Raw genomic sequence first — 55,538 nt, 5'->3', positions numbered from 1 at the left:
CGACCAGTCGGTGATAAAGATCGAGTTAAATGTCACATCGGCCATCGTGCCACCGGCGGTCTCAATCACCTTTTTAATCGTTTCCAGCACGTGACGGGTCTGCGCGGCGGCATCACCGACATGGACCACATTGTTGTCGCCATCAAACGGCAGCGTACCCGAGACATAGACCACACCATCCGACAGCGTGCCAGGGACAAACGGGGCGATGGGTGTGGTGGTGCCTGGCGGCACAATAATACTTTTCGGCATAGCGACGTCCTCTTCGTGGGTTAGCGGGCATTCAGGCTTTCGCAGAAGGTATCGACATCCGATACCCAGCCAAAAAAGGTTTCGATATTGAACAGCGCCGCCTGCTGAGCAAAGGGCGGGCCAGCCTGATAAGTGGCGTCTTCCAGCACCACGCCGAAGTACTCCAGAAAGAAGCCGTCACGCAGCGTCGATTCCACACAGACGTTGGTGGCGATGCCGGTGAAAATCAGATGACGGATCCCGCGACTGCGCAGCATGCTGTCGAGCGGGGTGTTATAGAAGCCGCTGTAACGCGATTTTGGCAGTACGATGTCACCGGCCTGTGGCACCAGCTCATCGACCAGCGCGTAATCCCAGCCGCCTTTCGCCAGCAGCGAGCCCTGCAGTTCGGGCCGTTTACGCATGGTTTTCAGCGCATTCGATTTGTGGAAGTTGGGGGAACCGGCATCACCGGCTTCAACGTAGTCACTGTCCCAGCCATTCTGGAACCAGATGATCTGCACGCCGGCCGCACGCGCCGCCGTTACCGCCTGATGGATCTTTGCAATCACCGGTTTCGTCGCGGAAACATCGAAGCCCGCCAGGTCGAGGTAACCCCCTTCGGTGGCGTAGGCGTTCTGCATATCCACGACAATCAGCGCCGTCTGGCCTGGCGGAAAGGCGATCGGCTCAGGACGAGCAGGCAGTTCAACCTGTGGAACATCCGGCGTGTGGGCACAATAAACGGTATTCATCATGCCACCTCCTGCTGTGCGTCGAGCAGGGCGCTGCGACAGGCCATCAGCGGCTGAATGTGCTGACCGAAGTTCTCAATACCTTCCAGGAAATCATCAAAGGTCAGCAGCACGCCGTGCGTGCCTTCGACCTGCGCCACTTCATCCAGCATCCGCGCTACATTGGCGTACGAACCTACCAGGGTGCCCATATTAATATTGACGGCTGAGGTCGGATCCGCCATCTGACGCACATTGGTGTCGCTGCCTGATTTAGTGTCCTGCTGACTCTGGGTAGTGAGCCACGAGAGTGCCTCTTCATCCGCACCGGCTTTGTAGTGTTCCCACTTAGCCCGTGCCTCTTCATCTGTTTCGGCGGCAATGATCATAAACAGCACATAGGAGCCGACATCACGGCCCGCTTTTTCGGCGGCCTGCTTCATGCGAATTGAAGTCGAACTGAACGCAGCAGGCGTATTCACCCCTTTGCCGAAGCAGAAGTTGTAATCGGCGTGCTGAGCGGAGAAGGCCATACCGGCATCGCTCTGTCCGGCGCAGATCACCTTCATCGCACGCTGCGGCTGTGGGCTGACGCGGCAGTCATTCATCGTGAAGAACTCACCTTTGAAGTCCGATTTTCCGGTGCCCCACAGGTCGCGCAGCACGGTAACGTACTCGGTCAGATAAGAATAACGGCTGCCGAAGTACTCGTCGCCCGGCCACATTCCCATCTGCTCATATTCGGGTTTCTGCCAGCCGGTCACCAGATTAACGCCGAAACGACCGCCTGAAATGGAATCAATCGTGGATGCCATGCGCGCCACAATCGCCGGAGGCAGCGTCAGGGTGGCCGCGGTGGCGTAGATTTCGATGCGTGAGGTGACGGCCGCCAGGCCCGCCATCAGGGTGAATGACTCCAGGTTATGATCCCAGAACTCTGTTTTTCCGCCGAAGCCGCGCAGTTTGATCATCGAGAGCGCAAAGTCGAAGTGGTAATGCTCTGCTTTCAGCACGATGGCTTTGTTCAGTTCAAAGGTGGGCATGTACTGCGGCGCGTTGGACGAAATCAGCCAGCCATTGTTACCAATCGGAATAAAGACGCCTATCTTCATGTGAAACCTCGTTGTGATGGGGGAAAGGTGTTTCACGCGCTGCACTGCATCCTGCTACGTCCGTATAAGCTGCGCTCAGTTACAATTCTGCAAATGGTGTGCCACATTTTTTATTGTTATAAATAACAAACAGTTAAAATTAACCCAGAAGAGGCAAGTGGAGTAACTGGTCCATTTCGGACCATCTGGTCAAAATTCACTGCACATTTTGCATGCAGGCTGAGCAAAAAAGGTGCAGGACGCGGATTGGGCAGCGACTCATCCCTTTGCTATGATGCGCTGACACCAGAAGGATGAGGTAAACGTGTGAATAGCGATGAAAAAAAGCCAACGCGTCGTTCGCGTGCGGTGGCAGCGAAGCGGGCTGCCATACTGGAAGCGGCGTTAACCTTCTTCTCACAGTTTGGTATTCACGGCACCAGCCTTGATAAGGTGGCCGAGCTGGCCGATGTCTCTAAAACCAACCTGCTCTACTATTTTCCCTCTAAAGAAGTGCTCTACGTGGCGGTGCTGAAACAGATTCTGGATGTCTGGCTGGCACCATTGCGCGCGCTGGCGCACGATCAGGATCCGCTGGTGGCCATCCGGCGTTACATCCGGCTAAAGCTGGAGGTGTCACGCGATCATCCTCAGGCTTCCCGGCTGTTCTGCCTGGAGATGCTGCAGGGCGCACCCTTGCTGAAAGGAGAACTGGCGGGTGATCTCAAACAACTGGTGGATGACAAAGCGGCTATTATTGAACGCTGGATTGATGAAGGACGGCTGGCGGGCGTACAGCCACAGCACCTGATCTTTATGCTGTGGGCCACCACGCAACATTACGCCGACTTTGCCACCCAGGTTGAGGCCGTGACTGGTCAGACGCTCAGCGATCCGGCGTTTTTCGATCAGACCGTCGAAAACGTCCAGCGCATGATCATTGAAGGGATTCGCGTACGCTAATTCAGGACACATTCACAATACGGTGACGGAGTGAATCAATGGATTCTGTTTCGCAGTTGGTGTTGGGTGCTTCGGTCAGTGTGGCGGTGATGGGACGTCGGGTGCCGATCTGGCAGGCTGCGCTGGTAGGTAGCGTCTGCGGTACCTTACCCGATCTGGATGTATTTATTGACCATGGTGATGCGATACGCAACATGACGCTGCATCGCACGGAAACACATGCGCTGCTCTGGCTTACGCTGATCTCACCTCTGATGGCGTGGGGGATTGCAGGACTCTTTCTTCAGCGGGTGAAGTGGGCGGTATGGTGGCCCGCGATCTGGCTGGCGCTGATTACCCATCCGCTGCTTGATTTAATGACGGTGTACGGCACCCAGCTTGGTCTGCCAGTCACCGATTATCCCTATGCCATTGGCAGTATTTATATCGTCGATCCCCTCTATACGCTGCCGTTGCTGATAGGGCTGGGTGTGGCGTTGTGGCGTCGTGGTGACAAAGGCATGCGTGGGAACCGGATCGGCCTGGCACTGAGTACGCTTTATCTGGTCTGGAGTGTGGTGATTCAGGGCGTCGCAGGCTGGCAGATTCGTGATTCGCTGACAGCGCAGGGCATTGCGGCCAATAAAGTTCTGGTGACGCCCACTGCCTTTAATACGCTGGTCTGGCGCAGTGTGATCATCACGCCGGATCGCTACGGCGAAGCCTACTGGTCGCTGTTGTCGCCCTCGCGTCCGCTGCATGTGGCGTGGTATCCGCGACATCCTGAACTGTTCGACGCCTTCCGGGGCAGCTGGTATGCAGAACGTGTCGCCTGGTTCAGCCACGGCTTCTACGCTTTGCGCGAGCAGGATGGGCAGACCACGATAGCCGACCTGCGCATGGGCGAAGGCGGTAACTATACCTTCACCTTTGGCCTGGGCACGCCTCAGCAGCCCGATTCGCGGCCGCAGCGCTTACCTTATGAACGCCCCACGTTGTCCGCCATTTTCTCTGCGCTGGGTGAACGGCTGTAAAAAAAGCCCGGTCAGGTGACCGGGCTTTTTACATGCCGTCAGCGATTAGCGGCTGCGGCGATGACGCAACGTCCAGCCCACACCCAACAGCGCAAACCAGAGTGGCGTGACCATCAGCGCCTGGCGTGTATCTTCCTGCAGCGTCAGCAGCACCAGCACAAACGCAAAGAATGCCATGCAGACCCAGCACATGAATTTGCCCAGTGGCATCTTAAAGGCCGATTTGGCATGGCGCTCAGGATGCTTTTTACGGTAAGCCAGATAGCTGCACAGAATGATGGTCCAGACGAACATAAACAGAATGGCTGAAACGGTAGTCACCAGCGTAAAGACCTTCATCACATCCGGGATCAGGTAGATCAACGCCACACCGAGCAGCAGACACAGGCAGGAGAAGAACAGGCCGGTAGTCGGGACCGCTCGGGCAGAGAGACGACCAAACGCACGGCTCGCGACGCCCTGCTGCGACAGGCCATAGAGCATACGGCTGGTGGAGAAGATGCCGCTGTTGGCTGAAGAGGCAGCAGAGGTCAGCACCACAAAGTTAACGATACTCGCCGCAGCAGGCAGGCCAATCAGCACGAACATCTCAACAAACGGGCTGCGGTCGGCCATGACCTGGGTCCACGGCGTCACCGCCATAATCACCATCAGCGCCAGCACATAAAACATAATGACGCGCAGCGGAATCGCGTTAATCGCGCGCGGTAAGACTTTATGTGGATCGTGGGTTTCAGCCGCTGCCGTTCCGACCAGTTCAATGCCGACAAAGGCAAACACCGCAATCTGGAATCCGGCAAAGAAGCCGCTGAGTCCTTTCGGGAACATTCCACCGTGATCCCAGATGTTGCTCAGCGCCGCGGTGCCACCGCCGGGTGAAGGGTAGTGAATCGAGACCAGTACAATCCCGGTGACGATCAGCGCGACAATGGCGACGATTTTGATTATCGCGAACCAGAACTCCATCTCACCAAACAGCTTAACCGTGGCGATGTTCAGTGCCAGAAAAACCACCACGCAGAGCAGGGCGCTCATCCAGATCGAGAAGCCCGGAAACCAGAGCTGGAAATAGGCGCTGATGGCCACGACGTCAGCGATGCCGGTTACCACCCAGCAGAACCAGTAAGTCCAGCCCGTAAAATAGCCCGCCCACGGCCCAAGCAGATCCGCGGCAAAATCGCTGAAAGACTTGTACTCAAGGTTAGAGAGCAGCAACTCGCCCATGGCGCGCATCACGAAGAACAGCATAAAGCCGATGATCATATAGACGAAAATGATCGAGGGCCCGGCCAGACTGATGGTTTTACCGGAACCCATAAAGAGGCCGGTACCGATAGCACCCCCTATGGCGATCAGCTGAATATGGCGATTATGCAGGTTGCGCTGTAGCTTGTCGGGCGCGTCGTGGGCGCGTGCGGTTTCTTTAGATTGATCAACCATAGAATTGTCTTTCCTGTCTTGATGTTGTGTCAGCTCTGCTGGCTGTTAGTAAACGCGTCTGCCCAGAGGGCGAGTGGGCATAAGATAGAGGAAGAGGGCCGGAATCGGGTAACGCTTTTTTATCAATTGTGAAGCCTGACGCTCCGTAAGCCGTAATAACGGACGGTTTCGTTCAATCCTGCGTCAGTCTGGGTAATTATTCATCACGTTTTGTCAGGCAGACGGCATGAAGCGGAATGTGCTTCTACACTTTTTAGTTATTAATCATTATGCTGCAAAGGGAATTATGCGTACGCTTATCCTGTTTCTGCTGTTAATTGCGCTGGGATGGGTTAGCTTACCCTGGCTTAAGCAGCATCTCCCGCCGCAGTTCAATCCCTTTACACCACTCTCCGTCACCGATCCCCCTGGCTGGATGACGCAGATAAAGATGAAAAGGCTGACCCAGGATCCCGACGCATGTCTGGCGGTGATGCGTCGTGCCCAACAGGCGGGCTGGGTGAGTTTCAGCGAGCGTCCGGCCGTCACAGGCAACTGTCCGATCGGCCATCCGCTGCGAATTCAGAAATTTGGCCCGGTCAGCCTCAGCAGCAGTTTTCTCGCCAGCTGTCCAATGGCGGTCGCCAGCACCATGTATGCCCTGCGCAGTCGGGACCAGATCGCCCGGGATATGCATAGTCCACTGGTACGAATTACTCATGTTGGCAGCTATGCCTGTCGTAATATTTATCACCGCGCAGAGGGGCGGCTCAGTGAGCATGCCACCGCCGATGCCTGGGATGTGACCGGCTTCCAGCTGGATGATGGCCAGCGGCTTGAGGTCAGTCGTCACTGGCAACAGCCAGAAGAGAAAGCGGCTATGCTGCACACGCTATGGCGGGGTGGCTGTGACGTATTCGGCAATGCGCTGGGGCCGGACTACAACGCCGCGCACGCCTCACATTTTCATCTGGGTATGCGTGGCGCCGGCTACTGCCGATAAATCATCAGGCAGGATTAATACCGTGTTTGATTAAGAATTAAACAGCCGGTAAGGGAAAAACCAATCCAGTTATCATTACCAGCGCGGCCACACCTGACAATGAACCAGCAGCAAATCAGGAGGCTGATCAGGCAGCCTTTTTCAGGTCCATAAATTACAAAAGAAAAGTGCTCATCAATGCAGTCAGAATTAAAATTTCGTCGTCTCATCTGAACAGTGCCAGCAACGTCAGGATGAAATTAATTCACGATGCTGAAAAGTGAATTAAGAGAAATTAATTGCATCGATAAAGCATGCAGCATCAAATAACAATCGGGAATTTACCCGTTGCAATTTTTTTCAGTGATTTAGTTGCGTGACTATCGGTAAAGTGATTTTCATGACTAAAATAGAGTCAGGGTTGAGCGTATTGCTGCCATAACGTACTGTCAGCATAAATAGTGATCTAAGCCACGTATTGCGTTCAGGCAGAAGATAAATAAAGCTGATTTTTTAATGCACCGCTTTTGGTTCAGATTATTCGCAGTCTAAAAAACTGCTTAAAAGCTGAGCGGGTCCACTCGTCCGCTAGTCGACGCAGTCGGGCAGGATTTTCGCAGAATATTGTTATTACTCAGCCCTTCGTTACGCCTGTCGGGCAGCAACGGCAAGAGGAGCAGAATCAGCATTGAGAGGTCGCAGGTACAGTCCGTGAACCCGTTAGCTTTTCCGGATTGTTAGGCGCGTGCTGCTGTGTAGGGGGACTCATCACAGGAATGCGGCATCGCCTGAAGAGCAGAGCTTATTTCCTGATAAAAAATATGTCAGCAGTTTTCCGCTGCCGCTTCGCTTATTGAGATGTAATTAACGCTTTGTTTACACATTATTTACTCAATGTCTTGTAGACGATTTAATATTTCTAGCAGCCCTCCAGTAACTGAGATGAAATTCAATTCATCGGCAGGGATTGAATTTCTATCAGAAAAATCTTATTCTCCTGGGGTGATTGAAATTGCTGTGGCCGGCCTCACGTTACAGGGGCAGGGGCATTTTTTTACTCCGTCATAACGGTGAAGGACTTTATGCGCTGCAGAGGGTGAGGGATTCACCTCAACGATAAATTAATTTTCTGCTGTTAATTTAATTTATCCGATGAATCCGAATGAATAATACCGGAAGGGCGAGTGAAATTAACGCTGAGGTAATATGAGTACTGAAAACTATTTCGCCTGGCGAAGTGAGGTGAAAGAGAAATTTCAGGCATTAACGGCTTCTTTTGAGTTGAAGACGTTATTGCAACAGTTTACTGAATCACTGGGCTTCGATTATTTTGCCTTTTTGATTCAGCATCCGGTGCCATTTACCCGGCCGCGTATTCATTTACATAGCACTTATCCCAAATTATGGGTTAAACGTTATGAGAAGCAGAATTATTACGCTGTCGATCCGGTGCTTACATTGTGTCAGCGACCGGGAAGAGGGATGGCCTGGAGTGAGGAACAGTTCACTGACGCCGGCAATCTTTGGCATGAGGCGAGAGAATATGGGCTGCAGAGCGGATTTTCTTGCTCCGCAATGGCACCAAATCGCGTCATTGGTATATTATCTATATCATCGCAACAGCCCATTTCTGTCCAGCTCCGCCATGCTGAGCTGGAGGTGAAACTACACCTTTTAGCGGAACTAAGCCTGGATACGCTGGAGCGCTTTAGCGATGATGCAATGATGGTACTAAAAAAAGCGTTTAGTCAGCGCGAGCTGGAAATTCTGAAATGGACAGCCGAAGGAAAAACGGCGGTCGAAATTTCACTTATTTTATCCATCTCTGAACATACCGTTAACTTTCACCAAAAAAATATGCAAAAGCGTTTCAATGTTTCCAATAAAACGCAGATTGCCTGCTACGCAGCGGCAATCGGACTGATTTGAACATAACACAACTGCTACATTTGGCAGTTCCTTTGTACAGGTCTGTTGTCTACCCTGCGCCGGGGCTTTGCCAGGCTGGCGCAAAGAAATCATTGCAAACATGGGGATGTCAGAGGCGCATGATGAAAATAGTGCAAACGCAATTAAAGGATATGCCATCCTCTTTGCTTGCCGAACTCGGCAGCTACCGTTATAGCGTTTTTGCGCGTGGCGAAGGGTGGTCAATCCCTCCGCGCCTGAGCACGCCAGGACAGGAGTATGATCGCTACGATCGATCAGATGTCACCTGGCTAATCGCATGGAATGCGCGTGAGGGCATTAGTGGCTGCGCGCGTCTGATGCCCTGGTTCGAACCTGAGCAGAGTGAAGGCATTGTGTTGCCTTTCAGCCATGAGAAAGTGTGGGAGATGTCGCGCTTCTCGGCACGGCTGGAAGTCGACGCGGAACTGCCGCTGAACATTCTCTGGCACGCGGTACAGCTGGCAGAGCTGAACGGCATGGAATACATCATCAGTTCGGCAACGCCGATGCTGGAGAAGATGTTTGAAGAGCATGGCGTGGTGTATGAGCCGCTGACGCCGGGACTCATTCTGTCAGAAGATAATCTGTTTGCGATCCGTATTCCGGTCGTTCAGCCCGCTCTGGCAGAGAAATATCGGGGAACACGTCGTTTCAGCCCGGAAGAGGTGTTGCCAACGCTGGGCGTGTCGGTTAACTGGCAGGCGCACAGTTAGCGTATTTGCCCCCGCTGCTGGGGGCAAAAAAGCTTACTGACGGTAGGCTGTTTTGATCTGTTTGATGGTATTGCTGAACACTTCCGCCTGAGGCTTATCGCCCAGCGTCTGCACATAGCGTTCCATGTTAATAATCACTTTTCCGGCATCAGCCTGTCCCATACCTTTCAGAATCAGGGTGATCATCATCTTCAGGCCTGCGATTTCATCCGCTAATTTCCGGGCTTCCTGGGAAGTTGCAAAATCTTCATCGCTCATGCGTTTCTCCTTGGTGAATGACAACGTGTCGGCAATTTGTCCGAACAGCAGTGCGTGAGTATATCACAGGGGCACTAAGTTGCTGAGACGGGCGCTTCGCTTCGCCTTCAAAGGCTGGTTTGTCCAGTACAACTAATCAATCGCTGAAAGTAATCACAGGCTTCATCAACTCAGCCGTGGCGAGGATGTACGGCACTAAACCTTAAAGCGAGACGGTGTTAATCCACTGAAAATAATAACATTTATTTATTTTTTCGCGATCCGATCTTTTATCATCACCGCCGGTTAATCTCTTCCGGACGGGCCTGACAGCAATAATGTAATGCTTACACTGTTTTGCTTTGTTGATGTGCTTTTGAGGTAAAAGCGGGTATGATTGATGCCTGAAATCGTGAATTACTTCTTCTTTTTTAGCCTCTGGAGTTTCCCCGTTGATCAGTGTGCTTCTTGTTGATGACCATGAACTTGTCCGCGCGGGTATCCGTCGCATCCTGGAGGATGTGAAAGGTCTGGCCGTGGTCGGAGAGGTCAACTGTGGCGAGGATGCCGCCAGATGGTGCCGTGCCAATCAGGTTGATGTGATCCTCATGGATATGAACATGCCGGGGATCGGCGGACTGGAGGCGACGCGCAAAATCGTGCGTTATAATCCTGATATCAAAATTATCATGCTGACCATTCACACGGAAAATCCGCTGCCTGCGAAGGTTATGCAGGCGGGTGCAGCAGGCTACCTCAGTAAAGGGGCTGCGCCACAGGAAGTGATTAATGCGATTCGCTCGGTAAATGCCGGTCAGCGCTACATCGCGTCAGACATTGCTCAACAGATGGCGCTGAGCCAGATTGAGCCGCAAAAAGCGGAATCGCCTTTCAGCTGTTTGTCGGAAAGGGAATTGCAGATTATGCTGATGATCACCCGGGGACAAAAGGTGACGGAAATTTCCGAGCAGTTAAATCTCAGTCCTAAAACCGTTAACAGTTACCGCTACCGGATGTTCAGTAAGCTGAATATCAGTGGCGACGTAGAGTTAACGCATCTGGCCATTCGACATGGCCTCTATAATGCGGAGCCGTTAATCAGTAGTGAATGACGTTTTTGATTCCAAAGCCTTTCTGAGTACGGTAACCAGCAAACCCGGTGTTTACCGCATGTATGACGCTTCAGGCACCGTCATCTATGTGGGCAAAGCCAAAGACCTGAAGAAGCGTCTCACCAGCTACTTCCGTACCCAGGTCGGCAGCCGCAAAACCGAAGCGCTGGTCAGCAATATCCAGCACATCGATGTCACCGTTACCCACACCGAAACCGAAGCGCTGCTGCTTGAGCATAACTACATTAAGCTCTATCAGCCGCGCTATAACGTACTGCTGCGCGACGATAAATCATATCCCTATATTTTTCTCAGCAGCGATACCCATCCGCGACTGGCGATGCACCGTGGTGCAAAGCATGCCAAAGGTGAATACTTTGGCCCGTTCCCTAACGGCTATGCGGTGCGCGAAACGCTGGGCCTGCTGCAAAAAGTCTTTCCTGTCCGCCAGTGTGAAAACAGCGTCTACCGCAATCGCTCCCGGCCCTGTCTGCAATATCAGATCGGTCGCTGTCTTGGACCCTGTGTCGCGGGCCTGGTCAGTGAAGAGGAGTATGCGCAGCAGACGGATTACGTACGCCTGTTTTTAGCCGGTAAAGACGATCAGGTTCTCAATCAGCTGGTCAAACGTATGGAAGAGGCGAGCATTGGCCTGCGCTTCGAAGAAGCGGCACGACTGCGCGATCAGATTCAGGCTGTGCGCCGTATCACCGAAAAGCAGTTTGTCTCCAATCAGGGTGATGACCTGGATGTGATGGGTGTGGCATATGAAGCAGGCATGGCCTGTCTTCACGTGCTGTTTATCCGTCAGGGCAAAGTGTTGGGCAGCCGCAGCTATTTCCCGAAAGTGCCGGTGGATACCGACCTGGCCGAAGTGGTTCAGACCTTTGTCGGGCAGTTCTATCTGCAGGGCAGCGAGGCACGCACGCTGCCGGGTGATATTCTGCTGGACTTTACCCTGCCGGAGCGTGAGCTGCTGGCGGAGTCGCTCAGTGCACTGGCAGGACGCCGGGTGAATATCCAGAGCAAGCCGCGCGGCGATCGCGCCCGTTATCTTAAGCTGGCGCGCACTAACGCCGCGACGGCATTAACCACACGTCTGTCGCAGCACTCCACGATTCATCAGCGGCTGATGGCCCTGGCAGAGTTTCTTGAGCTCGACCGGATCACGCGCATGGAGTGTTTCGATATCAGCCACACCATGGGTGAGCAGACCATCGCCTCCTGTGTGGTGTTCGACCAGAATGGTCCGCTGCGTGCTGACTATCGTCGCTATAACATCACCGGCATTACGCCGGGCGATGATTATGCTGCCATGAATCAGGTGTTACGACGCCGGTATGGTAAAGCGATTGAAGAAGATAAAATCCCGGATGTGATTCTGATCGATGGCGGTAAAGGCCAGCTCTCTCAGGCGAAGCAGGTTTTCGCGGAGCTGGATGTGCCCTGGGACAAAAAACGGCCCATTTTACTCGGTGTCGCCAAAGGCAGCGACCGTAAAGCCGGATTAGAAACGCTGTTCTTTGAGGCGGAAGGTGAGGGTGTTTCGCTGCCACCGGATGCGCCAGCACTGCATGTAATTCAGCACATTCGTGATGACGCTCACAATCATGCCATTTCAGGTCATCGTAAAAAACGAGCCAAAGTAAAGAACACCAGCGCACTGGAAAGCATCGAAGGCGTAGGGCCGAAACGGCGTCAGCAACTGCTTAAGTACATGGGTGGCCTGCAGCCGCTGATGAATGCGTCAGTGGAGGAGATCGCCAATGTACCTGGCATCTCACACGCGCTGGCAGAAAAAATATACTACTCGTTGAAACACTAGCATTGAAACAGGGGGGGCAATGTAGGAACATAGGCTAAATTTTACCTATATCCAGACAGTTACCGGCATATGCAATTAAACATCCCGACGTGTCTCACCCTGTTTCGAGTCGTGCTCATTCCGTTCTTTGTGCTGGCTTTCTATCTGCCGTTCACCTGGGCGCCACTGGCTACCGCACTGATTTTCGTTTTTGCTGCCATCACCGACTGGTTTGATGGCTTTCTGGCGCGCCGCTGGAAGCAGACGACGCGCTTTGGTGCGTTTCTCGATCCGGTAGCGGATAAAGTGATGGTGGCGATTGCGCTGGTGCTGGTGGCGGAATATTTCCACGCCTGGTGGATTACGCTGCCTGCAGCCACTATGATTGCCCGCGAGATCATTATCTCTGCACTGCGTGAATGGATGGCGGAGATTGGCAAACGCAGCAGCGTGTCGGTTTCCTGGATTGGTAAAGTGAAAACCACCGCTCAGATGTTCTCCCTGTTTGCCTTACTGTGGCGTCCTGATGCTACCGTTGTGGCGGTTGGCGTAGTCGCGTTATACATTGCTGCAGTGCTGACTTTCTGGTCTATGTTCCAGTATTTAAGCGCTGCGCGCGGCGATCTGCTCGAACCGTGATCGATACGATTTAAAAAGCAGCAAACGGACACGCTGTGAGGATAATTTTATTGACTCATTGCGTCATCTAAGTAGAATGCAACGCATCGAACGGCAGCCAGGCTGCCAGAAGATAAATAAAATCAGCAGGTTCGACGAAATTGCTGAAAATTGCGGGAATAGCTCAGTTGGTAGAGCACGACCTTGCCAAGGTCGGGGTCGCGAGTTCGAGTCTCGTTTCCCGCTCCAGATTCGCAGGTCAGGTTAGCCTGACGGCATATCAGTTTAAGGCGCGTTGGCAGAGTGGCTATGCAGCGGATTGCAAATCCGTGTACCTCGGTTCGACTCCGGGACGCGCCTCCAGTTACACCCTGCCCGGGTGGTGAAATCGGTAGACACAAGGGATTTAAAATCCCTCGGCTGTAAGGCTGTGCGGGTTCAAGTCCCGCCCCGGGCACCATATTTCTGCCGCAGAAAAAGAATAAAACAAAGTAATATGCAGTAATGTCGTAACCGCCCAAGGGCGGTTTTTTTGTGTCTGTTATCTGGCGCGACGGTGACGAAACATCCGACTGGTAGTATCAGCCGCCGTTAGCCGCGGGAGCTGAACACCAGCTCATCAGCTGTATCACTTACCAGCACCATTCTTTGCGCCTCTCCACTGGATGAAACAAAGGTCACTTCATGCCCGATGCTGATAGCATCGAATGCATCTGTTGGCTGCGACTGCTTCTGAATCTCCAGAACCATCCGCGAGGCAAAGGGTTTGTCATTGACCTTATCCAGACGATAGTTGGCGGTAAAACTCAGTTCGGGCTGATCAACCACGTAGAATTGTCCTGAAGGCATAGTCTTGACCTCTATATAAGTTTGGCCATACGTCCCGGGCGGGACAGGCTGCCTGAAATTTAAGGTTAGCGGAATAATCAATGTCTGCAGGTGCCCGCGCCTGGTTTATGGGTTTAAGCAGCGATTGCTGAATAAACACGCCGCTTGCGCTTGTCAGTTCTGAAAGGAGCACTAACCTTGTCTACAGTCTACATAGTGTGCTTTCCAGGCAAACTTTTCGGGCATGGTATAAAGGTATTACTGCAACTCTTAATGGGTTGACGATGCGGGTTCAATTCCTGCTGCCCGGTCCTTCTCTCGCCTCTTCTTAACGCCTGCTGCCCGGTCCTTCTCTCGCCTCTTCTTAACGCCTGCTGCTCTGCCACCGCAAACTCAGTTACATCTGATTTCACTCATTTTTGCGGCCCACATCGAACTCTGTAACCTGTTGAAACACCCTGGCTTATCGTAAAGTGGAGGATTGTTTGCCGTCTCAGAGAAGCTAACGCCAATGAGTACACCGTCTATTCCTGACTTAACGGAACCGGCTTTACCCCCGATTATCGGCGTTGTCGCCAGCCAGCTGCGCAATCCCTCTCAACAGAAAATACTGGATGAGGTCACGCGCCAGCTCAATGCGCGCGGGGTTATCACGGTGCTGCTGAATGCCGAAACTGACGTGGCACTGACAGCTCTCATCCAGCAGGCGACGCCCCTTGCGCTGCGGGGTCTGCTGCTGTTGCCCGGAAACAAGGCCATCAGTGCCTGTAATCTGCCGGTGCTGGAGATTGACGCAGAGCCTGAATGGCAGGCGGATGCGCTGCGGGCGGGCGAAGTGACAGCAGCGTTACTGCTCGCACAGGGGCATCAGCGGTTTGGCTTTTTGCAGATCCAGCCCGGTGACGTGGCGCAGAAGCAGAGCTACTGCACCACATTACAGGCGGCAGGCATGACGCTGGATGCAGAACTCACTGCTGCCGCTGACGACCGTGACGGCGCTTATCAGGCGATGATGCAGTATCTGAAAAAGACCCGTGCCGCTGAGCGCATTCAGGCACTTTTCTGTGAAAGCGATCTGCTGGCGTTTGGTGCGATACAGGCAGTACGCGATTTTGGTCAGGGTACGCATCTGGCGGTGGCAGGGTTTGGTGACACTGAGGAAGCCCGCAGTCCGACCTGGCATCTTACCAGCTGGTCACCGGACGTCAGACAAATCATCGGCCGCGCATTTGATCGCTGGCTGGGTCAGCAGGCAGAAAACAGCGATGAAGAGGGGCAATTACAGCAGCGTCACTCTCATTCTGGCAAAGTCATTCCGGGTGAGATGTCAGCCTGCGGCTGCGCCTTTCGGCACTAGCCAGCCTGCGAGACAGGCTGGCCTGAAATACATTATCCCTGCGGTTGTCCTGCCGGACCGACACCACCCGGTGCGCCAACCGGCTGCTGTCCGCCTGGCGGTGGCGGTGGTGGGGCATCTCTGCCCGGCGGTGGTGGTGCACAGGCGGTGAGGGTAGCAAGAATAGCCAGCGTCGATAACAGATAAGCCGTACGTTTCATCGTAATTCCCTGATCAGGTAAGCGGAACGTAAAGTATAGAGAATCGACAAAAAATCGCGCAGTCAGCGTCGGGCGTCCGCTGCATAACGTAAATTAATGGCGATTATTTGAGACGCCTCTCAACTCCTGCAAGCCGGGAATGCGTTGCGGGCATGAGCACGCTAAGGTAGCGCTTCATTTAAGAGGAGTCGTTATGAATGGCAGGATGAAGTTCGTCCGCGGCTGGCTGGTATTCTCTGTTCTGTGGGGCGTATTCATGTGGTTTATGTCATGGCAGCAGCAGGGCAAGGAGCCTGGTCTGGCGGTTCTGACAAGTCTCTACGCCGGTTTAATCTATCAGGCGCTGATTACGATGGTGGGCCGTTACCGGGCGCGCCGACAACAGGCTGAGTAAATTCTGCTGCCGGAGAGGCAGCAGAACGCACCCTCTTAGCCGAAATTACCGGTCAGGCGCTGATGGAAATCAGTACTGCGTGGATCCAGCCCCTCAATGGTCACCTCTGCACCATAACGCTGATAGCGATACTCAATGCCATCCAGTGCCGCGACGCTGGATGCATCCCAGATTTGTGCGTGGGTTAAATCGATCGTCACTTTTTTCGGGTCATGGGCATAATCGAAATGCTCAAACAGATCGTTGCTGCTGGCAAAGAACAGCGGACCACGCACCACATAGCGCACTGAGCTGCCATCGTCGCTCAGCTGGCGTTCCGCATGGATAACGTGCGCAATACGACGGGCAAACAGCAGCATCGCGAGGATCACCCCAGCCAGCACGCCCAGCGCCAGATTACCTGTCCAGACCGTCACAGCCACCGTCAGCACCATAATCAGCGTTTCTGACCACGGCATACGTTTCAGGGTGGCGGGCTGCAGGCTATGCCAGTTAACGGTTTTCACCGCCACCACCATCATGATCCCGGCCAGCACCACCATCGGGATTTGCGCCATAATCCGGCTGAGTCCGGTCACCAGCAACAGCAGCACCAGACCGGCGGCCAGGGTGGAGACACGGCTGCGTGCCCGGCCCAGCTCAACGTTAACAATCGTCTGACCTATCATCGCGCACCCGGCGATGCCGCCATAAAAACCGGCAAAAATATTTGCTACCCCAAGGCCCCAGGCTTCACGTCGCTTACTGGAGGGAGTATCGGTCAGGTCATCAACCAGTTTGGCGGTCAGCAGTGACTCCATCAGCCCGACAAAGGCAATGCTGAGTGCGGTAGGCCAGATAATCTGCAGGGTCTGCAGGTTAAGCGGCACCAGCAGACTGTTAAAACCGGGCAGGCCAGGACTCATTGGCCCTTCATCGCCCACGTTCGGCATGCGATAACCCATTAAGAGTGCGACCGCAGTCACCACCACAATGGCGACCAGAGGTGAAGGAACACTCTTTAGCAGGCGCGGCAACAGCAGCACGATAGCCAGGGTGACGGCAAAGAAGATCCATACCAGAGATGACTGACCCCAGACGTGCGGCACCTGAGCAAAGAAAATCAGCACGCCAAGGGCATTCACAAATCCCAGCATGACCGAGCGGGGGATATAGCGCATCATGCGCGCCAGCCCGGCGACGCCAAACAGAATCTGAATCACACCGCCCATCACGACCGCAGGCAGAATATATTCAACACCGTGCAGATGGACCATCGGCCCGATCACCAGCGCCACGGAACCAGCCGCTGCCGTGACCATTGCCGGACGACCGCCCAGTATCGATAGCGTCAGGCAGAGTACCACCGAGGCGACCAGACTGACTTTCGGATCGACACCGGCAATAACGGAAAAAGAGATCACTTCAGGGATCAGCGCCAGCGCGGTAATCACACCGGCCAGGCATTCACGGGTCAGCAGCGCAGGCGAACGCAGAACGCGCCCCACACTGATATCGCCCGCCACAACGTCGGTTGCGGCAACATCATTGGTCTGAGTCATAAAGTTTTGCAGGCTCTTTAGTTGTTTTGCTCCCGCGCGAGGGGCGGGAAAATCAGGATAATGTGAGGGGCAGATAGTACCGGGCGACTGGCGAAGATGCCAGAAAAAGGCGGGTGACTCCCTCCGTGGAGTCGCGATTACAGTGAAAAATCGTCCGGGGTTTTATGCACCACCAGGTCAAGCAACTGCCGGTAGATGTCCAGCATCTCCCTCTCGCTTTCCAGTTCCAGCCGGTGAATAAGCTTTGAGATAATGGCTTTATTATTCACTGGCATGCCTGATTGCAGGATTTCTGCAACAAGGATACCCAGCATTTCCATCTCGCTGGCTGGCTTATTGGCGGCAGGATTAAAGTAATCAGCAATTTCCTGATTGGTCCGGGGAAGAATATATTGCATGTGTAAGCCCTTCATAACAGCCCGATTCCGGTTCGGATGTCAGGACAAAATCGATCAAAAAACCATCACATGGACAGATGCGATGGTGCCAGCTGCAAAAACTGAGCAGATAAAAAAATAACCTCTGAAGGTGGAAATCCACTGACACCTTCAGAGGCGACGCAAGTGCATCATTCGTTACAGAGTCGCATGACAACTCATGGCAGTAAACTTATACAATGAAGGGCAATCTGTACAATCGGATCCTTTGGCAAAACGTGCTATTAATCACTTATCAGCAGCTTATAAGGATTAATCCGAACCCAAATCTGTACAAATAACCTATACAAACGATGGGTTCGGCTGATGAAACGCAGGAGCAAGGGAAGTTTCAGCCTGCTTCCCGCTGAAAAACTAACTGAAAAGCGGCAGTTTTGCCGTCAGTTTGCGCAGCGCTTTCTTATCGCCGACGATAGCCAGCCCCAGCAGACGCCACTGCTGTCGGGGTTGTTGCCGCAGTACGTCACCCAGCGCCTGATAATCGGTGGTACTCTGGCCTGCTTCCGGAAACAGCACCAGATCGTACTCTGCCTGTTCGCACTGTTCCCGCAAAACATCCAGCTCCTGGCCGGAGGCAGCCAGCACCGGAATGCCGGTAGTAATCAAACCGGGTGAGGGGTATTTCTCTGCATCCTCCAGCGCGTCACCAACCAATGTCGGATGGCGCTGTCCCAGGGTTAAGGCGATCACGGCGGCGGCGTTGGTCGCTTTGCCTGGCGGCAGAGCGGCATTAAGTATCATCACACATCGTTTGTCCTGCATTGCGCTTCTCCTGACGAAAAAAACGCATTGTGGCAAGTGACTCAGCCTGGGTCTGGAAGATTTGTGCAGGCGTGCTGATAACGGGCGGGGGAGAGCTGGCAGGCGCGCTTAAACCAGCGGCCCAGATGACTCTGATCGGCGAAACCCAGCGCAGCGGCCACATCGGCGACAGGCTGGCCCTGCGCCAGCAGGCGTCGTGCCTGGCTCAGTCGCCACTGCACCAGCCAGGCGTGGGGCGGCAAACCCCAGTGCGTCTGAAACAGGCGCGACAGCCGGAAGCGATCTGTCTGAAGATGCTGTGCCATCTGTGCCAGACCGGGATTATCCGCATGATGGGCAATCAGCCAGTCACGCGCCTGCAGCGCCAGCCGGGCATCTCTGTCTGTGTGCTGCGCGGGCAGGGACCACTGCTGGTGCGGGGTGAGCTGACTCAGCATCCTATCCATCGCTGCCTCTTTGATGATGGCAGGATGGTTGTGCCACAGCGCATCAAATGCATGCCAGACGGCATACGCCAGCGGGCGGTCATCGCGCAGCGTGGCGGCAAACCGCAGCTCACGCGGTGAGGGCGCATCAGCCTGCTCAGGGGCGCGGTGGCGGGCAATCTGCTGTGGCGAAAGATAGAGCATCCGATAGGTAAAACCGCTGTCGTTGATGGCATCACCATCATGCAGCTCCTCCGGCTCAAGCATAAAGACCGTTCCGGGACGACTCTGATGCTGTTTGCGTCGCGAATGAAACTGCTGTACACCTTGCTCGGTCACGCCAATCAGGTAACTGTCGTGCCAGTGCGGGTCATAGGCGTGGCCGGTAAAATGGGCGCGCAGGGCCTCGATACCACTCACGGCGTCGCGACGCAGATCGACCCAGTTTGCTGATGCCTGTTTCATGTTATCCGGCTCCCGGTTACGGCCTCTGGACATTCTGACGTGATCCACTAATTTTTAACAGACCGGACGCTTTTCAATCGTGTTTCGCTTTGCGTATAATAACGCTTCCACTCAATTAGATGTCTTACTATTAGGCTGCTAACATTTGTCTCAGCATACCCGTACCTTTACCCATTTACTGCATCTGACCGCCCATGCCTGGCGGCTGGCGGTGGATCGCCACCTCAAAGATAGCGGCTTAAGCATGAGCAGCTGGATGGCCATCGGGCTGATTGCCAGTGAACCGCAACGCATGACTCAGACCGAACTGGCGCAGCTGCTGGGACTGGAAGATGCCAGCATGGTGCCGCTGGTGGATCGGCTGGTCAAACAGTCACTGCTGACGCGGGTACAGCCGCCGGAAGATCGCCGCAAACGTCACCTGGTGCTGACAGAAAAGGGCAACGAAGCGTTTGCTAAAGTGAAAACCGAAGCTGATGCACTCCGTACTGAAATGCTGGCCGATATCGATCCGCAGGATCTGGCCGTCACCGAGCGCGTACTGCAACAACTGCTGAGCCGCATGGGAAGTATGTAGCAGTGGCAAAGCGAAATCCCTACGCTGCACGCGAGTGGTTGCCGCATGAAAAACCGATGCTGCCGGGTTCGCCCTCGACCCCGCTGCATCCGATGCCAAAACGTCTGGCGTTTGGCCTGATCGGCTTACTGATCTCGCTGACTGGTGCGCTGAGTAATGCGCTGGTCACGGCGAACCTGGTTAATCTGCAGGGCACCTTTGGGGCCTGGTCGAACGAGATTGCCTGGCTGCCTGCGGTCTACGTGATGGGCAATATCTCCATTAACCTGCTGCTGGTGAAGTTCCGTCAGCAGTTTGGCCTGCGTGTCTTTACCGAAGCGTTTCTGGTGCTCTATGTGCTGGTGGCGTTCTTTCATCTGTTCGCCAACGATTTAAGCTCTGCGATCGTTGTGCGCACGGCCCACGGCATGGTAGCTGCAGCACTCAGCTCGCTGGGTATCTACTATCAGGTACAGGCCTGGCCTGCGAAACACAGGCTGAAAGCGCTGGTGATAGGGCTGACGGCCTCGCAGCTGGCTATCCCGCTGGCCCGCTTATTCTCGTCGGAATTACTGCAGCTTAATGAGTGGCGCGGTCTCTATCTGTTTGAACTCGGTCTGGCGCTGATTGCGCTCGGTGGAGTCCTGCTGGTGAAACTGCCTCCGGGCGATCGCATCAAAACGTTTGAGAAGATGGACTTCGTCACCTTTATCCTGCTGGCGCCCGGCATGGCGCTGTTGTGCGGTGTACTGACGCTGGGCCGTATTGAGTGGTGGTTTACCACGCCCTGGCTCGGTATCTGTACCGCGATTGCCCTGACGCTGATTGTCGCGGCCATGGTCATTGAACATAACCGGCGCAACCCGCTGATTAATACTCGCTGGCTCAGCAGCGGCATGATGGTGCGGCTGGGCATTGTGATGATCATGATCCGTATTGTGCTGGCGGAACAGAACACCGGTGCGGTTGGCTTTCTGCAGCAGATCGGCCTGCAGAACGATCAGATGCGCGGTCTGGCGCTGGCGATCATGGCCGGGGTTGTTGTGGGCATCGCTGCCAGTGCGCTGACCATCAAGCCCGCGCATCTTAACTGGCCGATTGTCGCCTCGCTGGTGGTGATGATTATCGCCTCGCTGATGGATGCGCAATCCAGTCCGCTGACCCGTGGCCCCGAGATGTATTTCAGCCAGTTTCTGCTGGGCTTCAGCAGCGCATTTTTCATGGCACCCGCCATGCTGATGGGCATTGGCAGCGTGGTCACGCAGCCGAAAAATCTGGTGAGCTTTGTGGTGCTGTTTGGCATGAGCCAGAATCTGGGCGGGTTGATCGGCTCGGCGATTCTGGGAACGTTTCAGGTCTGGCGGGAAAAATATCACTCCAGCCTGCTGGGCGATCAGCTCTCACTGCTCGATCCCAACGTTACCGAGCGGCTCAGCCAGTACAACGCGCTGTTTAATTCGCTGGTGGGTGACGACGTTCTGCGCGGTGCGCAGAGCACCAGCCAGTTACAGACGGTTGCCACGCTGCAGGCCAACGTGCTCGCTTATAACGACACCTACCTGTTAACTGCCGCGCTTGCCCTGGTCACGCTGATGTGGGTGATCTGGCGTTTAACCCGACGTCGCTATCTTGACTGGCGTCAGGCGCAATTTAACCTGCGTGAGCAGCAACAGCTGGCCGCGTTACAGGAATCAACGGAGAAACAATGAGTCATCAGGATGATCTTCAGGCGGCGGAACGCGAGCGCGCCAATCGCCGCCGTATTCTTTCTATTGCCGCAGGCAGCGGCATTGTGGTGATTGGCGTACTGGTTATTCTCTACGCCTGGCAACTCTGGCCCTTCACCAGCGCCATACAAAGTACCGAAAACGCCTATGTGCGCGGTCAGGTAACCTTTATCAGTCCGCAGGTTAATGGCTATCTCACTTCGGTAGAGGTGATTGACCTGCAGCCGGTGAAAAAAGGGCAGCTGCTGATGACGATTGACGACCGTATCTATCGCCAGCGGGTGCATCAGGCGCAGGCGCAGCTGGCGATGAAGCAGGCGGCACTTAACAATAATCTGCAGCAGCGGCGCAGCGCAGAAGCGACGATTCAGAGCAATAAAGCGGCGCTGGAGAATGCCAAAGCCCAGGCGCTGAAAAGCGGCTTTGATCTGAAGCGCGTTGAAAATCTTACGGCGGATGGATCGCTGTCGGTGCGCGAGCGTGACGCCGCCCGCGCTGCAAATGCCCAGGCCCAGGCGCAGGTGCGTCAGGCGGCGGCGCAGATCGCTGTCGCCGAACAGAATCTGCAAACCGTCATCGTTAACCGCGACGCGCTGGAAGGCGATGTCGACAGCGCCCGCGCTGCGCTGGAGCTGGCAGAGATCGATCTGGCGAATACCCGTATTACTGCGCCCGACGATGGCCAGCTTGGTCAGCTGTCGGTTCGCACCGGTGCTTATGTCACGGCCGGTACGCGCCTGACCTCGGTGGTACCCAATCACAAATGGATCATCGCGAACCTGAAAGAGACCCAGTTGGCCAATATTCGGCCCGGCCTGCCGGTGACTATTCGGGTCGATGCGCTGGATGGCAAACGCTTTAACGGGCAGGTGGAATTTATCTCGCCGGCCGCAGGCTCGGAGTTCAGCGCCATTTCGCCTGATAACGCTACCGGCAACTTCGTTAAAATCGCACAGCGTATTCCGGTTCGCATCCGCATCAACGATCAGGATATGCATCAGTTGCGTCCGGGTATGTCGGTCGAAGTAAATATCGACACCGCCGCCCAGCCCGCTGCTGAGGGCGCACCATGAGGGTTCGTTTACTGATCGGTGTGATGGCGCTGCTGCTGACAGGCTGTGCCACCCAGGTTGAAAAGGCACCGTCCTCTCTGCCGATCCCCGACGCGTGGCGTAATAGTGTCGGTCCTTCTGCCGCACCGGAGGCGGCGTGGTGGCGCGCGTTTCATGATGAATATCTCAACCGGCTGGTGACCCAGGCGCTACGCAATAATCCCGATATTCTCACGGCACGATCCCGGGTCGATCAGTATCGCGCACAGCTGCGCGCCACGCAGGGCGATAACTTTCCGACGCTGAGCGCCGGGGTGGCTGCGACCCGCGAGCGCACGCTCTCTTCAGTGACGGGCCAGCCGTATGAAACCGATGTTTTCCAGGGCTTACTACAGGCGAACTATGAGGTCGATCTCTGGGGAGCGCGCAGCAGTAGCATTTCGGCGGCACAGGCGACCTTAGCGGCGCAGCAGGCTGCCGCGTCTGCCGCCGAGCTGACCATCGCCAGTTCGGTGGCGTCAGGATATCTCAACCTCTGCGCGCTGGATGAACAGCTGCGGGTGACGGAGGCGACACTGGCGACCCGCAACAACTCCCTGAAGCTGGCACAGCGTCAGTTTGAAACCGGCTACACCTCCAGACTGGAGTGGATGCAGGCGGCCTCGGAATATCAGTCAGCCAGAGCGCAGATGCCGCAGCTGCAGCATCAAATCACCCAGCAGGAAAATGCGCTGAGCATTCTGGTGGGCATGAATCCGCGCAGCATCGCCCGTCATCAGCAGTTCGACCAGATCTTACCGCAGCAGATGCCGTCACTGTTACCCTCAGAGCTGCTCAATCGCCGTCCGGACATTGTGCAGGCACAGCGTCAGTTACTGGCCGCAGATGCGAGCCTGGCATCGTCGCGGGCGAAGCTGTTGCCAGGGCTGAATCTCACCGCCACCGGCACCCTGCAGAGTTCGGTGTTGCATCAGCTGGCGGATGACCCGTTCCGGCTGTGGAGCGTCGGCGGCAGCATTCTGGCGCCGCTGCTGAACCGTGAAGCGCTGACGGCGCAGGTGGATGTCTCCATGGCGACGCGCAATCAGGCACTTTATGGCTATGAAAAAGTGGTACGCAACGCCTTCGCGGAAGTCAGCGATGCCATCGATGCCATCAGACGGGGTGAGGAACAGCTCCAGGAGCTGCAAAAGCAGGAAGCCTATGTAACGGAGGCGCTGCGCATTGCCCGCAGTCGCTATCAGAACGGCTACGCTTCTTATCTGGATGAACTGGATGCGCAGCGAACCCTGTTCTCAACTCAGCTCAATCGGGTGACGGTCAAAAATAACCTGCTGCTGGCGCAAATCGATCTCTACCGCGCGCTGGGCGGTGGCTGGACACCGGCCTCCACACCGTAATTGCCTGGTCCGATCCAGCCGCAGCCAGAGTTTCTGCGGCCAGGATCGGCCTCTGCGCTGTGGCTATGACTGCGCATCTTACCCCGCTTTAATCCCCCAAATAACCACTAAAAACCCATGCATACTTCTGCTTACCTGTCTTTACATTCGATGGTATCATGCGCGGGTTTTAAGCCAGCCAGACGGAAAAGCGCACGAAAAGTTCAGGCTGCGCACGGCAAGTTATTCACATAAATAATTGATATAAATAACAAAAGAAGGGATTCATCATGAATAAAAATACATTTTTTACATTAGTCGTCGCTGCTGTGTTATTAACCGGCTGCGCGCGTACGGCACCGATTCATAACGTGAATCAGACACTGACTCAGCGCTACACCGATAACCAGATGAAACTGGCGATCATTGAAGCGGGCATTGGCCGTAAATGGGTGATGACGCCTGTTTCTCCTGGCGTGATCAATGGCCGTCTGGCCCAGCGTGATTTCGTGGCGACCATTCGCATTACCTATACCAGCCAGAACTACCGCATCGATTATGTCAGCAGTGAAAACCTGAAAGCGGGACAGGGTGAGATCCACAATAACTACAACCGCTGGATTGCCAATCTCGATCAGGATATTCAGTTACGACTCTCGGCCATGGCCGCTCAGTAATGCGTGCGCTGTCGCAATGATTTGCTAACAGACGATCGGAGCATAAAGATCGCCGGCATCCGGCCGACAAATCAGATGAGCTGCTATTGCTGAACCACCAAATAAACCTCTACCGTGAATCCCCGATGCGGGATCGGCAGAAGATTTCCGGTACGCACTTTTTTGCTGAGGGCAGGGGTGACGATCCGATGAACGCCGACTCCACACGTATGACGAAAAGAGTGTTGAGATGAAGCTCACTTACTCACTGGTCGACTGGCAGGCTCTGGCTCCGGGATTACACGGGCGCGAGGCCTGGCAGAACTGGGCACAACAGGGCATGGCTATCGACCCGACTGAGGTGATGGCAAAGCCGCAATTTTTACCGATGATGACAGCACGTCGTCTGAGCGGGGGCAGTCGTGCGGCAGTAGAGTGCGGGCTGGCGCTGCTGGCGCGTCAGCAGGTTGACGCGATCGTGTTTACCAGTCGTCACGGTGAACTGGAGCGTAATCTGCGTATTCTCACCACCCTGGCGAATCAGCAGGCCATGTCCCCCACGGATTTCGCCATGTCGGTTCACAACTCGGCGGTCGGCAGTCTGACCATTGCGGCAAAAGCGCCACTGGTCTCCACCTCAATTGCGGCTGGCATAGACTCTTTTCAGCAGGGGCTGATTGAAGTCAGTGCTCTGCATCAGTCGGGTTATCAGCAGGTACTGCTGGTCGATTTTGACGGCATCGTGCCTGATTATTATCTGCCGTGGCTGTCGGAACAGTGCGTGAATGTCCCCTATGCGGTGGCGCTGCTGCTGCGTGCGGGCGAAGAGCTGCACTGTACGGGCCGCGCCGGAAAAGAGGAGCGCGCAGAACCGCGGTTGCCGCAGAGCCTGCATTTTCTGCAGCAGTGGCTGGCGGAATCGACCACCTTCAGCCTGCCAGGCGAACGCCTGACATGGCACTGGGAGAGAAATCATGGCTGATTGTTCACAACCGGCGTTGTTCGCGGGCAGTCGCGTTAACTACTGCTGGCGGCTAATGATGACGGCGGTGAGTTTTACGCTGTTTGGCCTTGGCGGGTTGCTGCTGTCACTGATTGGCTTCAATCTGCTGCTGCTGGTTCAGCGTGATTCGCTGCGCCGCCGTCAACTGGCCCGACGCGCTATCGCCTTCAGCTTTCGCTGCTTTCTGCGGTTCTGCCGGATAACCGGGGTCTACGACTACCGCATTGAAGGGGCAGAGCAGCTGCAACAGGATCGCGGTTGCCTGATTGTCGCTAATCATCCGTCACTGATCGACTACGTGATGATCGCCTCGGTACTACCAGAGATGGATTGTCTGGTCAAAGCCGATTTGCAAAAGAACCCCTTTATGCGTGGGGTGATCCGCGCCGCCGACTATCTGATCAATAGTGAAGCAGAGACGCTGCTGCCGGACAGTCAGCAGCGACTGGCGCGCGGCGACAACATCCTGATCTTTCCGGAAGGTACCCGTACCCGCTATGGTCAGCCGCTGACGCTGCAGCGTGGGGCCGCCAATATCGCGGTGCGTGCCGGATGCGATCTGCGCGTGGTTCACATCACCTGCAGCCAGCGGATGCTCGATAAACAGAGCCGCTGGTATCAGATTCCGCCGGTTAAACCGCTGTTTACCGTGCGAGTACAAACGCGAATCGACAGTCAGTCGTTTTGTGAAAGCAATTCCGATGCGCAGCCGCTGGCCGCGCGTCGCCTGACCCGCCATTTAGAGCAGGCGCTGGTCCCCCAGAACAGGTAAGACGAAAACCGGTATGGATTCATTAATTAACGATATCAAACAGATGATTATCGACACGCTGAACCTTGAAGATCTTAGCCCCGATGATATAGAGACCGACGCGGCGCTGTTTGGCGACGGACTGGGGCTGGACTCCATTGATGCACTGGAACTTGGCCTGGCAGTGAAAAATCGCTATGGCGTGGCACTTTCTGCGGAGAGTGAAACCCTGCGTGCCCACTTCTTCTCTGTTGCGACGCTGGCAGCGTTCATCAACCAACAGCGCGGCTGAAAGCGGAGACAACCTTATGATGAACAAACAAGAGATTTATCAGGAAGTGGCTTCGCTGCTCACCAGCCTGTTTGAAATTGCCCCTGAGGATATCCATCCTGAGGCACGGCTCTATGAAGATCTTGAACTCGACAGCATTGATGCCGTCGATATGGTGGTTCACCTGCAAAAACGTACCGGCCGTAAAATTAAGCCGGAAACCTTCCGCACGGTGCGTACCGTCCAGAACGTGGTGGATGCAGTAGAACAACTGATGCGCGAAGACGCCTGATCCCCTGTGCCTGCTGCCACTCTTCGTCTGCTCAATCTGCTTACGCTGCTGACCTGGCCACTGCTGGTCTGGCTGGCACTGACTCAGTCGCACTGGCAGGGGCTGTTCTGGCTGCTGGCGCTGCTGTTTAGTCTGCGCTGGCTGCAGCTGCGTCGTCAGCAGAATGCTATGGGCGCGGTCATGGGCTGGCTGGCGCTACTCGGCGCGCTGCTCTGTGTCAGCAGCCAGCTGTTACGCGCTCAGCATCTGCTGCTCTGGTATCCGGTGGCGGTTAATCTGGCGATGCTGCTGGTGTTTGGCGCCTCACTCTGGAGTGCGATGCCGCTGGTGGAACGCATTGCCCGGTTACGCGAGCCTGAGCTGCCTGCTGCCGCGATACTTTATACCCGCCGCGTGACTCAAATATGGTGTCTGTTTTTCATCGGCAACGGCAGCATGGCGCTGTTTACCTGTCTGAATGGCGATCTGCGGCTCTGGACGCTGTGGAACGGCGGCATCAGCTATCTGCTCATCGCCGCGCTGATGGGGGCTGAATGGCTGATTCGTCAGCGCGTGAGGCGGAAAGCATGAGGGTGGCTGACTGGCTGACAGGAGATGAGCGCGAGGTCGCCTGGCGCGGCGATCAACCGCTGATGCTCAGCACGATGTATCGTCAGGTGCTGGCACTCAGCCAGCGCTTAGCGGCACAGCCGGGCAGGCACTGGGCGCTCTGTTTCGATGACAGTTACCGGTTTTGTGTCGCCCTACTGGCATGCTGGTACGCCGGTAAAACGCCGGTGATGCCGGGACACAGCCGTGCCGCGCTGCTGGATGAGATGGCTGATCGGCTGGATGGCGTACTGTGTGACATGCCGCTGGCGGTCAGTCTTCCGCTGCTGGCGAGTGACGACGCAGAAGCGCAGGGGCAGTTACCGCCGCTGCCGGCACGTTCAGCGCTGGTGCTCTTCACTTCGGGATCCACCGGCGCGCCGCGTCAGGTGGTGAAGTCGCTGGCGGTGATGGAGCAGGAGAGCCAGTGGCTGCGCAACCTGTGGGGCGAGCAGTTGCGAGGATGCCGGTTTATCGCTTCGGTCAGCCATCAGCATCTCTACGGTCTATCGTTCCGGATTTTTTTGCCGATGATGCTCAGGCTGCCGTTTTCCGCTCAGCCACTGTTTTACGGCGAACAGCTGGCTCAGCTTCCGCGCGACTGTCGTTATGCGTTTATCAGCAGCCCGGCCTTTTTATCGCGGCTGGACAGCGGGCTTGTCGCGCCCGCCTGTGAACTGATTGTCTCTGCCGGTGGCGTACTGCGCGGTGCCGATGCGGAACAGGTCTGGCAGCGTTTTGGCTGTCCGGTCAGTGAAATCTATGGCAGCACCGAAACCGGCACGCTGGCCTGGCGTCGGTGTGATAGAACCAACGCGCCGTGGCGCTGCTTCCCGGCAGTCAGGCTGGAGCAGGTGACGCCCGATCGCTGGCAGGTCTGGTCGCCACTGATTGCGGGTGAATGCGGCCTTCCGCTTGACGATCGGTTGAATATGCAGCTGGACGGCGGATTCCAGCTGGCAGGACGTCACGATCGCATCGTAAAAATCGGCGATAAGCGCATCTCGTTAAGTGAAGTGGAGCGACGTCTGACCGACCTGCCGGAGATAGACGATGCTGCGGCGCTGGTGGTCACGCGTCATGAGCGTCAGGCGATTGGCGTTGTGTTGTCGCTGAACAGCACGCTGGACGAAGCAGCATTGCCTCAGCGCAGACAGCAGTGGAAGTGCCAGCTGCAGCGCTGGCTGGAACCGCTGGCGATGCCGCGCTACTGGCGTGTTGTCGCTACCATTCCGGTTACCCCCCAAAGTAAACGCGCCTGGCCGCAAATAGAGGAACTTTTCCATGTTGCCGATTGAACGCAGCCGGGAGCTGCAGGCGGACAGCGTGACGCTGACCCTGCAGATTGAAGCCGGACTGTTCTGGTTCCAGGGCCATTTCGCGACCCTGCCGATTCTGCCTGGTGTGGCACAGCTCGACTGGGTCATGCACTACGGGATATTGCTGCTTGCGCCCGGAAAACAGTTTGCCGCCATTGAAAACATCAAATTTCAGCAGCCGGTCACACCCGACTCTCTGTTACAGCTCCATCTTGACTGGGACGCTGAAAAGTCGCGTCTGAGCTTCCGTTACAGCCTGCTGAGTGACAACGGCGAGCAGAGTGCCAGCAGCGGGAAGATTGCGCTGTGTTAAACACCGCATTTTCGCCCTGCGTGGTGATCCCCTGCTACAACCACGGCGCAATGATGGCGTCGGTGCTGGCGCGGCTGGCTCCCTTTAATCTGCCGGTGATCGTGGTGGATGACGGAAGCGATGCCGCCACCCAGCTTCAGCTGGCGACGCTGCACGCTCCGCAGCTCAGCCTGCTGCGGCTCGACAGTAATCAGGGCAAAGGCGCGGCAGTGATCCACGGCCTGCGGGCCGCGGCGGCACGTGGTTTCACTCATGCAGTGCAGCTCGACGCGGACGGCCAGCATCAGGCAGAAGATCTGCCGCTGATGCTGGCAGAAGCTGAACGTTATCCCGATGCGCTGATTTCCGGTCAGCCGCTGTATGACGACTCGATCCCCAAATCACGCCTTTATGGTCGCTACATCACGCATTTCTGGGTCTGGATTGAAACGCTGTCGCTGTCGATCCGCGACAGCATGTGCGGCTTCCGCGTCTATCCGCTGGCCGCGACGCTGGCGCTGTGCGATCGCCGTGCTATCGGCCAGCGCATGGATTTCGACACCGAAATTATGGTGCGACTCTACTGGCAGGGCATCCACAGTCGCTTTATCCCGACCCGCGTAACCTATCCCGCCAGCGGGCTGTCTCACTTCGATGCACTCTATGACAACCTGCGCATCTCCTGGATGCACACCCGGCTCTTCTTTGGCATGCTGCCGCGCATTCCCCGGTTGCTGACGATGCGTAAACCGCCAGCGCACTGGTCAGTGGAAACAGAACGGCGCGGACAGTGGGGATTACGCTTTATGCTGGCGGTCTATCGTTATGGCGGCCGACTGCCTTTTACGCTGCTGCTCTGGCCGGTGGTGGCGATTTACTGGCTGAGCGGTCAGCGCGCACGCACGGCCTCCCGGCAGTGGCTGGCGCAGGTGACGGCCGCCGCACAGCAGCGGCAGGTAGCGTTACCGCCCCGGCTTAACAGCTATCGCCATTTCCTGCGCTTTGCCGGGGCGATGCTGGATAAAGTGGCCAGCTGGCGCGGCGATCTGCGCTGGGGACGAGATATCGATTTTGCGCCGGGCGCGGAAGCGGTAATCCGCGCGCCTGCGGGTCAGGGCAAGCTGATTCTTGCTTCTCATCTTGGCGACATTGAAGCCTGTCGCGCCATGGCGCAGCAGGTTAGCGGGCTGGTGATTAACGCGCTGGTGTTTACCGACAACGCCCGGCGTTTTCGGGCGGTGCTGGAAACCATCGCCCCACAGGCGGGCGTCAATCTGATGCCGGTCAGCGATATCGGCCCGGAGACGGCGATCCTGCTGCAGCAGAAGCTGGATGCAGGTGAATGGGTGGCGATTGTCGGGGATCGCACGGCGGTGAATCCGCAGCGCGGTGGCGAGCGACGGGTGATCTGGAGCGACTTTCTGGGTCGTGCTGCCCCGTTTCCTCAGGGGCCGTTTGTGCTGGCGGCCGCATTGCGCTGTCCGGTGCTGCTGATGTTCGCCCTGCAGCAACAGGGTAAGCTGCGCATTCACTGTGAGCCGTTTGCCGATCCGCTGCTGTTGCCACGTGCGCAGCGTCAGCAGGCGCTGCAACAGGCGGTCGATCACTACGCGGAACGGCTGGCCCATTATGCGCTGCTGGCACCGCTCGACTGGTTCAACTTTTTCGATTTCTGGACGCTGCCTGAGCAACAGGCGCACCACAAGGAGTCTGACCATGACTGAACATCATGCTGAAGTCGTGCTGACCGTCTCATTCCACGACTGCGACCCGATGGGCGTGGTCTGGCACGGTAACTATTTCCGCTTTTTCGAAGTGGCGCGCGAAGCCCTGCTGCGCAGCATTAATTACAGCTATGCCGAAATGGCCGCCAGCGGCTACGTCTGGCCGGTGGTCGATACCCGGGTCAAATATCGTCAGCCCCTGCGCTGCGAAGAGACGATTCGCGTCAGCGCACGGATTACTGAATATGAGAACCGCCTGCGCATCGACTATGAAGTGCGCAACGCTGCCGATCAGATCACGACCAAAGCGCATACCCTACAGGTAGCGGTGGAGAAGGAAAGTCAGGCGTTATGCTTTGTATCGCCCGACATTTTACTGGAACGTTTAGGAGTGAAAGGATGCTGAAAATAGTGCTTACCAGCCTGTTGCTGTGGGCCGGTGCCGCCAGTGCGGTCACACTGGATCAGCTTCAACAGCGTTTTTCCAGCCAGCCGGTGATCCGGGCAGACTTCACCCAGACGCGCACCATCGCAGGCATGCGTCAGCCGCTGGTGTCGCACGGAGAGATGCTAATCGCCCGCGAACAGGGATTGTGGTGGCATCAACAGACGCCGTTTGTGATGACCCTGCTGCTGGATGATAAACGAATGGTGCAGAGCCTCAGCGGTCAGAAGCCGCAGGTGATCACCGCCGACAGTAATCCGCAGATGTTCCAGTTCAACCATCTGCTGCGGGCGCTGTTCCGGGCCGATCAGAAGGTGCTGAATGAGAACTTCAGCGTGGCCTTCAGCGATCGTGGCAATGGCGCCTGGACGCTGGAACTGACGCCGAAAGCCGCGCCGCTCAACAAAATCTTCAACCGTATCTCGCTGGCGGGCAGCACCTTCCTGGATAGTATCAACCTGGACGATAAGCAGGGCGATAAGACGCAGATTCAGCTCAGCAACACCCGTATTGAACCGCCACAGTTAAGCGACGAGGAGCAGGCGCGTTTTGCGGGGCCGTAATGATCGGCTGCTGGCCATTCTGTGGCTGGCCCTCTGCCTGCTGCTGGCCGCCGCGCTCGCTTTTCTGTTGCCGCGCAGTCAGCTCAACAGCAGCGTGCTGGCGCTTCTGCCGCAGCAGAATCTGGGCGCGGCACCGCCTGCGCTGCAGCAGGGCTTTATGCAGCGGCTGGATCGCCAGATGGTGTGGCTGGTTTCACCCGGTGAGCAGGACGATCCCCAGGTCGCCGCCTGGTGGCTGGCTCAGCTGCGCGCGTTGCCTGATCTGAAACAGGTGCAGGGCGATCTTGATGGACAACAGCAGCAGCAGTGGGGCCGCTTTGCCTGGCAACACCGTAACGGCCTGATTGATGAGGCGACGCGCAGCCGGTTGCAGAACGGCGGCGAAGCGCAGGCCGACTGGCTGCTGGCGCAGCTCTTCTCGGCCTTCTCGGGCGTCAGCAGCAAAGAGTTGCAAGGCGATCCTTTGATGCTGGTGCGCGGTTCGCAGCTGGCGCTGGCCCAGAACGCTGGGCGGATGACGCTGCATGATGGCTGGCTGACCGTAAAAAATGAGCAGGGTCAGCAGTGGTATTTTCTGCATGGCGAGCTGGCAAATAACGCCTTCAGTATGCAGCAAAGTCATGCGCTGGTGACCCGGCTCAGCGCGCTGGAACAGCAGCTTAAAAGCCGCTGGCCGCAGGCGAAACTGCTGACGCGGGGCACGGTGCTGTTCAGCGACAACGCCAGTCAGCGTGCTCAGCATGATGTCAAAACGCTGGGCAGTGTGACGCTGGCTGGCGTCGTCCTGCTGGTGCTGCTGGTCTTCCGCTCACTGCGTCCGCTGCTGCTGACGGTGACCTCCGTGGCCATTGGCGCAATGGCGGGCACGGTGATGACGCTGCTTTGCTTCGGCGAGCTACATCTGATGACGCTGGTGATGAGCCTGAGTATTGTCGGCATCTCGGCAGATTACACACTCTATTATCTCACCGAGCGCATGGTGCACGGCGATCAGCAGACACCGTGGCAGAGCCTGCGTAAAGTGCGTGGCACGCTGCTGCTGGCGCTCGCGACCACGGCCATTGCCTGGTTGCTGATGCTGCTGGCGCCGTTTCCGGGGCTGCGTCAGCTGGCGGTGTTTGCCGCCAGCGGCTTAACCGCCTCCTGCCTGACGGTGATTCTGATCTATCCGTGGCTGGTTCCTGGATTACCGGTGCGTCCGGTGCCGCTGATGGTGCCCCTGGCCCGCTGGCTTGCTGCCTGGCGTCGTCAGCGTGGGCTGCGTGTCGGATTACCCGTATTGATGGCTATCTTCGCCGTGTCCGGGATTGCTCAGCTAAAAGTGGATGATGACATCGCGCATCTGCAAAGTGCGCCTGCGCAGCTGCTGGAGCAGGATCGCCAGCTGGCAACCCTGACCGGCCAGCGCGCCGATCAGACCTGGTTTGTGGTCTGGGGCGATGATGCACAGCAGACGCTGCAGCGGCTGGAAAAACTGGCACCGGACCTGCACCAGGCGCAGCAGCAGGGCTGGTTGCAGCGCTATCGTCTGCTGCCGCTGTCGTCACTGGCGCAGCAACAGCAGGATCTGCAGTTGCTGCAGCAGGCCGCTCCAACGATTACGGCTCGCGTGCAGCAGGCGGGGATAGCGCTGGCCGCGCCGGATCTGACCCCGATGCCGGTGACGCCAGAGGCCTGGCTGGCGAGTCCGCTGAGTGAAGGCTGGCGACTGTTGTGGCTGACGCTGCCGGACGGGCAGAGTGGCATTCTGATCCCCACCAGCGGCGTCAAAAACAGCGCCGCACTCGCAGAGCTGGCTAAGCAGCATCCGGGCATCAGCTGGATCGATCGCAAAGCGAGTTACGATTCGCTGTTCAGCTTCTGGCGGACGTTACTGAGCGGATTACTGGCGCTGGCGCTGCTACTGATTACCCTGAGTTTTGTCGTGCGGCTGGGATTAAAGGCGGGCTTACGCAGCTCGCTGCCGTCGCTGCTGTCGCTGGCGATGGCGCTGGCCACGCTGGGCTGGATCGGTGCATCGCTCAACCTGTTCGCGCTGCTGGCGCTGATTCTGGTGCTGGGCATCGGAATTAACTACACGCTATTTTTCAGCAACCCACAGGGGACGCCGCTGACCTCGCTGCTGGCGGTATCGCTGGCGATGATAACCACCTTACTGACGCTGGGAATGCTGGTCTTCAGCAGCACCAGCGCGATTGCCAGTTTTGGCACCGTATTATGCAGCGGCATCTTCAGCGCGTTCCTGCTGTCGCCGCTGGCGATGCGACCCACCCGATCAAGGAGTAAACGATGATCCGCGCCGCCTTTATTCTGCTGACGGCTCTGCTGCTCAGCGCCTGTGCCGGCCATGCACCCGACAGCAGCCGTCCCTCTGCCTGGCTGAAACCAGGCGTGAAAGTGACGCTGCCACCGCCGGGCATCCGTCCGGCCTTCCAGCAGCAGCAGTTGCTGACCGGGCAGGTTAAAGGTCAGAGTCAGTCACTGCTGGTACTGCTCAGCGCCGATGAACAGCAAATCGATCTGGCCGGGCTCTCTTCGGTGGGTATCCGCCTGTTCAGCCTGCGCTACGATGCCAGCGGTATTCACACTCAGCAGCTGATGCCGCTGCCGCACATGCCACCCGCCAGTCAGGTGCTGGCGGACATCATGCTCAGCTACTGGCCGCTGGAGGTGTGGCAAAAACAGCTGCCGCCAGGCTGGACGCTGCAGGATCAGGGGTTAAAGCGCCTGCTGATCGATGCCGATAACCAACTGGTGACCGAAATTGATTATCTGCAACGCGGTAATCAGCGCCAGCCGATCAGCATTCAGCAGCATGCCTTTGGCTATCAGATCCGCATTCAACATCTGGACGCCTCATGATCTACATCTCTGCCATCGGCATGCTGAATGCCCTGGGTAATGACAGTCAGCATATTGCGGCCAGCCTGAAAAAAGGTGAGGCACCCGGCATGCAACTGCGTCATGGCTGGCTGAGCGGTGATCGTACCTGCTGGCTCGGCAGGGTTGACGGCGAATTGCCCCCGATCCCGGTCGCCCTGAGTGCGCACAACACCCGTAATAATCAGCTGCTGCTTGCCGCGCTGGCGCAGATCCGCCCGGCACTTGATGCGGCGATTACGCGCTATGGTGCCAGCAGAGTGGCGATTGTGCTGGGGACCAGCACCTCGGGCGTGGATGAGGGCGATCAGCAGATTTGCGGTAGCCAGCCGGATTATCACTACCAGATGCAGGAGCTGGGCGATCCTTCCCGTTTTCTGGCTCACTATCTGCATCTGGATGGCCCGGCCTATACCATTTCCACCGCCTGTTCCTCCAGTGCCCGCGCCATTATCAGCGGCCAGCGGCTGATCGCGGCAGGGCTGGTGGATGTGGCGCTGGTGGGCGGTGCGGACTCGCTAAGCCGGATGCCGATTAACGGCTTCGACAGTCTGGAATCGCTGTCGGAACGCCGCTGCGCCCCGTTCAGCCGCGATCGCGACGGCATCTCGATTGGCGAAGGGGCCGCGCTAATGCTGCTGACGCGCGAACCGCAGCCGCTGGCGCTGCTGGGCGTCGGCGAATCTTCTGACGCCTGGCACATGTCTGCGCCCCATCCGCAGGGTGAGGGCGCTGAACGGGCGATGCGCATGGCGCTGCAACAGGCGAATCTGTTGCCGCAGCAGGTGGGTTATATCAATCTGCACGGCACAGCGACGCCGCTGAACGATCAAATGGAAGCCGCCGTGATAGCGCGTCTGTCTGGCAATGCAGTGCCGTGCAGTTCGACCAAACATCTGACCGGCCATACGCTCGGTGCGGCGGGCGTATGCGAAGCCGCACTCAGTGCGCTGATCCTGCAGGAAAATCTGCCGCTGCCCGCGCAGGATTTCAGTGAGGCGGCGCAGGATGAGACACTGCCGGATTGCGGCTTGCTGTTACAGCCACAGGCGCTGCAACGGCCGGTCATCGCCTCTAATTCATTCGCCTTTGGCGGTAACAACACCTGTCTGATTCTGGGGCGACCTGATAATGATTAACTCTCCCGCGGCGCTCTGGCTGCCGCACGCTGCACCGATGCTGCTGCTTGATCAACTGATTGCCGTCGATGATGAGCAGGTTCACTGTCAGGTTTCGACCTGCGCTGGTGGCTTACTGGCACCGTTCCTGACGCCACAGGGTGAACTGCCCGCCTGGTTTGGCGTGGAGATGATGGCGCAAACTGTGGGCGTCTGGTCGGGCTGGCATGCAAAGCAGGGCGGTGCAACCCTGATCCCACCCGGTATGCTGCTGGGCGGACGCGGCTGGCGGGCAGAGCATCCCCGGTTTCCCGCTAATGTCACGCTGGATATCCGGATGACGCTGCTGATGCGCGACGACCGCATGGGCAGCTTTGAAGGCGACATTCGTTATGGCACGCAGCGGCTTGCCAGCGGCCGTCTGAATACTTATCAACCCAATGAAGCAGAGTTACAGCAATTAATGTCACAAGGAAATCAGCCATGACAGATTCAGTATTGGTCACGGGCGCCAGTAAAGGCATAGGCCGCGCAATAGCGCTGCGTCTCGCTCAGGATGGCTATCAGGTTATCGTACATTTCAACCGCGATCGCGATGGTGCTGAGCAGTGCCTCCAACAGATCGAGACTGCAGGCGGCAGTGGACGGGTGCTGGGATTTGATGTTGCTGACCGGACGGCAACCCGCGCCGCGCTGGAGGCGGACATTGCGCAACACGGTGCCTACTATGGCGTGGTGAGCAATGCCGGTATCAGCCGTGATGCAGCCTTTCCCGCGCTGACGGATCAGGAGTGGGACAGCGTAATCCATACCAATCTCGACAGCTTTTACAACGTGATCCAGCCCTGCGTGATGCCGATGATCGGCCTGCGACGCGGTGGCCGCATTATCACGCTCTCTTCGGTATCCGGGATGATGGGCAATCGCGGCCAGGTCAACTACAGTGCGGCGAAAGCAGGCATTATTGGTGCCACCAAGGCGCTGGCGATTGAACTGGCTAAACGTAAAATCACGGTTAACTGCATCGCGCCGGGGCTGATCGACACCGGCATGGAAGGGCTGGAGCCGCAGGTGATTGAAGAGGCGATGAAGATCGTGCCGATGAAGCGCATGGGTGCGGCTGAAGAGGTCGCCGGGCTGGCGAGCTATCTGATGTCCGATATCGCCGGTTACGTGACGCGTCAGGTGATTTCGATTAATGGAGGCATGCTGTGATCCAGCGGGTCGTCGTAACCGGCATGGGCGGCGTGACCGCCTTTGGGGAGTCCTGGGCTGAGATCTCGGCACGCATCCGTGCTGGCCGCAATGCGGTACGTTTTATGCCGGAGTGGCAGGTTTATGACGGACTGCATACTCTGCTGGCCGCGCCCGTGGATGATTTTGTGCTGCCTGCGCACTACACCCGCAAGCGTATCCGCGCCATGGGCCGTGTTTCGCTGCTGGCAACGCGCGCGACCGAGCTGGCACTGACTCAGGCGGGCCTGATTGATCATCCGGTGCTGACCAGTGGAGAAACGGGTATCGCCTACGGTTCGTCGACCGGCAGCACCGGGCCGGTCAGCGAGTTCGCCACCATGCTGACGGAAAAGCACACTAACAATATTACCGGCACCACCTATGTGCAGATGATGCCGCATACCGCTGCCGTTAATGCCGGGCTGTTTTTCGGCCTGCGCGGCCGGGTGATCCCGACCTCCAGCGCCTGCACCTCTGGCAGTCAGGCGATTGGCTATGCCTGGGAAGCGATTCGTCACGGCTATCAGACGGTGATGGTGGCGGGGGGAGCCGAAGAACTCTGTCCGTCGGAAGCCGCAGTGTTCGATACGCTGTTTGCCACCAGCCAGCGTAACGACGCTCCCCACACCACGCCCGCGCCTTTTGATCAGCAGCGCGATGGTCTGGTGATTGGTGAAGGGGCAGGCACGCTGATTCTGGAGTCGCTGGAACATGCTCAGGCGCGCGGCGCCACCATTTACGCCGAGCTCACCGGTTTTCACACCAACTGTGACGCGGCCCATATCACGCAGCCGCAGCGGGAAACCATGCAGATTTGCATCGAGCGGGCATTACAGAGTGCAGGAATTACAGCGTCAGAGGTGGGCTACGTGAATGCGCACGGCACAGCCACTGAGCGCGGTGATATGGCCGAAAGTCTGGCGACTGCGGCGGTATTTGGCGAAACCACGCCCATTTCTTCATTGAAATCCTATTTTGGTCATACGCTGGGTGCCTGTGGGGCGCTGGAAGCCTGGATGAGCATTGAGATGATGCGCGAAGGGTGGTTTGCGCCAACCCTGAACCTGACACAACCCACCGCCGACGGTGGTCAGCTGGATTACATCATGGGTAAGCCTCGAGAGCTGGAGACCGACTATATCCAGAGCAACAATTTTGCCTTTGGTGGAATTAATACCTCACTGATCTTCAGGCGCTGGCGCGGCGTCTGATCTCAGGCCCGTGCTGCACTGGCACGGGCCGGTTTATCTTTCAGAAGAAAAAACCGGACGATAATCAGCCTTTGATTTACACTGTCACCCGCCGCATCACTGTCGGCGATCCCTATTTTTCACAGGATAGTTATGTCTTTGCCCTTGCCGCCCGACGATCACGATGAGCCGATTCGCCAGTCACTTGACGATGCGCACTTTGCGATAGTGGTGCTTGCGGTGACCTCGGTAACGCTTATAATCTTTGTGCTGATGATTACGCTCTGGATGAGCTGACGCAGACAGGGGATCCAACGGACTGAATAAGGAGAAGGCGATGGACTCCGGAGATGATAAATTAATCGCAATTATCGGTTTACTGGCTGCCTGCCTGATCGGGGTGACCTTCCTGTTTACGATGGTCTGGCTTACCGACGTTCGTCATCCTGCCGACCCCACGCTCGACGTTCAGTCCTGTCACCCCAAAAAGTCACCGTCTCAGCCTGTCTGATTACGCGTCGCAAACTTAATCTGCTGACTGCGCAACACCAGCGCTAACGCCTCATGCAGGTTCCGGTTGCCATTGGGATCGGCTAATCCCAGCAGCGGACCTGGCGAACGTCGGTCATCGGCCCAGGCGGGATATTCCACCACCGGATAGAGCGATATCCCCTCCACCGCAATGCCCTGATCCAGCGCCACCGCCACATTTTCACTGATCTCCTGTAGCCAGGGCGCACGTGCATCACCTTCTGCGCCGGTTTCGGCAATCAGCATCGGACGCCGGAAGCGTTGCCAGCACTGCGCCAGCAGAATATGCAGCGGCTCGCGCACCGGATCATCTTGTGACATTGGCTGATTGGGGAAAAACCAGTGGTTGTCGGGATAGTAGTTCAGGCCCAGAATATCCAGGCAATCTTCACTGCCGCCTAACTCCTTATCAACGCGGCCAGCCAGCATATCCCAGGCTTCAAACTGCGCCTGGTGATGCGCATCGGCATAAGGCTTGCTGTCCGGGTTATCAGGATGATGGGCAATCTGAACCAGCGGGTCGGTCAGCACAAAGCGTGCCTCCGGATAGACGTCGCGAATCGCATGAATCGCCGCCAGCGAGGCGCGGACCAGCTGGCGCTTCAGCTCTTTACCACGCTGTGCGGCATGGGGATTAAACCAGGCGACATCCGCACCGGCCCACGACCAGAATGAGATTTGATTCACCGGCGTAAAAAAGGGGCGCTCAATGCCCTGGTCGCGCATCAGTTGCGCCATCGCGCGGGCGAACCGGCTAAAATGATCAACAAATTCGGCTTTCCAGATATTAAGATGATCGGGATAACCAAAGTGCGCCAGCTCCCAGATGATCTCCATCTGCTGACGTCGTGCGGCGTCAACCATGGGCAGAAAGCTCTGCCAGTCATACTGACCGGGAATCTTTTCAATCAGATGCCAGCGCGCACCGTCGCGGGCGGTCAGCAGATGCTGCTCAGCCAGCGCGGCATAATCTTTTTCCAGCAGCATATCGTGTCCGCTGCTGATCACCATATCCAGACGTTTCCCTGGCGTACGGCAGGCGGTGGAGCAGGGGAAACTTCCCTGGAAAAAGCTGCGAAACAGGCTGGGATGGTAGCGCTGGCGGGCATCTGTAAGGGATTGATGAGACATATTCCTCTCCTGCCGGACAAATGCCGGTCACAGATCGTCCGGTTAAGTCTAGACTAAAAAACGCCCGCGACCGCTCACTCAATCGGAGCAGAGGTATGGCGTCAGACGCCGGGCCGGGGAATAATAAAAATAACTGCATTTTACAGGGAATTTTCATGACCGAAGCGTTTGAGCTCTCGCAGCCATCAGAACAGACCAGCTGGCTGGAAACACGGCTGGAGCCTCAGTGTCAGCGCCATCCAGGGCTGAGCGGTGTCCATCAGCTGAGCGACGGGCTGGATGCCTTTGCTGCCCGCTATCTGCTGATGCAGAAAGCGGAGCGTTCACTCGATATTCAGTATTACATCTGGCAAAACGATCTCTCTGGCCGGCTGCTGTTCAGCGCTGTACTGGAAGCAGCCCGGCGCGGCGTGAAGGTACGGCTGTTGCTGGATGACAATAATACGCCGGGTCTGGACGAGACGCTGGCCCAGCTTAATCGCCATCCCAATATTGAGGTCCGGCTGTTTAACCCATTTTCGTTTCGCACGCTGCGAGCGCTGGGCTATCTCACTGATTTTGCCCGTCTGAACCGCCGCATGCACAACAAAAGCTTTACGGTGGATGGCGTGACGACCGTGGTCGGCGGGCGCAATATCGGCGACGAATATTTCGGCACCGGTAATGAACCGCTGTTTGCCGATCTCGACGTGATGGCGATTGGCCCGGTGGTGAAAGAGGTTGCAGAGGATTTTGAGCGCTACTGGCACAGTAAGCCGGTGTCCCCGCTGCAGAAGGTGCTGGATGACGAGGCGCCGGAAGAGGACAGTGTGAGTCTGCCAGCAGAATGGCGTCACAGTGAACCGGTGCAGCGCTACCTGCAGCGGCTGGAAAATTCATCGCTGCTGCAGGAGCTGGAAGAGGGGACGCTGGCGCTGACCTGGGCAAAAGCGCGCCTGCTGAGTGACGATCCGCGTAAAGGGCTGGGTAAAGCACGCGCCAGAAGCCTGCTGCCGCAGCGGATGCTGGAGGTGATTGGCACGCCACAACAGCAGTTCGACATCATCTCGGCCTACTTTGTGCCAACCCGCGCAGGTGTCGCCCAGCTGCTGGCGCTGAAGCGCAAAGGGGTGAAAATTGCCATTCTGACCAACTCGCTGGCGGCCAACGATGTGTCGATTGTTCATGCCGGTTACGCTAAATGGCGCAAAAAGCTGCTGCGCCACGGCATTGCGCTTTATGAGCTGAAACCGCAGGCGGGCGTCCCTGAAGCCCCGCACGACCGGGGCTTAACCGGTAATTCTGGCTCCAGCCTGCATGCCAAAACCTTTTCGGTGGACCAAAAAACGTTGTTTATCGGCTCGTTTAACTTCGATCCCCGTTCAGCCGTGCTGAATACCGAGATGGGACTGGTTATCGAGAGTGCGGCGCTGGCCGGAGAAACGCATCAACGTTTCAGCCAGTCGATGCGCGATCGGGCATGGACACTGCGGCTGGATAAGTGGGGACGGGTAAACTGGCTGGAGTATCCGGATGAGCCGCAGCAGATCGTGCACAAGCACGAACCGGGCTGCTCTTGGTGGCAACGGCTTCAGGTGCGGTTAGTGTGGCGACTGCCGATTGAGTGGCTGCTGTAAGATCCAGGATGGACCCTGCGCGGGCTCAGGGAGCATACGCCCTTCGCAAAGACGCAAAACCCGCCATCCATGGCGGGCTCAGCGCGGGCCATCCCTGGCCCGCTATGCTTTGCTACTGGCGTTTGCTCCCATCGCTTTAATTTTTTGTGCTGTCTGTATATAACACCATCAATTCCCTTGTCCGGCCTGTTTGCGCTCAAACTTCCCGGAGAACAGGAACCGCAGCAGCGGGATGCGCAGGTGAATCTCATACAGCAGAAACGCGATGCCAAACACCATCAACAGGCCAACGAAGAAGCCCAGCGTGTTATTTTCGATGCGCGGCGTGACATAAATGCCATACAGCAGCGTCAGCGGATGGTGCACCAGGTAGATAAACAGCGATGCATTGACCAGATACATGATGCGCGGTGAATGCGCGTTCAGCAGTTTGTGACCAAAGCAGAAGCAGACGTTCAGCATGCAGAGGCCCATCAGCGTCGTGATGATCGCATCCAGCTCATATAACCAGCCATCGCCGCTGCTCAGTCGCTGATTGGTACAGTAGGCGACAAACATCAACACCGCGCCAATCCACATCACCGGATTAAACCGTACAAACAGCTGCTTCAGCGGTGGATGCTTCCACGCCAGCGCCCCGAGCATAAAGAATGGCAGATAGAAAAGTGTCTGCATCACAACAATGCTGAACAAACCATCCATCAGCCAGGCGGGCTGAAACATAAACACCAGACGGCGGAACACGCACCACACCAGCGCCCACGCCAGCATGCCAGCGGTCAGTGCACCCCAGCCAACCCGTGTGTAATCAATGGTGCGATGCTGATCGCGCAACCAGCGGAACGTCACCATGCCCAGCGTAGTCAGCATCACCAGCACCACCAGGAACCACAGGTGTGAAATCAGCTCCCACATCAGGTTATTAAACTTCTGATACGGCGTGAAACGCGGCCAGTCAGCCAGTTTATCTGTCCACGCTTTCAGCATGAAAAATTGCGGCAGCGTGAGCAGCGGAACGGCGGTGAGAAGCGGTATCCCCACGCGTTCCAGTCGCACCTTCAGGAAACGGCGTGGCTGATAGCGCAGATATAGCATGTAGGAGAAATAGCCCGAGATGACAAAAAAGACCTGCATGCGAAACGCATGGATAAAATCATTCAGCAGCGTCAGCCATAACGAGGCCTCCTGGCTGTTTACTGCCCATTTCTGTGCTGAGTAGATGAGGGAAACGTGAAACGGCACCCCCAGTAACATCAGATATGCGCGGATGGAGTCGAGGAAGTATTCACGTTCAGGTTTTACAGTACTCATAAAGTTCCAGTTCGTTAGTACGTTTGGCCAGTTTCACCCTGAAACCGGATTATGCTCTGCCAGAATTCTACCTGGGATAAACCGGGTATACTATCAGTGGAATCCGTAGTGTCTAATTGTCCTAAAAGTAGCGTTAAGCCTGACGAAATGCGGGAACAATGTTGCGCATAAGCTGTCGGAAAACCGAATAATCCTTTAAGATAAACGGGTTTGATTTAAGCACACGAAAGGGGGGGATGTGCTGACTAAAGAAAAAAATAAAGCCGGACTGATGAAGGTACGCTGGATTGGTACTGCGGTTCTGCTGGCGTTGTACGCTAATAACAGTTGGGCGTTTAACATCGATGATGTTGCAAAACAAGCCAAAGCGTTGGCAGGGAAAAGCTTCGAAGCGCCTAAAAGCAATTTACCCTCTCAATTTCGTGAAATGAAATTTGCTGATTATCAGCAGATCCAGTTTAACCACGATAAAGCGTATTGGGGCAAACTGCGCACGCCATTCAAGCTGGAGTTCTATCATCAGGGTATGTACTTCGATACCCCGGTGCAGATTAACGAAGTGACCGCCAGCGCGGTGCGCGAGATTAAATACAACCCCGATTATTTTAATTTCGGTAATGTAAAACATGACGCGGATGCGGTGAAAAACCTCGGTTTTGCCGGTTTCAAAGTGCTTTACCCTCTTAACAACAAGGGTAAAAACGATGAGATCTCCAGCTTCCTGGGTGCCAGCTACTTCCGGGTGATCGGTGCCGGTCAGGTTTATGGCCTGTCGGCGCGTGGACTCGCCATCGATACGGCACTGCCGTCCGGTGAAGAGTTCCCGCGTTTCAAAGAGTTCTGGATTCAGCGTCCTAAACCACAGGACAAACAGCTGGTGATCTATGCACTGCTCGATTCGCCGCGCGCGGCGGGTGCGTATCGCTTTGTGCTGCATCCGGGTGAGGCGTCAACCGTTGATGTGCAGTCAAAAGTTTACCTGCGTGATAACGTCGGCAAACTGGGTATTGCGCCGCTGACCAGTATGTTCCTGTTTGGTCAGAATCAGCCATCCACGGTGAACAACTTCCGTCCGGCACTGCACGACTCGGACGGTCTCTCCATCCACAATGGCAACGGGGAGTGGATTTGGCGTCCGCTGAATAACCCGCGTCATCTGGCGGTGAGCACTTACACCATCGAAAATCCAAAAGGTTTTGGTCTGCTGCAGCGCGGGCGTGACTTTAACAACTATCAGGATCTTGATGACCGCTATGACCTGCGTCCAAGCGGCTGGGTTGAGCCAATCGGCGACTGGGGTAAAGGCCGGGTTGAACTGGTTGAAATCCCGACGGCAGACGAAACCAACGACAACATCGTTGCGTTCTGGACGCCAGAGACACTGCCAGAGCCTGGCAAAGAGATGAACTTCAAATACCGTCTGCATTTCTCGCGCGACGAAAACCAGCTGCACTCCGATGATACGGCCTGGGTCAAAAATACCCTCCGTTCAGCGGGTGACGTGAAGCAGTCTAATCTCGTGCGTCAGCCGGATGGCACCGTGGCTTTCACCATCGACTTCGTGGGTAAAGACATGAGTAAGATGGCGGAAAACAGCCAGGTGGCCCCGCAGGTCAGCGTCGGCAAAAATGCCGATGTGGTTGAGCAGAGCGTACGTTATAACCCGGTCACCAAAGGCTGGCGTCTGGTGTTGCGTCTGCGTGTGAAAGATACCAAGCAGTCCACCGAAATGCGTGCGGCCCTGGTAAGCGGCGACAAGACATTGACGGAAACCTGGAGCTATCAGTTACCTGCCAATGAATAAATCCACTTTTACACCTCAACGTTATGTGGAATCTCTGCCGCTGGATGCGGCAGGGAAGGCCCGCCTGAGCGTCTCATTGCAGAATGCCGGCGAGTTCCACTTCATCCATGATGCGCTGGGCAGGGATGTCGCAGCCAGTGATCGTCCCGACGATGCGCCGTTAAAATCGGTCTCATCGCGGGTCGAAATGGCCTGGCCCGATTCGCTGGCTGACGGCCAGCAGTTAGGTAAAGATTATCTCGACCGCACCACGCTGAAAGCGATGCCGAAGGTCAAACGCTCACTGATGTTCCCGGAAGCCTGGCGTACCAACCCGGTTGCCCGTGCCTGGGACTCACTGCGTGGACACAAATCGGTGCCGCGTTATGCCAATGCGGAAGAGCAGCGTGCCGAAGAGAAGTGGCGTCATGTCGGTTCGATTCGCCGCTACATCCTGCTGATCCTGACCATTTTCCAGACCGTGGTCGCCACCTGGTACATGAAGAGCATTCTGCCCTATCAGGGCTGGACGCTGCTGGACCCGATGGAGATGATCAATCAGAACTGGCAGCAGTCGGTGATGCAGATCCTGCCCTATGTGTTGCAGACCGGCATCCTGTTCCTGTTCGCTATCCTGTTCTGCTGGGTTTCAGCCGGTTTCTGGACCGCCCTGATGGGCTTCCTGCAGCTGTTGATTGGCCGTGACAAATACAGTATCTCGTATTCAACGGTCGGAGATGAGCCGCTGAATCCGGAACATCGTACCGCGCTGATTATGCCGATCTGTAATGAAGACGTTGAACGTGTCTATGCGGGTCTGCGTGCAACCTGGGAATCCGTGGTTCGCACCGGGAACGCTGAACATTTTGACGTCTACATTCTCAGCGACAGTTACGATGCGGATATCGCCATTGCCGAGCAGAAAGCCTGGATGGAACTGGTGCGGGATGTTGGCGGGGCGGGCAAGATCTTCTATCGCCGCCGTCGTCGTCGTGTGAAGCGTAAAAGCGGTAACATCGATGACTTCTGCCGTCGCTGGGGTAGCAACTACAGCTACATGGTCGTACTGGATGCCGATAGCGTCATGAGCGGTGAGTGTCTGACCGGTCTGGTGCGCATGATGGACGCGAATCCGAATGCCGGTATCATCCAGTCGTCGCCGAAAGCCTCAGGTATGGATACGCTCTATGCGCGCTGTCAGCAGTTCGCTACCCGCGTCTACGGTCCGTTGTTTACTGCCGGTCTGCACTTCTGGCAGCTGGGCGAGTCTCACTACTGGGGCCATAACGCCATTATCCGCGTGAAACCCTTTATTGAGCACTGTGCGCTGGCCCCGTTACCGGGTGAAGGCTCCTTTGCCGGTTCGATCATGTCGCATGACTTCGTTGAAGCCGCGCTGATGCGTCGTGCAGGCTGGGGCGTCTGGATTGCTTATGACCTGCCGGGCTCTTATGAAGAGCTGCCACCGAACCTGCTGGATGAGCTGAAGCGTGACCGCCGCTGGTGTCATGGTAACCTGATGAACTTCCGCCTGTTCCTGGTAAAAGGGATGCACCCGGTTCACCGTGCGGTATTCCTGACCGGTGTCATGTCCTATCTGTCGGCTCCGCTGTGGTTCATGTTCCTGGCGCTCTCCACTGCCTTACAGGTGGTGCATACGCTGATGGAACCGACCTACTTCCTGCAACCCAGACAGCTGTTCCCGGTCTGGCCGCAGTGGCGTCCTGAGCTGGCGATAGCGCTGTTCTCAACCACGATGGTGCTGCTGTTCCTGCCGAAGATGCTGAGTGTGGTGTTGATCTGGTTTAAAGGATCGAAGGCCTACGGTGGTCCGCTGCGCCTGCTGGCATCACTGGTGCTGGAAACGCTGTTCTCGGTGCTGCTGGCACCGGTGCGCATGCTGTTCCATACAGTGTTCGTCGTCAGTGCTTTCCTTGGCTGGGAAGTGGTGTGGAACTCACCGCAGCGTGATGACGATGCCACTCCATGGAGCGAGGCGTTTAAACGTCACGGTTCGCAAATGGCATTAGGTCTGGTGTGGGCAACTGGTATGGGACTGCTGGATCTTAACTTCCTGTGGTGGCTGGCTCCGATTGTCTTCTCACTGATCCTGTCGCCGTTTGTTTCGGTGATGTCGAGTCGCTCAACCCTGGGGATTAAGAGCAAGAAAGCCAAATTGTTCCTGATCCCGGAAGAGTACTCGCCGCCGCAGGAGCTGGTCGATACCGATCGCTATGTGCTGCTGAACCGCGAACGCGCGCTGGAAAATGGCTTTATGCATGCCCTGTTCCATCCCGCCTTCAACGCGCTGGCAACGGCACTGGCGACATCGCGTCATAAGCAGAGTCAGTTACTGGACTATGCGCGTGACCGCCGTGTGGATCAGGCGCTGAGCGATGCTCCGGATAAACTGGGTCGTGAACAGCGTCTGCAGTTGATCAGCGATCCGGTGGTGCTGGCCCGTGTTCACACCCGACTTTGGGAAAATGCGGACAAGTATCATCAGTGGGTAGAGAGTTATCAGAAACTTAACCTCAACCCGAACGCGCTGGCAAAAAACGCGTAATCTGAAAAAGCGGCAGCGATGCCGCTTTTTTTATCGGATTAAAACAGCGTCAGGATGATAAATTGAGTGCTGGACGCTACCGCAGGTAGCGCGTGACGACTTCAACGGCTGTTCAGGGCGGATATCAGTGGTGAAAGGGTTATTAAAGACAGGCGTTATCGTTGCGGCTGTGCTCTGTTTAAGCGGATGCGGCAGTATTATCAGCCGTACCGTGCCCGGACAGGGGCACGGTAATCAATATTATCCCGGCGTGCAGTGGGATGTGCGTGACAGCGGGTGGCGGGTACTGACTATCCTTGATCTGCCGCTGTCCCTGGTGATGGACACCCTATTGTTACCGGTGGATGCCAGTCACGGTCCTTACGAATAACTGCGATCGGAGTCGCTGTTATCATCCTCCCACTCTTGTGCCGCTGCTTCACCCTCTTCGGTGTCAAGCGGCGGCTCCAGCTGGAATTCGCCATCATCCCACTCGTGCAGCGTATTTTCCGCCAGCCACTCCTGACGCAGCTCCACTTCATCAAAGTCAGCATCAAAAATAGCCTGTGCGCCTTCACCGCTGCGGAAAGGCAGACATTCACCCGCATCACCTTCATCTGCCAGGAACTCAGCCTGCCACATGATATCGCCGTCCTGCATCACATATTTCTGCAGACCAAACTGACCGATTGAGGCTTCTTCTTCATCCACTTCAGGGTTGTTAGCGAGAAACTCCTCACGTGCAGCATCAATCGCTTCCTCTAACGTACTGTACATGCTCATCGCTCTTCTCCTTACGGGTTCATTAACTACGGATTGTTTTGATTTCAGTGAAGGATAGACGAAATCTGAGGGAGGGAAAGGGCAGGGCGGTGCAACTGGCGGGAAATAAGCCATTTCCCGCCAGCCAGGGTCAGATCATCTTTTGCGGGAAGTGCAGAACAGGTTGAACAGACTCATGAATCACCGGTGCGGAGTAGCGGATACAACATTTTATACAGGGCTTCACTTTCTTAAAATTAATTCTGGCGATCGAAAGTGCCTGACTCAGATTATATAGTGTGCCGATAAATATCAGCTCGTCTTTATCTGGCAGGCGTTTGCACCCCTTTCGATGCAGAAAATGATAGTTGTCCTGATCGGTGCTGATAGTAACGTAATAGTAGAGACCTTTGTTCATATAATCTGTCCCGTTAGAGGTTGCTGTGTATTGTCTTTTTATAATTTTAGTCAGGTCCATTAAAGGTCTGACTGTTACAAATGAAATTACCGATAAGCATAAACGACTACAAATTCCATAACGATCTATCAGCACGTTAAAAAAAAGCAAAATGGAATATAAGCCAAATTAACCAAGTAATTGATTGTAAAATAAGTTAATTTTTATCTATTCATAAGCGCGGAGATACCATTAAGGCTGGCTAAATAGGATTAGGCCTGGAATACGGAATAAATAGCGCCAGATGAAATTAAACCGAGATCGATGCAATATTAATTAATAAAAAGCTAAAGTGCGCGCGCAGCGCTTTCCGGTAAAGGAATGGGTTAGCGAGTTTAACGGTAAACAGAAAGAAATTATATTCCGTCTATAGTCCCATACTCATCACTGGCACTGAAATATGGCTGAAAGGATTCTTCTGTGATGAGCGACTGATTTATTTAGCTGGATGTCGGGTCAGAAACGCGCTAAATGCCTGGCGGACATTTAGCGCGAACTGATTAATAACGTGAAGGCTCGCCTTCGGGGCGCGTTTTAAAGCGGCGGTGGAGCCACATGTACTGTTCGGGGGCCAGCAGGACGCCCTCTTCGACCACTTTATTCATTCTGGCGGCGGTCACTTCATCGCTTTCCAGCGTAAATTCGGCGCTGATGTCAGGCAGTATCATCAGTTCATAACCACGTCCGCCGGGCAGACGACGTGGCACGAAGGGGATAACCGCCGGTTTGCCGGTGCGGATCAGCAGATGAGTGCCCACCGTCGTGGCTGCTTTTTCCACGGCAAAAAAGGGCACAAAGACGCTGCTACGCGGGCCATAATCGTGATCGGGTGCGTACCAGATGATGTCACCGTTCTTCAGTGCACGGATCATGCCTTTGAGATCTTTGCGGTCGATCATGCTTTTATTCGACCGCATCCGGCCTTTTACCTGCAGCCAGTCGATCAGTTTGTTGTCATTAGGACGATAGACGCCAATGCCAGGATTATGGATGCCAAACATGCGTGCACCAATCTCCAGTGTCAGAAAGTGCATGCCAATGAGCAGTACGCCACGCTGACTATCGCGCGCCTGCTGGATATGCTCCAGTCCCGAAGGCTTATGCCATTTGTTGATGCGCCAGTCCGGCCAGAACCACGCCATACCGGTCTCAATCAATCCCATGCCGACTGATTCGAAATTGTGCTTAACCATCGCTTCGCGTTCATTAACCGGCATATCCGGAAATGTTAATTCCAGATTACGTCGGGCTATATTGACGCGGCGCTTCATAAAACGCATCCCAATACGACCAATATTGCAGCCGAGCACATAAAGCAGGGGATAAGGAAGTAGCACCAAAAGATAAAGAGAAGCGACACCCAGCCAGGTCAGCCAATAGCGCGGGTGAAGCAGTTCTCGTGAAAACTGAGGCAACTGAGTCATGTGAAGGTTAATTTTCCTGCGTCGCGCACCATTCAGTGCTGATATCTCATTGATTTACGCCATTGTGCCAGTTTTTATCGTGCGTATAAATATCACTGACAGAACAGGCTACTGTAGGCTGATGTTAAATAACCAGATAGTGCCGGAAAAAACAGCAATCCGCGCATAATTCCGAGACTGGCCTTTGCATCCCGGTGAAATCAGGTATCATGTGCCCGCTAAATTTCTCCTATTGATAACAGGAAAGAACACCATGCCAGTGTTACATAACCTCGTTTCCAATAAAGAGCTAAAGGCGCGCATGCTGGCTGAAACCGAGCCGCGCACTACTGTCTCTTTTTATAAATATTTCCAGATTGCCGACCCTAAAGCCTTCCGCGATGCGCTCTACCTTGGCCTGACGTCACTCAAAGTCTTTGGCCGCGTCTATGTCGCGCATGAAGGCATCAATGCGCAGATCAGCGTGCCCGCCAGTCAGTATGAAAAGATGAAAGCGTGGCTGTATGGCTTTGACCCGGCGCTCAACAACCTGCGCATGAACATTGCGCTGGATGACGATGGAAAATCATTCTGGGTGCTGCGTCTTAAAGTGCGCGACCGCATTGTGGCGGACGGTATTGAAGACGACAGCTTTGATGCCAGCGACGTGGGTCAGTATCTTAAAGCGGCAGAAGTTAACGCCATGCTGGACGATCCTAACGCCCTGTTCGTTGACATGCGTAACCACTACGAATATGAAGTGGGTCGCTTCGATAATGCACTGGAAGTACCTGCTGATACCTTCCGCGATCAGCTGCCGATGGCGGTTGATATGTTGCAGGATCAGAAAGACAAAAAGATCGTCATGTACTGCACCGGCGGGATCCGCTGTGAAAAGGCGAGCGCCTGGATGCGGCATAACGGCTTCGAGGATGTCTACCACATTGAAGGCGGCATCATCGAGTATGCCCGACGCGCCCGTGAACAGGGATTACCGGTTCGCTTCAAAGGCAAAAACTTTGTGTTTGATGAGCGGATGGGGGAGCGGATCTCTGACGACGTGCTGTCGAACTGTCATCAGTGCGGCGAACCCTGTGATACCCATGTCAATTGCGTGAATGACGGCTGTCATCTGCTGTTTATCCAGTGCAAAAGCTGCGCAGAGAAGTTTGAGAACTGCTGTAGCCCGATCTGTCAGGAAGAAGCAAAACTCTCACCGGAGGAGCAGCGCGCTCGCCGGGCGGGACGTGAGAATGGCAACAAGATCTTTAACAAGTCGCGTGGCCTGTTAAACATGACTATTCCGTCGCCAGTGAAGAAATAAGCGTGGCCGCCTGAAGTGAACTTCAGGCGGCTTGCTGTTTTACTGGCGCACACCTTCAACCGAGATCATCAGCTCAACCTTCTGCGAAGCTGGCCCCAGATCTTTGGTAATATTAAAATCTTTCAGTGTAATTTCGCCTTCGGCTTCAAAGCCTGCGCGGTAGCCGCCCCACGGATCTTTGCCTTCACCCAGCATTTTCGCCTCCAGCGTCACCGGTTTAGTCACGCCATTCAGCGTGAGATCGCCGGTAATCTTTAGCTCGTCACCCTCTTTCTTCACTGCTGTAGATTTGAACGTTGCCTGCGGGTTTTTGCTGCTGTTCAGGAAGTCAGCGCTACGCAGGTGCTTGTCACGCTCCGCATGATTGGTGTCAACGCTACTGGTGTTAATGGTCACGTCAACTTTATCTGCGGCCGGGTTCTTCTCATCGAAGGTGAAGCTGCCGTCAAAATCTTTGAAGGTGCCGTAGAGCCAACTGTAACCCAGATGCTGGATACGGAACTGAATAAAGGCGTGCTGGCCCTCTTTATCAATCTTATAGTCCGCGGCATTGGCAGTCATTGAACCGAGCAGCAGGCTGGCACCGGTCATCGCCAGCAGGGTCTTCTTAAACATATTATTTATCCTTTTCAGAGGGAGAGGGGAGACGTAAACCTGACATCCGTTTTAGGGTGATATCGCGATCGATAAGGTGATGCTTAAGCGCAGCCAGACCATGCAGTACCGACAGGACCACAACCGTCCAGGCTAGCCAGAGATGAATGTCGCCTGCCAGGTCTGCCTGTTCGCCTGCGCCGCTGAACAGCGCGGGCAGCGTAAACCAGTTAAATACGGCGATCGGTTTGCCATCGGCGGTGGAGATCAGATAGCCACTGATCAGAATGGCCAGCAACAGGGTATAAAGGAGCAGGTGCGCCACTACCGAACTGATGCGCACCAGCGGGGAATAGCTGCTCAGCGGCTTTGGCGGCGGGGAAATAACGCGCCACAGCAGGCGAAGGATCAGTGTCAGCAACAGGATGACGCCAATACTTTTATGGATTTCCGGTGCATCGTGGTACCAGCTGTCGTAATAGCCGAGACCCACCATCCAGAGTCCCAGTGCAAACATGGCATAAATCGCCAGCGCCATTGACCAGTGTAGTAGCACAGCAACCAGTCCAAACTGATGAGGTGTATTACGTAATAACATAATGTGGTTTTCATGAAGAAATAATCTGAAATAAGCATCCACATTATGAAATATAAAAGCAATCGACCTTACGCTTCTATAAATTTTAATTTCCGGGATGAAAAGGTTGAATAAAACTGCGGTGAAATGACCAGTATTACTGAATGAGATATTTCTGGCGGGTTAGTCGTCAACGTTAATTAACGATATGGGCGAAATATAAATCACCATTATGTCAGTAAGATTCATTTTTCGTCAGATTATGTCAACAGGGCGGCATCAGACTGATGCCACCCGTTATCAGAGTCAGAAACGCGAGAGGCGGAAGGGGGACAAATCAAAGGAGAACGGTTTTTGCTGTGCGAATTCCGCAGCAAGCTCGCCTAACACGCTGGCAAATTTAAAACCATGTCCGCTGAGTCCAGTGATTAACAGGCGGTCAGGTTCACCCGGCAGGGTATCGATAATAAAGTCTTCGTCCGGGCTGAAATCGTAGCTGCAGGCTTCGCCATGCAGACAGACGCCGACGCCAGGTAAAAACTGACGGAGAAAACCAAAGGCCTCACTGCCGTCCGCCGCTACCGCGCCAAAAGGTTTACGATCTTCAGGCTGCTGCATCAGCTGACCGCCATCATGGCGACCTACCTTCAGTGCGTTATTATCCGCTGGAAAGCCGTAAAACTGGCTGCCATCTGCCATTTCAACCGTAAAGCCGGGAAACTTATTATTCTCGCTGTAGCGGCCATCTGCCTGATACCAGGCAAATACTTTGCGGGTAGGGGCAACCGGCAGGCCAGGGATTAATTTGCCGACCCAGGTGCCAGCGCTTATCAGCATTTTGCGGCCCCGATAGATGCCATCCAGAGTGGTGACCTGCTGCAGGTCGCCATCACGACCAATCTCTGAGACCGGGCAGTTAAACAGCTGCGCACAGCCCGCCTGTTCCGCCAGCTGGATCCAGCTCCGAACCGCCTGTTCACATTTCAGAAAGCCGGACTGCGGCTCAAAGACGCCCAGATAACCCTCTGGCACGTTGATTTGCGGCCAGCGCTTACGCACGTCATCGGGCTGCATCACTTCGATATTGAGCTGCCAGCGGCTCGCGCTGTCGATAACGTTCCGGATAAAGGGGGAGTGGTCAGGTGCAAGGTTAAGTACGCCGCTGCGGTGCATGATGCGCTCACCGGCGCGCTGTTCCAGCTCATCCCACAGCGTCTGCGCCCGCAGAACCAGCGGAACATAACGTTCGCCTTCACCATACGCGTGACGAATCAGCCGGCTCTCGCCATGATGCGTTCCCTGATTGTGGGGAGGATGGGCGCTGTCGATCATTAATACCGATAAACCCGCCTGGGTAGCATAGTAGCCAGCCGCCGCGCCCACTGAGCCGCTGCCGACGACGATAAGATCATAAATCATGATAACGACACTCTAAGAGTCACATAATCAAAAGCATACCAGAAACAGAAACGAAAAAGGCACCCCTGAGGGCGCCTCTTTGATGCGGCAGAAATTAATGCTTATTGAGGAGTCGTTCTGGTTGCTCGGCTGATTCTATCTTGGCGATGCCTGCTTCGAGGATCGAGATAAACTGCCTTGCCACATCCGTTGTCAGCCAGTAGGTCGGGCCAACATCCGCTTCTTCTTCTTTTTGATCCTGCGACGACAGCGAGTGCAGGCGGATCATCATGGCGTCATAGCTATCAACGGTACTGATGTCCCAGCCCACCAGTGGATGGGTCTGGATAACGTCTTTTCTTCTGTCCATTATAACCTCCTTATTACTCGTTAAACGAAGTGCATGATGAGGTTCAATGCGGCTTTTTTATTCCGATAGCGAAACAATTATAACAGTAAACCCGGGTATCACTGTTTAAAAAATGCCGTGAGCCAGCTTCTCACAGAATATTTGCGTTTGAAAGGAGGGCGTTGAAAAATAAAATGCCTGACGGGCAGGCATTTTTATCACTGTTCAATGGGCATGCAAAAAGCGGGTTAAGCCGCGTGAACGGGCTTAAAGTGCCGGGGTTTCCGGCACGATGCCGCCGCCACGTTTTTGCAGTGTTTCTGCCAGACGGGCAAAGTGCTGCTGAAGCTGCTCATCATGGTTTTGATTTTGGGCTTCCAGCGACAGATTGTGCACCAGCAACTGACTGGCACGATCGTCAAGACAGAAAATCAGACTGGAAAAGGCATTTTCCAGCACCGTTAAACGACGCTGCTGATCACCAATCAGTGCTAACAACTCACCAAAGGTCATCGCCTCTTCCGGTTTATCAGTAGTCATGGTGTCGCACCTCCTGTTATGCGTGACGAGCGCAAGGATAGGGCATTGATCATTAAGAGTCTAGATGCAGAGAGGGGGAAGTGCGAGAGGGGAGAAAAGATAAAAAAACCGGGTGGCGACACCCGGAAAAAAAGCACAGTGGCGGTTAATCAGTAATGAACCAGTCGTCAGCGCTTTCCCACGTCTGCTGCAGGATTTCGCTGATCTGGTCGCGCGTCTCTTTTCCACCGCCCAGCACGCTGAGATTGTTAGCACTGGCGTAACGTACCTTGACGTGATTGGTCGAGTCAGGGAACTGTTCGTCGATGCGGCGCGATAATTCATCGCTTAACGCTTCTATCGCGCCAGCAGGAAGAGGTCGGGTATTGGATACGGTAATTTCAACGCGCATAATAGCCTCCGGTTAAGATGCTGTATATATTTACAGTATTGGTGGTCCGGAGGCAAGTAAAATTATGCGATGCGCCAGTTCAGCGTTTCACCGGCCAGGAACGGCACCAGTGAGTGGCTGCCGAGCGCAATTGACTCCGGCACCTGCCACGGCTCACGCACCAGCGTGATCGTCCCCTCATTCAGTGGCAGACCGTAAAAACGCGGGCCATTTTCAGAACAGAACGCTTCAAAATGTTCCAGCGCATTCAGCTCTTCAAAAACGGTGGCGTAGGCGGGCAACGACGTCGGCGCATTAAAAACGCCCGCACAGCCGCAGCTGGCCTCTTTAAGATGACGCAGATGCGGCGCGGTATCGGTGCCAAGGAAGAAGCGTGGATTCCCGCTCGCTACCACTTTACGCAGCGCTTCCTGATGCACGTTGCGCTTAAGGATGGGCAGGCAGTAGAGGTGCGGGCGAATTCCGCCCACCAGCATATGGTTGCGGTTAAACATCAGATGCTGCGGGG

General features: G+C 55.7%; 61 protein-coding genes and 4 tRNA genes (2 of these 65 running past the window's edge). 42 read left to right on the top strand and 23 right to left on the bottom strand.

The features are described 5' to 3' along the window. The 3 genes in view from rutC to rutA are tightly spaced (at most 20 nt apart) and all read right to left on the bottom strand, a layout consistent with a single transcriptional unit that may run on beyond the window. Nucleotides 1-252 carry the 5' portion of a pyrimidine utilization protein C gene (gene rutC / locus IV493_RS11265; RefSeq protein WP_013357374.1) on the bottom strand. The gene continues 144 nt to the left of window position 1, outside the view, so only the first 252 of its 396 coding nucleotides appear in the window; the start codon lies at nt 250-252; the stop codon falls past the left edge of the window. Between the two features lie 20 nt (nt 253-272). Continuing rightward, complete coding sequence (rutB, locus tag IV493_RS11260) at nt 273-986, bottom strand: pyrimidine utilization protein B (protein WP_013357375.1); 714 nt, start codon at nt 984-986, stop codon at nt 273-275. After that, the gene (rutA, locus tag IV493_RS11255) at nt 986-2,077 is read right to left on the bottom strand and encodes a pyrimidine utilization protein A (protein WP_135909439.1); all 1,092 of its coding nucleotides are present in this window, start codon (nt 2,075-2,077) and stop codon (nt 986-988) included. The genes rutB and rutA overlap by 1 nt, the downstream gene beginning before the upstream one ends. A 306-nt stretch (nt 2,078-2,383) precedes the next feature. Here rutA and rutR point away from each other — a divergent pair, with 306 nt between their 5' ends. Beyond that, nucleotides 2,384-3,019, top strand: a complete 636-nt coding sequence (gene rutR, locus IV493_RS11250; RefSeq protein ID WP_013357377.1) for an HTH-type transcriptional regulator RutR — start codon at nt 2,384-2,386, stop codon at nt 3,017-3,019. A gap of 38 nt (nt 3,020-3,057) precedes the next feature. Continuing rightward, nucleotides 3,058-4,032, top strand: a complete 975-nt coding sequence (locus tag IV493_RS11245; RefSeq protein WP_195857152.1) for a metal-dependent hydrolase — start codon at nt 3,058-3,060, stop codon at nt 4,030-4,032. A 45-nt stretch (nt 4,033-4,077) separates the two neighbouring features. On the opposite strand, the gene cycA is transcribed toward IV493_RS11245, so the two are convergent. Next, nucleotides 4,078-5,472: a D-serine/D-alanine/glycine transporter gene (gene cycA, locus IV493_RS11240; RefSeq protein WP_013357379.1), complete on the bottom strand. Its 1,395-nt coding sequence runs from the start codon at nt 5,470-5,472 to the stop codon at nt 4,078-4,080. Between the two features lie 286 nt (nt 5,473-5,758). Here cycA and IV493_RS11235 point away from each other — a divergent pair, with 286 nt between their 5' ends. The 3 genes from IV493_RS11235 (at nt 5,759) to IV493_RS11225 (ending at nt 9,096) form a co-directional block, all read left to right on the top strand. Further along, nucleotides 5,759-6,454: an extensin family protein gene (locus IV493_RS11235; protein ID WP_013357380.1), complete on the top strand. Its 696-nt coding sequence runs from the start codon at nt 5,759-5,761 to the stop codon at nt 6,452-6,454. 1,185 nt (nt 6,455-7,639) lie between these two features. Then, nucleotides 7,640-8,362, top strand: a complete 723-nt coding sequence (gene sdiA / locus IV493_RS11230) for a transcriptional regulator SdiA (RefSeq protein ID WP_013357381.1) — start codon at nt 7,640-7,642, stop codon at nt 8,360-8,362. A gap of 122 nt (nt 8,363-8,484) precedes the next feature. Further along, on the top strand, nt 8,485-9,096 hold the full coding sequence (locus tag IV493_RS11225) for an acyl-homoserine-lactone synthase (protein WP_033782566.1): 612 nt from the start codon (nt 8,485-8,487) through the stop codon (nt 9,094-9,096). Nucleotides 9,097-9,129: 33 nt separating this feature from the next. On the opposite strand, the gene IV493_RS11220 is transcribed toward IV493_RS11225, so the two are convergent. After that, nucleotides 9,130-9,354, bottom strand: coding sequence for a DUF2594 family protein (locus IV493_RS11220; protein ID WP_003849983.1), 225 nt, complete (start codon nt 9,352-9,354; stop codon nt 9,130-9,132). Nucleotides 9,355-9,785: 431 nt separating this feature from the next. Between IV493_RS11220 and uvrY the strand changes: the two genes are divergently transcribed. From uvrY to IV493_RS11190, 6 genes are all read left to right on the top strand, one after another. Then, nucleotides 9,786-10,445, top strand: coding sequence for a UvrY/SirA/GacA family response regulator transcription factor (gene uvrY, locus IV493_RS11215; protein ID WP_013357383.1), 660 nt, complete (start codon nt 9,786-9,788; stop codon nt 10,443-10,445). Then, nucleotides 10,438-12,270 (top strand): excinuclease ABC subunit UvrC, encoded by a 1,833-nt coding sequence (gene uvrC, locus IV493_RS11210; protein WP_095707411.1) that lies wholly within the window; start codon nt 10,438-10,440, stop codon nt 12,268-12,270. Before uvrY ends, uvrC begins: the two co-directional genes overlap by 8 nt. 69 nt (nt 12,271-12,339) lie before the next feature. Further along, nucleotides 12,340-12,888, top strand: a complete 549-nt coding sequence (gene pgsA, locus IV493_RS11205; protein WP_013357385.1) for a CDP-diacylglycerol--glycerol-3-phosphate 3-phosphatidyltransferase — start codon at nt 12,340-12,342, stop codon at nt 12,886-12,888. 152 nt (nt 12,889-13,040) lie between these two features. Further along, nucleotides 13,041-13,116, top strand: a tRNA-Gly gene (locus IV493_RS11200). A gap of 40 nt (nt 13,117-13,156) precedes the next feature. Further along, a tRNA-Cys gene (locus tag IV493_RS11195) sits at nt 13,157-13,230 on the top strand. 10 nt (nt 13,231-13,240) lie between these two features. Continuing rightward, a tRNA-Leu gene (locus tag IV493_RS11190) sits at nt 13,241-13,327 on the top strand. 131 nt (nt 13,328-13,458) lie between these two features. Here the strand turns inward: IV493_RS11190 and IV493_RS11185 are convergent. Next, complete coding sequence (locus IV493_RS11185; protein WP_013357386.1) at nt 13,459-13,716, bottom strand: hypothetical protein; 258 nt, start codon at nt 13,714-13,716, stop codon at nt 13,459-13,461. Nucleotides 13,717-13,933: 217 nt separating this feature from the next. On the opposite strand from IV493_RS11185, the gene IV493_RS11180 reads away from it, so the two are divergent. Beyond that, nucleotides 13,934-14,006 (top strand) — tRNA-Lys (locus IV493_RS11180). 200 nt (nt 14,007-14,206) lie between these two features. After that, nucleotides 14,207-15,052 (top strand): substrate-binding domain-containing protein, encoded by an 846-nt coding sequence (locus IV493_RS11175; RefSeq protein ID WP_195857151.1) that lies wholly within the window; start codon nt 14,207-14,209, stop codon nt 15,050-15,052. 32 nt (nt 15,053-15,084) lie between these two features. Here the strand turns inward: IV493_RS11175 and IV493_RS11170 are convergent, their stop codons facing one another. After that, on the bottom strand, nt 15,085-15,252 hold the full coding sequence (locus IV493_RS11170) for a hypothetical protein (RefSeq protein ID WP_013357388.1): 168 nt from the start codon (nt 15,250-15,252) through the stop codon (nt 15,085-15,087). 193 nt (nt 15,253-15,445) lie between these two features. Here IV493_RS11170 and IV493_RS11165 point away from each other — a divergent pair, with 193 nt between their 5' ends. Next, nucleotides 15,446-15,646, top strand: a complete 201-nt coding sequence (locus IV493_RS11165; RefSeq protein ID WP_195857150.1) for a DUF6404 family protein — start codon at nt 15,446-15,448, stop codon at nt 15,644-15,646. Between the two features lie 35 nt (nt 15,647-15,681). On the opposite strand, the gene IV493_RS11160 is transcribed toward IV493_RS11165, so the two are convergent. From IV493_RS11160 to IV493_RS11145, 4 genes are all read right to left on the bottom strand, one after another. Then, nucleotides 15,682-17,187, bottom strand: a complete 1,506-nt coding sequence (locus tag IV493_RS11160; protein WP_179291175.1) for a SulP family inorganic anion transporter — start codon at nt 17,185-17,187, stop codon at nt 15,682-15,684. A gap of 137 nt (nt 17,188-17,324) precedes the next feature. Next, nucleotides 17,325-17,585: a biofilm/acid-resistance regulator YmgB/AriR gene (locus IV493_RS11155; protein ID WP_147788419.1), complete on the bottom strand. Its 261-nt coding sequence runs from the start codon at nt 17,583-17,585 to the stop codon at nt 17,325-17,327. Between the two features lie 393 nt (nt 17,586-17,978). Further along, nucleotides 17,979-18,386, bottom strand: a complete 408-nt coding sequence (locus tag IV493_RS11150; RefSeq protein WP_195857149.1) for a DUF2000 domain-containing protein — start codon at nt 18,384-18,386, stop codon at nt 17,979-17,981. Between the two features lie 41 nt (nt 18,387-18,427). Beyond that, complete coding sequence (locus tag IV493_RS11145) at nt 18,428-19,276, bottom strand: AraC family transcriptional regulator (RefSeq protein WP_147788417.1); 849 nt, start codon at nt 19,274-19,276, stop codon at nt 18,428-18,430. 145 nt (nt 19,277-19,421) lie between these two features. Between IV493_RS11145 and IV493_RS11140 the strand changes: the two genes are divergently transcribed. The 23 genes from IV493_RS11140 (at nt 19,422) to IV493_RS11030 (ending at nt 38,829) form a co-directional block, all read left to right on the top strand. Further along, on the top strand, nt 19,422-19,853 hold the full coding sequence (locus IV493_RS11140; protein WP_013357394.1) for a MarR family winged helix-turn-helix transcriptional regulator: 432 nt from the start codon (nt 19,422-19,424) through the stop codon (nt 19,851-19,853). Between the two features lie 2 nt (nt 19,854-19,855). Continuing rightward, nucleotides 19,856-21,541, top strand: a complete 1,686-nt coding sequence (locus IV493_RS11135) for an MFS transporter (protein WP_013357395.1) — start codon at nt 19,856-19,858, stop codon at nt 21,539-21,541. Further along, nucleotides 21,538-22,632: an HlyD family secretion protein gene (locus tag IV493_RS11130; protein WP_013357396.1), complete on the top strand. Its 1,095-nt coding sequence runs from the start codon at nt 21,538-21,540 to the stop codon at nt 22,630-22,632. Before IV493_RS11135 ends, IV493_RS11130 begins: the two co-directional genes overlap by 4 nt. Beyond that, the gene (locus IV493_RS11125) at nt 22,629-24,011 is read left to right on the top strand and encodes an efflux transporter outer membrane subunit (RefSeq protein WP_195857148.1); all 1,383 of its coding nucleotides are present in this window, start codon (nt 22,629-22,631) and stop codon (nt 24,009-24,011) included. Before IV493_RS11130 ends, IV493_RS11125 begins: the two co-directional genes overlap by 4 nt. A gap of 269 nt (nt 24,012-24,280) precedes the next feature. Beyond that, the gene (locus IV493_RS11120; RefSeq protein WP_033782581.1) at nt 24,281-24,667 is read left to right on the top strand and encodes a hypothetical protein; all 387 of its coding nucleotides are present in this window, start codon (nt 24,281-24,283) and stop codon (nt 24,665-24,667) included. 229 nt (nt 24,668-24,896) lie between these two features. Next, entirely contained in the window at nt 24,897-25,628 is a 732-nt protein-coding gene (locus IV493_RS11115) for a beta-ketoacyl synthase chain length factor (RefSeq protein ID WP_195857147.1), read from the top strand. Then, a complete protein-coding gene (locus IV493_RS11110; protein WP_195857146.1) occupies nt 25,621-26,421 on the top strand; it encodes a 1-acyl-sn-glycerol-3-phosphate acyltransferase in 801 nt (266 codons plus the stop codon). Before IV493_RS11115 ends, IV493_RS11110 begins: the two co-directional genes overlap by 8 nt. A gap of 13 nt (nt 26,422-26,434) precedes the next feature. Beyond that, nucleotides 26,435-26,692, top strand: coding sequence for a phosphopantetheine-binding protein (locus IV493_RS11105; RefSeq protein WP_195857145.1), 258 nt, complete (start codon nt 26,435-26,437; stop codon nt 26,690-26,692). A 16-nt stretch (nt 26,693-26,708) separates the two neighbouring features. Further along, complete coding sequence (locus IV493_RS11100; RefSeq protein WP_195857144.1) at nt 26,709-26,963, top strand: acyl carrier protein; 255 nt, start codon at nt 26,709-26,711, stop codon at nt 26,961-26,963. A gap of 6 nt (nt 26,964-26,969) precedes the next feature. After that, on the top strand, nt 26,970-27,533 hold the full coding sequence (locus tag IV493_RS11095; RefSeq protein ID WP_013357402.1) for a hypothetical protein: 564 nt from the start codon (nt 26,970-26,972) through the stop codon (nt 27,531-27,533). Further along, a complete protein-coding gene (locus IV493_RS11090) occupies nt 27,530-28,849 on the top strand; it encodes an AMP-binding protein (RefSeq protein WP_195858181.1) in 1,320 nt (439 codons plus the stop codon). Before IV493_RS11095 ends, IV493_RS11090 begins: the two co-directional genes overlap by 4 nt. Next, nucleotides 28,836-29,183 carry a 3-hydroxyacyl-ACP dehydratase FabZ family protein gene (locus tag IV493_RS11085; RefSeq protein ID WP_095707404.1) on the top strand — a complete coding sequence of 116 codons (348 nt, stop codon included), beginning with the start codon at nt 28,836-28,838 and terminating at the stop codon, nt 29,181-29,183. The genes IV493_RS11090 and IV493_RS11085 overlap by 14 nt, the downstream gene beginning before the upstream one ends. Next, nucleotides 29,177-30,886, top strand: coding sequence for a glycosyltransferase (locus tag IV493_RS11080; protein WP_095707403.1), 1,710 nt, complete (start codon nt 29,177-29,179; stop codon nt 30,884-30,886). Before IV493_RS11085 ends, IV493_RS11080 begins: the two co-directional genes overlap by 7 nt. Further along, on the top strand, nt 30,879-31,292 hold the full coding sequence (locus IV493_RS11075; protein WP_110331675.1) for a thioesterase family protein: 414 nt from the start codon (nt 30,879-30,881) through the stop codon (nt 31,290-31,292). Before IV493_RS11080 ends, IV493_RS11075 begins: the two co-directional genes overlap by 8 nt. Beyond that, nucleotides 31,286-31,894 (top strand): outer membrane lipoprotein carrier protein LolA, encoded by a 609-nt coding sequence (locus IV493_RS11070; protein ID WP_195857143.1) that lies wholly within the window; start codon nt 31,286-31,288, stop codon nt 31,892-31,894. The genes IV493_RS11075 and IV493_RS11070 overlap by 7 nt, the downstream gene beginning before the upstream one ends. Further along, entirely contained in the window at nt 31,881-34,187 is a 2,307-nt protein-coding gene (locus IV493_RS11065) for an MMPL family transporter (RefSeq protein ID WP_195857142.1), read from the top strand. The genes IV493_RS11070 and IV493_RS11065 overlap by 14 nt, the downstream gene beginning before the upstream one ends. Beyond that, nucleotides 34,184-34,756: a DUF3261 domain-containing protein gene (locus IV493_RS11060; protein WP_013357409.1), complete on the top strand. Its 573-nt coding sequence runs from the start codon at nt 34,184-34,186 to the stop codon at nt 34,754-34,756. Before IV493_RS11065 ends, IV493_RS11060 begins: the two co-directional genes overlap by 4 nt. Further along, nucleotides 34,753-35,913 (top strand): beta-ketoacyl-[acyl-carrier-protein] synthase family protein, encoded by a 1,161-nt coding sequence (locus tag IV493_RS11055; RefSeq protein ID WP_095707400.1) that lies wholly within the window; start codon nt 34,753-34,755, stop codon nt 35,911-35,913. The genes IV493_RS11060 and IV493_RS11055 overlap by 4 nt, the downstream gene beginning before the upstream one ends. Then, a complete protein-coding gene (locus IV493_RS11050; RefSeq protein ID WP_033782599.1) occupies nt 35,903-36,379 on the top strand; it encodes a hotdog family protein in 477 nt (158 codons plus the stop codon). Before IV493_RS11055 ends, IV493_RS11050 begins: the two co-directional genes overlap by 11 nt. Further along, complete coding sequence (locus IV493_RS11045) at nt 36,376-37,107, top strand: 3-ketoacyl-ACP reductase FabG2 (RefSeq protein ID WP_033782600.1); 732 nt, start codon at nt 36,376-36,378, stop codon at nt 37,105-37,107. The genes IV493_RS11050 and IV493_RS11045 overlap by 4 nt, the downstream gene beginning before the upstream one ends. Beyond that, nucleotides 37,104-38,339, top strand: coding sequence for a beta-ketoacyl-ACP synthase (locus tag IV493_RS11040; RefSeq protein ID WP_187266171.1), 1,236 nt, complete (start codon nt 37,104-37,106; stop codon nt 38,337-38,339). Before IV493_RS11045 ends, IV493_RS11040 begins: the two co-directional genes overlap by 4 nt. Nucleotides 38,340-38,471: 132 nt before the next feature. Beyond that, entirely contained in the window at nt 38,472-38,615 is a 144-nt protein-coding gene (locus IV493_RS11035; protein WP_010246429.1) for a hypothetical protein, read from the top strand. A gap of 40 nt (nt 38,616-38,655) precedes the next feature. Beyond that, a complete protein-coding gene (locus IV493_RS11030) occupies nt 38,656-38,829 on the top strand; it encodes a hypothetical protein (protein WP_013357414.1) in 174 nt (57 codons plus the stop codon). Here the strand turns inward: IV493_RS11030 and IV493_RS11025 are convergent. Then, nucleotides 38,817-39,980, bottom strand: coding sequence for a hypothetical protein (locus IV493_RS11025; protein WP_061062140.1), 1,164 nt, complete (start codon nt 39,978-39,980; stop codon nt 38,817-38,819). The two genes, IV493_RS11030 and IV493_RS11025, sit on opposite strands and share 13 nt — an antisense overlap. A 155-nt stretch (nt 39,981-40,135) precedes the next feature. On the opposite strand from IV493_RS11025, the gene IV493_RS11020 reads away from it, so the two are divergent. Beyond that, on the top strand, nt 40,136-41,596 hold the full coding sequence (locus tag IV493_RS11020) for a phospholipase D family protein (RefSeq protein ID WP_110331680.1): 1,461 nt from the start codon (nt 40,136-40,138) through the stop codon (nt 41,594-41,596). A 168-nt stretch (nt 41,597-41,764) separates the two neighbouring features. On the opposite strand, the gene mdoC is transcribed toward IV493_RS11020, so the two are convergent. Next, nucleotides 41,765-42,907 carry a glucans biosynthesis protein MdoC gene (gene mdoC, locus IV493_RS11015; RefSeq protein WP_013357417.1) on the bottom strand — a complete coding sequence of 381 codons (1,143 nt, stop codon included), beginning with the start codon at nt 42,905-42,907 and terminating at the stop codon, nt 41,765-41,767. A 268-nt stretch (nt 42,908-43,175) separates the two neighbouring features. On the opposite strand from mdoC, the gene IV493_RS11010 reads away from it, so the two are divergent. The 3 genes from IV493_RS11010 (at nt 43,176) to IV493_RS11000 (ending at nt 47,626) form a co-directional block, all read left to right on the top strand. Next, nucleotides 43,176-44,711, top strand: a complete 1,536-nt coding sequence (locus IV493_RS11010; RefSeq protein ID WP_195858180.1) for a glucan biosynthesis protein G — start codon at nt 43,176-43,178, stop codon at nt 44,709-44,711. Next, entirely contained in the window at nt 44,704-47,256 is a 2,553-nt protein-coding gene (gene mdoH, locus IV493_RS11005; RefSeq protein WP_041456749.1) for a glucans biosynthesis glucosyltransferase MdoH, read from the top strand. Before IV493_RS11010 ends, mdoH begins: the two co-directional genes overlap by 8 nt. Before the next feature lie 157 nt (nt 47,257-47,413). Then, on the top strand, nt 47,414-47,626 hold the full coding sequence (locus tag IV493_RS11000) for a YceK/YidQ family lipoprotein (RefSeq protein ID WP_161733850.1): 213 nt from the start codon (nt 47,414-47,416) through the stop codon (nt 47,624-47,626). Here IV493_RS11000 and IV493_RS10995 read toward each other — a convergent pair. The 3 genes from IV493_RS10995 to IV493_RS10990 all read right to left on the bottom strand — a co-directional run bounded on the left by IV493_RS10995 (nt 47,617) and on the right by IV493_RS10990 (nt 49,878). Further along, a complete protein-coding gene (locus IV493_RS10995; protein ID WP_013357421.1) occupies nt 47,617-48,018 on the bottom strand; it encodes a MysB family protein in 402 nt (133 codons plus the stop codon). The genes IV493_RS11000 and IV493_RS10995 overlap by 10 nt on opposite strands. Before the next feature lie 130 nt (nt 48,019-48,148). Then, the gene (locus tag IV493_RS18565; RefSeq protein ID WP_041457193.1) at nt 48,149-48,415 is read right to left on the bottom strand and encodes a hypothetical protein; all 267 of its coding nucleotides are present in this window, start codon (nt 48,413-48,415) and stop codon (nt 48,149-48,151) included. Nucleotides 48,416-48,954: 539 nt separating this feature from the next. Then, nucleotides 48,955-49,878, bottom strand: a complete 924-nt coding sequence (locus IV493_RS10990; protein ID WP_013357422.1) for a Kdo(2)-lipid IV(A) acyltransferase — start codon at nt 49,876-49,878, stop codon at nt 48,955-48,957. A 253-nt stretch (nt 49,879-50,131) separates the two neighbouring features. Here IV493_RS10990 and IV493_RS10985 point away from each other — a divergent pair, with 253 nt between their 5' ends. Further along, on the top strand, nt 50,132-51,181 hold the full coding sequence (locus IV493_RS10985) for a rhodanese-related sulfurtransferase (protein WP_195857141.1): 1,050 nt from the start codon (nt 50,132-50,134) through the stop codon (nt 51,179-51,181). A gap of 39 nt (nt 51,182-51,220) precedes the next feature. On the opposite strand, the gene IV493_RS10980 is transcribed toward IV493_RS10985, so the two are convergent. The 7 genes from IV493_RS10980 to pyrC all read right to left on the bottom strand — a co-directional run. Continuing rightward, nucleotides 51,221-51,796 (bottom strand): YceI family protein, encoded by a 576-nt coding sequence (locus IV493_RS10980; RefSeq protein WP_195857140.1) that lies wholly within the window; start codon nt 51,794-51,796, stop codon nt 51,221-51,223. Nucleotide 51,797: 1 nt separating this feature from the next. Further along, nucleotides 51,798-52,373 (bottom strand): cytochrome b, encoded by a 576-nt coding sequence (locus tag IV493_RS10975; RefSeq protein WP_147788402.1) that lies wholly within the window; start codon nt 52,371-52,373, stop codon nt 51,798-51,800. Nucleotides 52,374-52,658: 285 nt separating this feature from the next. Then, a complete protein-coding gene (solA, locus tag IV493_RS10970) occupies nt 52,659-53,771 on the bottom strand; it encodes an N-methyl-L-tryptophan oxidase (protein WP_013357426.1) in 1,113 nt (370 codons plus the stop codon). 94 nt (nt 53,772-53,865) lie between these two features. Then, complete coding sequence (gene bssS / locus IV493_RS10965) at nt 53,866-54,120, bottom strand: biofilm formation regulator BssS (RefSeq protein WP_013357427.1); 255 nt, start codon at nt 54,118-54,120, stop codon at nt 53,866-53,868. 246 nt (nt 54,121-54,366) lie between these two features. Then, nucleotides 54,367-54,639 (bottom strand): hypothetical protein, encoded by a 273-nt coding sequence (locus tag IV493_RS10960; RefSeq protein ID WP_013357428.1) that lies wholly within the window; start codon nt 54,637-54,639, stop codon nt 54,367-54,369. Between the two features lie 145 nt (nt 54,640-54,784). Then, complete coding sequence (dinI, locus tag IV493_RS10955) at nt 54,785-55,030, bottom strand: DNA damage-inducible protein I (RefSeq protein WP_003849907.1); 246 nt, start codon at nt 55,028-55,030, stop codon at nt 54,785-54,787. Between the two features lie 62 nt (nt 55,031-55,092). After that, nucleotides 55,093-55,538: the 3' portion of a dihydroorotase gene (pyrC, locus tag IV493_RS10950; protein ID WP_195857139.1), read on the bottom strand. Its footprint extends 598 nt past the window's final position; the window shows 446 of its 1,044 coding nt (coding positions 599-1,044); its start codon lies off the right edge, out of view — the gene reads right to left on this strand; the stop codon is at nt 55,093-55,095.

It is taken from the genome of Pantoea sp. SM3640, from assembly GCF_015654165.1.
Lineage (GTDB): Bacteria > Pseudomonadota > Gammaproteobacteria > Enterobacterales > Enterobacteriaceae > Pantoea > Pantoea vagans.
The sequence above is the reverse complement of the archived record's forward strand: the minus strand, read 5'-3'. Positions and strand labels throughout refer to the sequence as shown.

Bases quoted from the DNA above. Each gene is read 5' to 3' on its own strand.
- rutB (WP_013357375.1), bottom strand. From the start codon at position 986: ATGAATACCGTTTATTGTGCCCACACGCCGGATGTTCCACAGGTTGAA.
- rutA (WP_135909439.1), bottom strand. From the start codon at position 2,077: ATGAAGATAGGCGTCTTTATTCCGATTGGTAACAATGGCTGGCTGATT.
- IV493_RS11245 (WP_195857152.1), top strand. From the start codon at position 3,058: ATGGATTCTGTTTCGCAGTTGGTGTTGGGTGCTTCGGTCAGTGTGGCG.
- cycA (WP_013357379.1), bottom strand. From the start codon at position 5,472: ATGGTTGATCAATCTAAAGAAACCGCACGCGCCCACGACGCGCCCGAC.
- IV493_RS11235 (WP_013357380.1), top strand. From the start codon at position 5,759: ATGCGTACGCTTATCCTGTTTCTGCTGTTAATTGCGCTGGGATGGGTT.
- sdiA (WP_013357381.1), top strand. From the start codon at position 7,640: ATGAGTACTGAAAACTATTTCGCCTGGCGAAGTGAGGTGAAAGAGAAA.
- IV493_RS11225 (WP_033782566.1), top strand. From the start codon at position 8,485: ATGAAAATAGTGCAAACGCAATTAAAGGATATGCCATCCTCTTTGCTT.
- IV493_RS11220 (WP_003849983.1), bottom strand. From the start codon at position 9,354: ATGAGCGATGAAGATTTTGCAACTTCCCAGGAAGCCCGGAAATTAGCG.
- pgsA (WP_013357385.1), top strand. From the start codon at position 12,340: ATGCAATTAAACATCCCGACGTGTCTCACCCTGTTTCGAGTCGTGCTC.
- IV493_RS11185 (WP_013357386.1), bottom strand. From the start codon at position 13,716: ATGCCTTCAGGACAATTCTACGTGGTTGATCAGCCCGAACTGAGTTTT.
- IV493_RS11175 (WP_195857151.1), top strand. From the start codon at position 14,207: ATGAGTACACCGTCTATTCCTGACTTAACGGAACCGGCTTTACCCCCG.
- IV493_RS11170 (WP_013357388.1), bottom strand. From the start codon at position 15,252: ATGAAACGTACGGCTTATCTGTTATCGACGCTGGCTATTCTTGCTACC.
- IV493_RS11165 (WP_195857150.1), top strand. From the start codon at position 15,446: ATGAATGGCAGGATGAAGTTCGTCCGCGGCTGGCTGGTATTCTCTGTT.
- IV493_RS11160 (WP_179291175.1), bottom strand. From the start codon at position 17,187: ATGACTCAGACCAATGATGTTGCCGCAACCGACGTTGTGGCGGGCGAT.
- IV493_RS11155 (WP_147788419.1), bottom strand. From the start codon at position 17,585: ATGCAATATATTCTTCCCCGGACCAATCAGGAAATTGCTGATTACTTT.
- IV493_RS11150 (WP_195857149.1), bottom strand. From the start codon at position 18,386: ATGCAGGACAAACGATGTGTGATGATACTTAATGCCGCTCTGCCGCCA.
- IV493_RS11145 (WP_147788417.1), bottom strand. From the start codon at position 19,276: ATGAAACAGGCATCAGCAAACTGGGTCGATCTGCGTCGCGACGCCGTG.
- IV493_RS11130 (WP_013357396.1), top strand. From the start codon at position 21,538: ATGAGTCATCAGGATGATCTTCAGGCGGCGGAACGCGAGCGCGCCAAT.
- IV493_RS11125 (WP_195857148.1), top strand. From the start codon at position 22,629: ATGAGGGTTCGTTTACTGATCGGTGTGATGGCGCTGCTGCTGACAGGC.
- IV493_RS11120 (WP_033782581.1), top strand. From the start codon at position 24,281: ATGAATAAAAATACATTTTTTACATTAGTCGTCGCTGCTGTGTTATTA.
- IV493_RS11115 (WP_195857147.1), top strand. From the start codon at position 24,897: ATGAAGCTCACTTACTCACTGGTCGACTGGCAGGCTCTGGCTCCGGGA.
- IV493_RS11110 (WP_195857146.1), top strand. From the start codon at position 25,621: ATGGCTGATTGTTCACAACCGGCGTTGTTCGCGGGCAGTCGCGTTAAC.
- IV493_RS11105 (WP_195857145.1), top strand. From the start codon at position 26,435: ATGGATTCATTAATTAACGATATCAAACAGATGATTATCGACACGCTG.
- IV493_RS11100 (WP_195857144.1), top strand. From the start codon at position 26,709: ATGATGAACAAACAAGAGATTTATCAGGAAGTGGCTTCGCTGCTCACC.
- IV493_RS11090 (WP_195858181.1), top strand. From the start codon at position 27,530: ATGAGGGTGGCTGACTGGCTGACAGGAGATGAGCGCGAGGTCGCCTGG.
- IV493_RS11085 (WP_095707404.1), top strand. From the start codon at position 28,836: ATGTTGCCGATTGAACGCAGCCGGGAGCTGCAGGCGGACAGCGTGACG.
- IV493_RS11075 (WP_110331675.1), top strand. From the start codon at position 30,879: ATGACTGAACATCATGCTGAAGTCGTGCTGACCGTCTCATTCCACGAC.
- IV493_RS11070 (WP_195857143.1), top strand. From the start codon at position 31,286: ATGCTGAAAATAGTGCTTACCAGCCTGTTGCTGTGGGCCGGTGCCGCC.
- IV493_RS11060 (WP_013357409.1), top strand. From the start codon at position 34,184: ATGATCCGCGCCGCCTTTATTCTGCTGACGGCTCTGCTGCTCAGCGCC.
- IV493_RS11055 (WP_095707400.1), top strand. From the start codon at position 34,753: ATGATCTACATCTCTGCCATCGGCATGCTGAATGCCCTGGGTAATGAC.
- IV493_RS11045 (WP_033782600.1), top strand. From the start codon at position 36,376: ATGACAGATTCAGTATTGGTCACGGGCGCCAGTAAAGGCATAGGCCGC.
- IV493_RS11035 (WP_010246429.1), top strand. From the start codon at position 38,472: ATGTCTTTGCCCTTGCCGCCCGACGATCACGATGAGCCGATTCGCCAG.
- IV493_RS11030 (WP_013357414.1), top strand. From the start codon at position 38,656: ATGGACTCCGGAGATGATAAATTAATCGCAATTATCGGTTTACTGGCT.
- IV493_RS11025 (WP_061062140.1), bottom strand. From the start codon at position 39,980: ATGTCTCATCAATCCCTTACAGATGCCCGCCAGCGCTACCATCCCAGC.
- IV493_RS11020 (WP_110331680.1), top strand. From the start codon at position 40,136: ATGACCGAAGCGTTTGAGCTCTCGCAGCCATCAGAACAGACCAGCTGG.
- mdoC (WP_013357417.1), bottom strand. From the start codon at position 42,907: ATGAGTACTGTAAAACCTGAACGTGAATACTTCCTCGACTCCATCCGC.
- mdoH (WP_041456749.1), top strand. From the start codon at position 44,704: ATGAATAAATCCACTTTTACACCTCAACGTTATGTGGAATCTCTGCCG.
- IV493_RS10995 (WP_013357421.1), bottom strand. From the start codon at position 48,018: ATGAGCATGTACAGTACGTTAGAGGAAGCGATTGATGCTGCACGTGAG.
- IV493_RS18565 (WP_041457193.1), bottom strand. From the start codon at position 48,415: ATGAACAAAGGTCTCTACTATTACGTTACTATCAGCACCGATCAGGAC.
- IV493_RS10990 (WP_013357422.1), bottom strand. From the start codon at position 49,878: ATGACTCAGTTGCCTCAGTTTTCACGAGAACTGCTTCACCCGCGCTAT.
- IV493_RS10985 (WP_195857141.1), top strand. From the start codon at position 50,132: ATGCCAGTGTTACATAACCTCGTTTCCAATAAAGAGCTAAAGGCGCGC.
- IV493_RS10980 (WP_195857140.1), bottom strand. From the start codon at position 51,796: ATGTTTAAGAAGACCCTGCTGGCGATGACCGGTGCCAGCCTGCTGCTC.
- IV493_RS10975 (WP_147788402.1), bottom strand. From the start codon at position 52,373: ATGTTATTACGTAATACACCTCATCAGTTTGGACTGGTTGCTGTGCTA.
- solA (WP_013357426.1), bottom strand. From the start codon at position 53,771: ATGATTTATGATCTTATCGTCGTCGGCAGCGGCTCAGTGGGCGCGGCG.
- bssS (WP_013357427.1), bottom strand. From the start codon at position 54,120: ATGGACAGAAGAAAAGACGTTATCCAGACCCATCCACTGGTGGGCTGG.
- IV493_RS10960 (WP_013357428.1), bottom strand. From the start codon at position 54,639: ATGACTACTGATAAACCGGAAGAGGCGATGACCTTTGGTGAGTTGTTA.
- dinI (WP_003849907.1), bottom strand. From the start codon at position 55,030: ATGCGCGTTGAAATTACCGTATCCAATACCCGACCTCTTCCTGCTGGC.